This is a genomic window from Bradyrhizobium sp. USDA3010 (genome assembly GCF_056429065.1).
The window spans coordinates 1-55,312 of the sequence record NZ_JBWJZD010000026.1; the positions used below are offsets into that span (position 1 = coordinate 1).

Consider the following 55,312-nt stretch of genomic DNA (forward strand, 5'->3'; position numbering starts at 1 on the left):
GCTCGCCTCCGATCGCACCAGTTGCCGCTCGGCGCTCGCCAACCAGGTCCGCCTCGTCTTCCACACCGCCGCCTATTGGCTCATCCTCGCCGTGCGCGATGCCATCCCAAAGCCGCGCGATCTGGCAACGGCCGAGTTCAACACGATCAGGCTCAGGCTTCTCAAGATCGCAGCCCGCGTCATCGAGACCGCCACCCGCGTCCGTCTTGCCTTCGCTGCGGCGTGCCCCGACGCCGACCTGTTCCGCGGCTTGGCAAACGCTCTGGTCCCGCAAGCACCCTGACGCGCGGGGCATCAGCCCCCGGTCACCCCGCTGCCGTCCTCCAACGCGTTCACGAAGTCGGGTCGAAAAGCGGCGAAAAAGCCGAAGCGTTCGCGCGCGCCTTCACCCCGACCGGAAATGTTCCAGCTGCCCCGCCCGGCAATCATGAATAAGACGGGCTAGATTGGGGCTTGAGCCTATTTTCAAGCGCTGTGCAGAACGCGTCGAGCCGATCCGTTGACACTGCCGCATAGTCCGATCCGGTAATTTGCAGATATCCCCCAGCTACAAAGCGCGTTGATCCCGATGCCGAGGCATCCTCATGCCGTCCCAAATCGCATCCCAATGAGAAGTAGACGTTCTCTCTAGCTATGAGAACTAGACAATCAAGCAATGCCTCGGACTCTACACCCTCTGCTATTTGGGCCGCCTTTATAGGATCGTTCCTGGTGTCAACGAAGCCGCGGTTCTGGCGAACCCCATCGAAAATGGACCCGTACGGAACAGTAATGCCCTCTTCAATACTATGCCTGACCTCTAGCGTCATGCAGCTGTCAAGCCTTGTGGAACGTATCGGTGCCAAACAGCTCCCTTTGAGCTTCGGCTAGTTCCTCCTTCGGTTCGTTCGCCTTTCGATATGCTCGACTCATCAGTTTTGGAGCTTCGTCATGATCGGACGCATGGATCATATGATACATTACGCGGCGCGCGCCACCTTCCTTGTCGTAAATCGGCCACGCATGGGCATGCTTGTATCTTAGTTCCTCTCTAAACCTACTGGCGAATAACTGGGCACGATCAAACGACTTCATCCCCAGCAGCTTCTTCCAATCCTCACCGCCCCACCACCTGGTCAAAATCTCTTGGTTGCGCGTCGTGGCCGCGATCGCTCTGTCCAACCATCCGGTGGCGAGAAAATAAAACAGCTCGATCTTGTTTGTAACCTTATGCGCCGCCAACGCCTGCAAAGACCTCCACTCGCATTCGAACGTATGCTGATCCAGCAGACAAAAAGTTGCCATCCGTTCTGTGATCGCTCCACTTCCAAGAATCCCCCCGAGGTTTGCATTGAAGTCGCCGGGGACAATCTTGATCGAACGGTTTTTCTGCTTGCTCGAAGAAGCCAACGTTTGGAGCGCAGGAAGCTTTTCCTTGCTCTGCTCGCACAACCAGAATTTTCTCAAGAATGGCGGCTGCGATTCTAATACCAGCTTTGCCGCCCAAGCATCTTCCTTGTCGGGATACTGTGGTCCAGAAAAACCGTCGATATACGCTCCATGCTTCGTAATCATCACGAAGTAATAGAGGTACCGCTCGATCAACCTAGCCTTGTTTTCAGTCCAGATAGGACGATCCGGTGACCTGAAACGAAGGGGCTTATCGGTAGGCGGCAAATCGGGAAAAAGGTTGCCCTGCTTGCTCATGCAACCGATGCTGGAACATCTGGATCATGACCTCAAGCGGCAACGGTTTCAACTCCCAAAGTTTTTGGAAAATCCCGGTAAAACCTGCCATCCAGTAGTCCCCCGCCCTTCCCGTTAACGACAGGATCGACGATTGCTGCATCGCGCTCGGTCATACCTTGCTCAATAACCAGGGGGTTATTCTGATATCTTCCCCACTGCTTGAGGAAGGGAGCCGCGCCTACTCGGATACATTCGGAAATTGCATCTCGTGCCCATTGGGGCTTGGTAAGCCTTGTCCTGTCCAAGGCGACGCCGCTTTCCCCTCCAATGATGACCCAGGCCGGCGCCTTCCCAGCGAGCGACAACGGCCCAAGAGGGCCCATCGCGGGTTCGTAGCTCACGAAATGCACCGCGGCGGGAATAGACAGCAGATGCTTACCTCGTTGCTGATAAGCTTTCGCATCCTCGGCAGTCGTGCCGAGCCAAACGTTGGGATAACCCCTACCCCAATCACTCGGCAGCATTTTTTTGATGTTTTGAGGACGCTTTGTCAGCAATTGCCATTCCAGCTGATCGCAATCTCTAATCAAGCGCCAGAGATCTAATCTCCAGGCTGGGTCAACCTGATTGTCGAAGACGTCCGCGAGCGACGCACAGAAAACTCGCTGCCGATGCCCGTGCTCACGGTAGAATTTTGGCGCAGCCAAATTCCACTTAAGCGGCGCCTTCCAATACGCCTCAGTCGTCCTGCGGCGTGGGTGATTGCCCCACTTCACGTGACCACTACGTTTTGACCATCCTTCTGCGTAGCAAAAATCACATGCTGACGGGGCACCACCAGAGCGATCTATCTTCGTGCAACCTACCCACGGATTGAAGGTGGAGTCCGTCCACTCGATTTTGGAGAAACTGGCCATTTGCGACTCCTGCGGGAAATTTACACTGGCAGACTATGGTTAATCAATCCTAAAGTTCTTCATTTGTTCTGATTTATTACCGTAACGTGTTGATTTTAAATGCCATGCGTGGTGAACCTCGACCGCCTCAGCCGCGACGTGCATTTCATCAACGATCTGATGGCCCACAGGACTCCGTTCATCGTGGCAGAGCTGGGCGCGGACGCCGATCCCTTTATGCTGCATCTCTATGCTGCTCTCGCCGAGAAGAAACGCGCTATGATTTCCTGGCCCACCAGGACGCAAGTCGCAGAATATTTTTTGGCGGGCGACAGCGCCCGTTTGGCGGTGCCAAACGGGCGACGGTGCGTCGTTCGCGATCCCAGGACTTTGCCTTGTGGCGCGTCTCGGTATAGCCACGCAGAACCGGCAGGTTCTCGATGGCGCGTCGCGTGCGGATGTCGTCGGCGACCGCGTCGACTTTTCTGGCGAGCGGCTTGGTGCCGGACAGACCGAAGATGTAGTCGATGCCGTTGGTCTCGCACCACGCCATTGCCTCCGGCCGGGCATAGTGCCCGTCGCCACGGAACGTAATTCGCGTGTTGTGCCACCGCGTCCGGATATGCCGTACCAGGCGGCGCAGATGGGCACGCACCTCGACGCCGCCCGGCGTCTTGCCGGGCCGCAGCACGACCGCCACGGGCCGGCTCTTCTCCGTGTCGTAGACGTGGATCGGCAGGAAGCAGCGTTCGTCATAATGAGCGTTGAACAGCGAGAGCTGCTGATGGCCGTGGACGACATCGCAGGTATCATCGATGTCGAGCGTGACGGATGCCGGCTCGCGCGGGTAGCTATCCATCCATGCGTCGACCAAAATGTAGGTCAGCCGGATCACGTCGCGCAGGCGCGGAGCATTCTCCAGCCGCGACAGCGTCGGTTGGGAACACAAATCCCGGCCCGTGTCCGGCAGCCGACCGCAGGCCAGCTTGAATGCCGGATCGGACCGCAGATGATCAAGGTCGTCGGCGTCCTCGTAGCCGCAGCAGATCGCGAACATGCGCGCGCGGAACATATCGACCAGGCTGTGCACGACCCGCGTCGGATCGCGCCGATCCGGGAACACCCGGGCCAAATTGTCGGCCAAGCCGAGACGCCGCTCGGCCATCGCCAGAAGCATCACGCCCCCGTTCGAGGTCAGCCGCCCGCCATCGAAGGCAGCTGTGACTTTCTTGGCGTGAACGGAGAAGGGCAGAATCGTATCATCGGTCATGGCGGGCGTGGTGTTCGCGGCTGAAGGTGATGGGGTTGGCTTTGCAACCGAATCCTACGCCGCATCAGCGCTTTACACCACGCTCGCCAGCCTCTCAGGCGCCTCTGACGAATAAGACGGGCTAGTGCGTGATTCCCGTTTCCTAAAACCGCACCAGTTTCGCACCAGAAACGACCCTATCAAAAGGCAACAGTTGCTCGTCAACCTTGCGATTCGACCTATTTGTACGCCACAGCTACCCGGCAGCCATACCTGTGCTCTAGATTTCTTTCTTGCTGGAGAAGCGTACGATCTTATTCCCTTGGACCGATGGTGGTTCGGGGCGGAGGCATGAGCGGCAAGGACGAAAAGACTCGGATCGAGGCACTAGAGTCGCCAGATAGTCGGAAAATGCCACGTGCCACGAAGCGCCATCGAAAAAACCGTGGCGTGCCGCCGCCCGCGACGTTCGATATCGATACCCTGGCCGGCAGCTCAAATTTGACGGCATTAGAGGCGGCCGCGGTCATCCGGCGTACGCCCGGAGCGCTCGAGCAGTGGCGGCGCGATCCGAACCACCCGCTGAAATGGCGCTACGTTGACGGCCGACCGCTCTATCGTGTCGATGCTGTACGCGACTATCTGGCCAGATGCGATAAGACCACTAAGCCGTCTCAGCCGCATAATGCTCGCGGAGACGGCCGAGCAATTCAGCCTTGATCGGGTCGAGCGGATTCGTCCGCTGCAGGCGCACGACCTTGCCAACCTGTTTCGCGCCGACCAACTCTGCGATGTAGTCGTGAGCCGCTTCGAACGCCATTTTGCGGATGATCCACCGTTCGTCGTGATTGTAGACCTGATCGATACCGCTAGGCTTTTGCCCGACACACAGCCGCTGGATTTCGTTGTCATAGCCGCAGCGTGACATGACGGTGCGCAAGCTGCGCCTTAAGTCATGCATGGTGAACTTGGCGACACCTGCTTCCTTGACCAAACGGTTGACCATCTTGGTGAAGCCCGACATCTGGCCGCCAGTCTTCGGTGACGGGAAGACATAATCAGACGTCGCGCGCTGGAAATGTTTCGCGGCGGCAAGCACCTCGTCAACGAGGTGGGTGCGCGGCACGTCGTGGTGCAGGCCCATCTTGGTCCATGCCGAATCGAAGGTGATACGGTCATCCATGATGTGCTTTCGCCACTCGATCATGGTTGGCTCGCTGCGGCGCGGGCCACCGAGTAGGCACATTTGTGTCAGGAGCCCAAAAGCCCCGAGCTTGCCGGATGCGTGCCAGACCTTGATGATCTCCTCATCGGTCAGCGCGCGGCCCCTCGTTCGGCGCCCGACCCTCTGCGCGCGGGTTTCCTTGGGCGCGCGATAGCCGGCGAGCACGTTATGCTCCACGTAACCTTCGCCAACACACCATTCGAGGAGTGTGTGCGTGTGTTTGCGCAAGTCCTTGGCTGCGCCGCGCTTACCGGTCTTGGCGATCCTGTCCACCGCCGCCATGATTTGCCGTCGCGTCAGCTCGCCGATGGCGAGACCGAAATGATCCTTGAGACCGCGTCGCAGCGCCGACATTGCCGGTTTCCAATTGACGACCTGGCGTCCAGTCAGGGACGTTTCGTAGGGGCCATCTTCAATGATCAGGGTCGCCAATGTGGTGCACTGCCTCTCTGCCAGCTGTTGCCGCTTTGCCTCGCGTTTGGAGTCGTTCGGATCGACCCCAATGACCACCTCGCCGGCGGCGACGGTAGCGGCCTTGCGCGCGGCCTTCTCATTGAACTTGGGCCATGCGCCCAGCGTCTTGCGTTGGGTGCCTCTCGTCCCAGGCTTGGTGAACAGAAAGACCCAAGTCCGTCCACCAGTCGCGCGCATCCTGATGGCAAGCCCCGGCTGCTCTGTGTCGTGCAGATAGAACTGCGACTTGCCCGGCGGCAGCGTGGCTGCACGTATCGCCGCGTCAGTGAGCCTCAGGTAGTTCGTTGTCACTTCGGCTCTGAGACCCTTCTCGCTGTTTTCCATTGTTTGTGCCCTTACTCCTTGTGCCCCGGGACATGTCGAAGGAGATCCAAGAAACGGATCACAAACCGTTCCCTCCACGTTCCCAGCTCTGTTGTGCCCCACGGGAATATTCACGAAGGGCACGGCAGGGGCATACAAAATGTAGCAAGGCCAGCTATGGCCTCCGATGGGCCAAACTGGCCACAAATCCCTGCGCTGCAATGACTTTTACAACAAGACTATGGCTTGATTAGGTTAGCTGTGGTCTATGGATTGTGGTTCACACGGGAGAGGTCCAAGGTTCGATCCCTTGTGCGTCCACCATTCCCCTTCCCGAACCGCCGGGTTCGGAGGATTGTCGACATTCTGGTGCCGTTCGGGACCGCCTCATCAAAAATGTCGAAAACAACCCCATGCAAAGTAGCCAACGCAAGCCGTAGCGGCGCTTGATCGCCGTTCGTCGCGCCGTTCCGGTTCACTGCCGGCGGCGGTGCGGGGCGGATGACGGCTTGGCGGTGCCGCGTGAACGCCGAGAGGAGACCGCGTTTGCGGCGGGAGATCAGCTCGCGCACGCCGTATCCGGATACGAACCCGATCCCGGTGACGAGCACGACAATCAGCAATTCCAGCATTGTGTGGTCCCACCATCACCCTGCCGCAACGCAATAGGCGCGACAATGCCGCAGCGGCTCGACCGGGACGGTTCCCTTTCACTGTGTCGAGCGCAACGCTGACCCTCGGAGTCCTACGGGGTTTTGTTTGCAGGCCTCCTCGGCTACCTTCCCGGAACTCGCGGAGGCCGGGACGTCTCGATGCGCAAGGGCAACGACTACATTCTGAAGCTGCGGCCTTGGTCATTGTCGACGTTCGTCGTCGCCCTGCTGGCCGTGGTGCTCGCCACCGCGGCGCAGGAGATGTTCGCAAGCTTCGGCATGCAGTTCTATTTCGCGGCCTTCGCGCCGGCGATCCTGATCGCCGGGCTGATGGGCGGCGCGCCGGCCGGCGCCTTTGCCACCATCATCACGGTACCGATCGTATGGTGGGTGTTCATGCCCCCCTATTTCGAGTTCGCCTGGCCGACGGCCGACGATTATGACAGCACCGCGACGTTCCTGCTGTCGAGCGCGCTCTTGCTCGGTTTCTCGCAGCTCTACCGGGAAGCGCTGGGCATTTTGCGGAAATAGCCGGCCGGCGCAGGCCGCGACCGCCCGCCGGCGGTGGCAAGCCGGTCGCCTGCGCGAATCGCTTGCCCTCAGATCCCGAACATCCAGACCGCGACGATGGTGGCCAGTGTCGCCAGCCCGCTGATGGTCCAGCCCACCGTGTAGAAGGTATCCTCGGGTGCGGTGTCGAGCACCGTATTGGTGGTTTCCGTCATTGACCGCCAGCGCATGGCGTCTCTCCTCGGAACTCCTGCCCAGCGACATAACGCGGCTCGCGGTTCCCGGTTCCGGCCCTTTCGCGGCGACTGCGCCGTTCACGCAGAGCTCACGGACTGCTGATTGGGGTCGCGGAACCTGCGACATTCTGTCCCGTTGAGGGGCGCCGGAAACCAACTTGGGAGAACCATCCGATGCGAACACTGATCCTCGCCGCCACGGCGCTTGCCTTCGTCTCGTCCACCGCGCTCGCGCAGGACAAGGCCGGCAGCAGCCCGGCGCCCGCAGCGCAAAGCGGCGACACGGCGACCAAGGGCGAGGCGACCAAGATGGCGCCGAAGAAGCAAGCCAAGAAGAGCGCAAAGAAATCGAGCGCCAAGGGAGGCAAGGCTGGCGCCGCCACGACCGGCGACGATGCGGCCAAGCAATAAACAGAAACAATCGCGGTAGCCGATCACGAATCTGGCGATCACGGAAAAGGCCGCCCGAAGGCGGCCTTTTTGCTTGCTGTCTCGGTGCGGATGCCGCCTCGCCCGTCGCGTCGCGATCAAATGCGCCGGCCGCTCGGGGCAGAGAGTGTTCGGGCCGCGAGAATTGGACCAGAAAATTCAAGTGCGGGAGAGGGAGCGAAAGAGGCGCAGAGCCGATAATCCGCACCGCCATCGGATCGTTATGAAAATTGACCACCAGCTCCAGGAATTGCTCCACCTCCCGCGCCTTCTGTTGTGACGCGCGCGCAGCGGCAACGCATGATCCAAACGGGCTATCACTGCGATGCATAGAAGGATTCATCGATAGACTTAATGCTGAGCACCATCGTCGCCCCTGCCCGCGAGCCCGCTCTCTTGTATGCGCGCCGCAAACCAGCGCGACGTGGTGCTGTCGATGGCGCCGCCGGCATAGACTTCGGAATGGCTCACGCCGTGCTGTCCGACGATCACCAGAACGCCCATTGCATAGGCAAACCAGACGTTCGGATCGGTCAGCGCCTGCAGCTTGCGCTGGTCGTGCTCGAGCGGCTGGTGGTTGCTGTCCTTGCGCAGCTCGATGGCCAGGAGATTGTTCGGGATATCGCGCTGATGCACGACGATATCGGGATAGATCGACTTGCCGAGATGGTCATCGGTCGAGCTCCCCGAGCCGCGCGGCAGCCGCAGCGTGCGCTCGCCGAGCCGATCATAGTTGCAGTCAGTCTGCCAGCCGGGAAACTGCCGCTCGACATAGACCGCCAGCCGGTGAGTAAGCGTTCGCTCGCCGAGATCGCGCTCCAGCAAGAACATTTCCTGCGCGTAAAACTCCTGCACGGCGGCGATCACCTTGTTCAGCTCGGTCTGCATTGGCGCCTCCGACTGGACTGGGCCGCCGCCGCGGCCTCTTCAAATCGCGCTGCTACATCTGCACTTCGATCAGCCGCGGGCCCGGCTCGGCGACGGCATCAGCCAGCGCCTTGTTGAACTCGTCGGCAGTCGTCACCGCCACCGCCGGCACGCCCATGCCCTTCGCGAGCGCGACGAAATCGAGCGTCGGCCGATCGATCTTCAGCATATCCTGCGCCCGCTTGCCCGGCTCGCCGGCGCCGACGCCGTCGAACTCGCCGCGCAGGATCTGGTAGATGCGGTTGGCGAACACGATGGTCACGACGTTGAGCCCTTCGCGCGCCTGCGTCCACAACGACTGGATCGTGTACATCGCGCTGCCGTCGCCCACCATGCAGATCACCTTGCGGTCCGGACAGGCAACCGCGGCGCCGATCGCGACCGGCGTCGAGAAGCCGATCGAGCCGCCCATGTTCTGCAGCCAGTCGTGCGGCGCGGCCGCCGCCGTCGGCGGGAAGAAGCCCCGGCCGGTGGTGACGGACTCATCGACCATGATGGCGTTCTCGGGGATCGCGCACGCAATCGCCTGCGCGATCGTGGTGTGGTTGAGCGCGCCGGTCGGCTTGACCAGCTCCTGGTGCTGCTGCGGCTTGACGTCCTGCGCCGTCGCATGCAGCGCATTGGCGAGCGCCCCGAGGGCTGCGACCGAGTTCTCGCCCCAGGCGGTCATGCGATGCACCTCGCAGCCCTCGGCCTTCAGCATGCTCGGCTTGTTCGGATAGGCGAAGAACGCCACGGGATCGTTGGCCTCGACCAGCACGATGTGACGGAAATTCTTCAGGATCGGCAGCGCCTGCTCGATCACATAGGGGATGCGGTTGATCGAGAAGCGGCTGCGGCCGCGCGCCATGCGCGGGTGATAGGTCTGGCCCATCACGGTGCAGCCGGTCTTGCCGGCGATGCGCTCGGCGAGCGCGAGCCCCTGCTCGGTCAGCGCGCTGCCGGTGACCAGCAGCAGCGTGTGCGCGGCATCACCGTGCAGGATTTTTGCCGCGGTGTCGACCGCCTGCGGCGAATAGCTCGGGCGCTGCGTATCGACAGCCACCTCGGCGATGCCGTCGGCCTCGTTCCAGGCGGTGTCGGCCGGCAGGATCAAGGTTGCGATCTGCGGCGGCGCGCTCTTGGCCGCGGCGATTGCGGCTGCGCCATCGGCCGCCACCGACTTGGCATCGGGTGACGTGCGCACCCAGGACGACATCGGCCGCGCCAGGCCTTCGATATCGGACGTCAGCGGTGCGTTGTAACCGATGTGGTAGGTCGCGTGCTGACCGACGATGTTGACGATGCCGGAATGCGCCTTCTTGGCGTTGTGCAGATTGGCAAGGCCGTTGGCAAGGCCGGGCCCGAGATGCAGCAGCGTCGAGGCCGGCGTTCCCTTCATGCGAAAATAGCCGTCGGCAGCACCCGTCACCACACCTTCGAACAGGCCGAGCACGCAGCGCATGCCGGGGACCTTGTCCAGTGCTGCGACGAAATGCATCTCCGAGGTGCCCGGATTGGTAAAGCAGACGTCCACGCCGCCCGCGACCAATGTCCGCACCAGACTTTCCGCACCGTTCATGCTCACGCTCCCGTTTCGAGATGTTCTTGAGGTCGCTGAGAGCATGATCCGATCCGATTGAATCGGATCATGCTCTCATCCTTTTGTTTGGTCGCGTTTTCTTGACGCGAACCGGTACCCGCTTCGCTTGAAAACGCTCCAGATCAACCATTCTTCATCCGCTTCGTCAAAGGTTTGGCGGGGCAATGCTGGTATCGCTTCCGGTCTGTTGCCTTTTTAAACCGTGTTGTCCGAAAGTGCCTGAAGTCACAGCTTCGTCGCTTGCGAAAGGCCGGCGATTGTGGCCTTTTTGGCTGCATATTTGATTGTTCGCAAGGACGACGACGATGCGCAAGATTGCCTTGATGTTTGCCGCGCTCACGATCCTGGCAGGTGCCGGCCAGGCCCAGGCCCAGTTCTTCGATTCCCGTGGCTACCAGTCCGAAGCCCCGAGCTTCTTCGGCGGTGGCGGCGCCAGCCCGATCCCGCGCACCACCGTCAACTACCCGACCAACTACGCCCCCGGCACCATCGTGGTGAACACCGCCGAGCGCCGGCTCTATCTGGTGATGGCGAACGGCCAGGCGCTGCGCTACGGCATCGGCGTCGGCCGCGACGGCTTCCGCTGGGGCGGAGTCCACCGCATCAGCGCGAAGAAGGAATGGCCGTCGTGGACGCCGCCGTCGCAGATGCTGCGCCGCCGCCCCGATCTGCCGCGCCACATGGCCGGCGGCATCGAGAACCCGCTCGGCGCACGCGCGATGTATCTCGGTTCGACGCTGTACCGCATCCACGGCTCCAACGAGCCCGAGACGATCGGCCAGGCCGTCTCGTCGGGTTGCTTCCGCATGACCAATGAGGACGTCACCGACCTCTATAATCGCGTCTCGGTCGGCGCCACCGTGGTGGTGAAGAACTGATCGCGTCGATTTCGACGGAACCAGGCGCTTCCATCCGGCAAGATCGCTGATCCCGGCTTGCGCTGCCGCGCGCATTGCGGCAGCGTGGTTCGAATGCGCCAACATTGCTCGCCGATCCTGCTGCTGCTCGCCGCGGCGCTCACCACCTCGCTCACCGACGCCATCGTACCGGCGACGGGCGCAGAGATTCCGGCCATTACCTCGCGCCAGCGCAACGAGAAGAAGGTCTTCACCGACGCCGAGATCGTCGAGGGCTTTCTGAAAACCGCGTTCGGCGCGGAATATCATCTCGCCGGTCGGGTCGACCGCATCCGCAAATACGACAGGCCGGTGCGCGTGTTTGCCGACGGCAACCGCGCCGACCGCAAGGTCCAGCTCGCCAAGGTCATCGCCGACATCCGAGCCAAGGTGCAGCATCTCGACATCGCGATGACCGATGACAACGACGCGGCCAATGTCGTGGTCAAGCTGGTGCGCGACCGCGAACTCTATCGCACGATCGCGACCTTCTACGGCCAGGAGCGCGCCAAGGAGATCCGCACCTCGCTCGACCCGCAATGCCTGTCGGGCTTCCGCAAGAACGAGAATTACGAGATCGAGCATTCCGACGTCATCCTCACCGTCGACAATGGCGATTTCGTCTTCCTCGACTGCGCCTATGAGGAGCTGTTGCAGTCGCTCGGCCCGATCAACGACACCGCGACCGTGCCGTGGACGATGTTCAACGACAGCGTCTCGATGGGCTTTTTCGACGTCTACGACCAATACCTGCTCAACCTGCTCTACGACCCTCGCATCAAGCCCGGCATGAACGTGCAGGAGGTCAAGGCCGCGCTGCCCGAAGTCCTCACCGACGTCCGCGCCTGGGTGGCGAAGGTGAATCATCTGGAGTGAGGGCATCTGCGAGTTAGGGGACGCAGCGTCCCGTCACACACTCCAGTGTCGTCCCTGCCTAGTGCGCAATTGCGCACGGGAGCAGGGACCCATACTCCGCAGCCGATGTTGTGGATAGGACTCGTCGTTCCAGCGTCGCACAACAATGAACTTCGGTGGTTATGGGTCCCTGCTTTCGCAGGGACGACATCGGGTATGTTGCGCGAGCTGTGAGTCACGCATCGGCATTCTCGCGCCATCTTTCGCCCGAATCAACTGAGGCTGACGGCGCGCAGATGCGTAGAGCGCAGCGAAACCCATCGATTCGTACCCGCGACGCCAATGATGGGTTTCGCTTCGCTCTACCCATCCTACCAATCTGAGTTACCCTTCGGATTTGTCGCACCTCGCACTTGACCTTGCCCCTGCGGCCGCCTCCATAGAAGCGCGGTCAGACGACGCGAGGTGATTCGATGAATGCTCCTGCTGCCCGTTTCCTCAGTCCGTCCGAAGCTGCAAGGCAGCTCGGGATCTCGGCGAAAGCGCTGCGCCTCTATGAGGAGCGCGGCCTGATCGCACCCGGCCGCACGCCGGCAGGATGGCGCGCCTATGGTGCGGCCGAGATGGCGCGCGGCGCCGAAATCGTCGCGCTGCGCGCGCTCGGCCTCAGCATCAATGAAGTGGCGCGGATCCTGAGCGGCGACGCCGTCATCCTCGATCGCGTGCTGGCCGCGCACGAGGCCACGCTCGAAGCGAGCATCCGCCAAAGCGGCGACAGCATCGCCAGGGTGCGCCGGCTGCGCGCCGACCTCGGCCGCGGCAAGATGCCCGCAACGTGCGATCTCATCGGTGCGGTCAGGGCGCGGCCTGCGATCGGCGTCGCGTTCGATCTGCCGTGGCCGTGGGGCGGCGAGCGCTTCGAGCTGCGTGACATCAAGCTGCTGAACTACATCGTCGGCCCGCTCGGCAGCGGCAAGACGCGCCTCGCACAGCGGCTCGCCGACGTGCTGCCCGACGCCAGCTTCGTGGGGCTGGACCGCACTGCCGACGGCGGCGCGGCCGTTCGTGCGCGGCTCGATGCCGACCCGGCGCACAAGGCAAGGGTCGAGGCGAGCCTTGCCGCCCTGCTCGCCGACGGCGCGGTGGGCTCAGCCGCACTGACCACCCTGCTCGCCGCTCTCGAGACCGACGGCAACGCGATCCCGGTGATCGACATGCTCGAGCAAGGGCTCGATGCGGCCAGCCAGGAAGCCGTGATCGCGCATCTGCGCCGCCGCGGGCCCGAGGCGCGGCCACTGTTCTTCCTCACGCGCTCCAGCGCGATCCTGGACCTCGACGCGGTCGGCGACGACGAAGCGATCATCCTGTGCCCCGCCAATCACAGCCGGCCGATCTGCGTCACGCCGGTGCCCGGTGCGGTGGGCTATGAAGCGGTCGCGACCTGCCTTGCCTCGCCGGAGGTGCGCGCGCGGACCGAAGGCATGGTTGCGTGGCGGCCATCCTGATTTCTCGCATTGGTTGTATTATAATCACGCGACAAGGTCGGATGCACTGCAGGAAAAGTGTGCTATAAGCTCACGCAATGAGCGAGCTTCCCCGTACCCAGGCCTTGCGTTGCTTCATCACGGTTGCCCGTGAGGGCACTGTATCGCGCGCTGCAGCGATGCTGAAACTGACCCAGCCGGCGGTCAGCCTGCAACTCAAGGCGCTGGAGGAAAGCACCGGATTGCAGCTGTTCAACCGCACACCCAGCGGCTTCACGCTGACCGAGGCCGGCGCCGCGCTGCTGCCGCTGGCGCACCGGGCGGTGGCCGCGGCATCCGACTTCAAGGCAATGGCGGACTCACTGAACGAGGCGCAGCGCGGCACGCTGCGCGTCGGCACCATCCTCGACCCCGAATTCACCCGGCTCGGGCCGTTCGTGCGCAGCCTTGCGATGTCCTCGCAACGCACCGAGGTGTTTCTGCGCCATGGCGTCAGCGACGACGTGCTGGCGCAGGTCGGCCGGGGCGAACTCGACGTCGGCTACTACGTCGACGCCACGCCGCCGGAGCAGCTGGTCCATCACAGCTTCGCCGAGCGGACCATCGCCGACGGCCGCTACCAGCTGGCGCCGCTGCTCAGCTACCACTACCGCGTCATCGCGCCGATCGGCTGGCGGGACCGGGTGATCGGCAAGGACTGGGCGGAGCTTGCCGAGCTGCCCTGGCTTGCGACACCGCCGCATTCCGGCCACCGGCGGCTGCTCGACGACATCTTCCGTCCGCTCGGCGCCTTGCCAAAACGCGTCGGCTACACCGATCAGGAAGAGGCGATGATCGACTTCGTCGAATCCGGCCTCTGCCTCAGCCTCGCGCGCGACAGCGTGCTGGCGCCACGGATGGCGCGCCCGCATCAGTTCGTGGTCTCCGACCGGGTGAAGCTCACCTGCGACCTCTCTTTCGCCTGCCTTGCCGCCCGCCGCCAGGAGCCGGTGATCGCGCACGCCTTCGCGGCCGTGCGCGCGGTGTGGAATATCAAGCCGGCGATCGCCGGCGCCGGCCCGACCCGGACGCGCAAGGTCGCGAAGAACGTGTGAGCCGCTCAGGGGCAGTTGGCTTTTCAGCGTCCGCGCGGAGCTGACCCCACGGTCCGCGATGCCCGACGCTGGCTTACGGACGGCGACCCGGCCGCCCTAAGCATTGGGATCGTTGGCATTGGGGTAGAAGAGCTGCTGGCCGTCGATTTTGTAACCGGCGATTGCGTTCTGCCCCTCTGACGAAATCAGCCAATCGATGAAGCGCTGGGCGGCTTCCTTCTTGACCGTTGGGTGTCGTGCCGGATTGACCAGCATCACCCCATATTGGTTGAAGAGGCGCCTGTCGCCCTCGACGAGTATCGCGAGATCGCCGCGATTCTTGAATGCCAGCCACGTGCCGCGGTCTGAAAGGACATAGGCCCCGGTTGCCGAAGCCATGTTGAGTGCGGCGCCCATTCCCTGTCCTATTTCCTTGTACCAAGTGCCGCGGCCCTTCGTGAGATCGATGCCTGCATCCTTCCAGAGCGCGAGTTCGGCGATATGTGTGCCAGACCGGTCCCCGCGAGAAATGAACGGCGCCGCCTTCGCGTCAATCTTTCGGAGCGCTGCCGCGAGATCGAGGCCCTTGATACCTGCGGGATCGTCCTTTGGCCCAACGACGATGAAATCGTTGTACATCACCGGATAGCGCTTCACGCCGAACCCTTCCGCAAGGAATTTTTCCTCGGCCGACCTGGCGTGAACGAGAACGACGTCGGCATCGCCGCGGCGTGCCGTGTCGAGTGCCTGCCCCGTCCCCTGCGCGAGCACCTTCGCCTCAACGCCAGTCCTTTCCTTGACGATCGGCAACAGGTAGCCGAACAGTCCCGAATCCTGGGTCGAGGTCGTGGAGGCAACAATGATCGTCTGGTCCTGTGCCGAGGCGGCAGCGCAAAGAACGGCCAACAAGGCAGCGGCAAAGATGGAAAGCGCGGCGAATCGGCGGTGCATGCGGTGGCTCCCTTGAGATCGTCCCACGTCTTAGCGACCTATCAATACGCGCCCGAAGAGGAAACTCGACGCGCTCACCGCCATCGAAAGGGCTATGAGAATTATGCCGAGCGCCAGTGCGAAGCTCAAATCGCCCTTGCTCGTCTCCAGCGCGATAGCGGTAGTCATGGTTCGGGTGTAGCCTCCAATATTGCCGCCGACGATGATGATCGCTCCGACCTCCGCTATCGCCCGGCCAAACGCGGCAAGAAACGCCGTAATCAATCCTTCGCGTCCGATATTCATCAGCGAGACCGCGGCCCGCATACGTGAAGCACCATCAACCAACAATGCGTCGCCATAGGTGGACCAGAGGTCCACCATCATACGGTGCACCAGCGCGACAACGATCGGGATGCCGAGAATGGTCTGCGCGATCACCATCGCCGCCGGCGTAAACAAGATCCCAAGGGCGCCCAACGGTCCGGATCGTGACAGGAGAAGGTAGACGCAAAGCCCGACGACGACCGGGGGCAGGCCAAGGAGGGCGTTGGCAGTGACGACAAACGCTCCTTTGCCGGGAACGCGAAAGATGGCCAGCAACGTGCCGAAGGGGGTGCCGATTGCAAATGCAATGGCAGCCGCTGAAAGGCTTACGCCGAGCGACAAGACAACAACGTCGCGCAACTCGGCATCGAAATGGCCAATAAGACTGGCGGCCGTATCGAGGGCTTGGACAAAATCATTCATTGCCCCATACTAATGCCACATGGGGGCAAATGAGCACAATCACGGGCGACGACCACTGCTTTGGGGTCGCAGGCAAACGTCGAGCACGCCGCAGCAGCGTCCGCTTCAGGCCAGCCGAAAAAAGACTGATGTTCCTACTTCAAAGCCAGGCTGGTGCAATACGCGGAAACTTCACCGGATCTCCAACCGTTATTCAGTCCGGTTTCCGTGCACTGACTATAGCTCTTGAAGGGCACGCCGCCGGGCCCGATGTTTCGGCACCCGGTGTAGGCGGACGCGCCGGCAGACCAGGAGCATCCGATCCAGGGGCGGTCACCTGACCTCATGCTCGTCATGCAACCGCCGATGCAAAACACCGAGGTCGCAGTCGCATGCGGAGACGAAGACGCGGTGCTGCGGGCCGCCGCGTGCTGCTTCGGCCTCGGTTGCGCGCCTGTGTGCCTCGGCGACTCGACCGAAATGCTAGGCAGCGGGCTGGGCTGCGACCACGCCGGGCCGCTCGATCCGCACAGCAGCGGCGCGATCGACAAGACGGCGGCAGCGACATTCGTGACGAAGAGCGACGAGCCTTTCATAGCCAGGTCCTCCCAAGATGCCGGACGGCAATTCCATCCCGGGATGCAGGCTAGCACACATTCAACCGCCGGACATTTCTAATCGGCAGGTCGGGAGGTCGTCGCGAACCGAGACCTAGGCTGCGACGACCAGCGGCCGCGTCATCTCCGCCATCGTCGGCACCCGCGACGGTGCCTCACAATCCTGCCGAGCGAGCTCATCCACGAGCTCTTGCAGCCTTGGCGGCAGATCGGCGTAATCGCCGCACAGGGCGTAGCGCAGCCGCTCGCCGATTTCCTCGCAGATGGCGCGCGCGTGCTCGGCCGCGATCGGATGAGGCTCACTCATCGACGTGGACTGCGTGAACTGCTTGCAAAGGCCGCGAGCCGTCAGACGGCATTTCCGCGTACGCGGATCCCGCATGCGCACATGCGATCAAAACCAGGATCCGAACGATGCTGAACATGGTTCGTACTCCCTCTTCTGATCTTTCAATAGCAGCAGGTCGTTGCTGCCCGATTAGGGAAACTGGTTCTCGCGGCCTTTAAGGAAGTGGTAAACGCGAAGTTTCAGGACCGGGCCGCAGCCGATCATGTCCCCCGCGAAGGGGACAGACTTATCAGGCGGAATCAATATGATGCGAAACCGGAAGCCGGTCGGCTATCATCGGCCGCGCATGATAGAAAAAAGACTTGCTGGGAGGATTTGCAATGAAGCTGGCCATGGCCGGACTCTGGGTACTCGCGGGCGCGCTGCTGACCGCGCCGGATGCGCGTGCCGACATCAAGGTCGGCGTCGTGGTGTCGGCATCCGGACCGGGCTCGGCGCTCGGCCAGCCGCAGATGCGCACCATCGCCGCGCTGCCGAAGGAGATCGGCGGCGAGAAGGTGGTCTATATCGCGCTCGACGACGAATCCGATCCGACCAAGGGCACGCAGAATGCCCGCCGCCTCGTGATCCAGGACGGCGTTGACATCCTGATCGGCTCCTCGCTGACCCCCGTGACGATGCCGATGCTCGACGTCGCGTTCGAATCCAGGACACCGATCATCTCGCTGGCGGCGGCGACCGCGATCGTGCGGCCGATGGACGACCGCCGCCGCTGGGCGTTCAAGGTGGTTCCCAATGACGACCTGATGGCGGCGGCGATCCTGAAATACATCGCGAAATCCGGCATCAAGACGCTCGGCTATATCGGCGTGTCCGACGGCTATGGCGAAGGCTACTACAATGAGGTGTCACGGCTGGCACCCACGCTCGGCCTCACCGTCACGACGCATGAGGTCTATGCGCGTGCCGACACCAGCGCGATGGGCCAGGCGCTGAAGGTGATCGCGACCAACCCGGAGGCGGTGTTCATCGCGTCCGCGGGCACGCCGGCCGTGCTGCCGCAGGAAGCGCTGCGCAGCCGCGGCTATGCCGGCAAGATCTTCCAGACCCACGGCGTTGCGTCGGAGGAATTCATCAAGCTCGGCGGCGCCAATGTCGAGGGCGCTGTGTTCACCGGCGAGGCCTTCACCATCGCCGACGATCTACCGGCCAACGATCCGTTCCGCCAGGCGCGCGACGCGTTCGTGTCGTCCTGCGAGAAGGTCAACGGCTCGAGCCCGAACATCTTCGGCGCGCATCTGTGGGACGCCGTCACGCTGTTCAAGCGGGCGGCGGCAAGCGCGCTGAAGACGGCAAAGCCCGGCACGCCGGAATTCCGCGCCGCGCTGCGCGACGAGCTCGAGCGCGGCAAGGACGTCTATCTGAACAACGGCCTCTCGACGATGAGCCCGACCGACCACAATGGCTATGACGAACGGTCGGCGTTCCTGATCAAGGTCGAGGGCGGCAAGTTCAGGCTGGTGAAGTAACCGGCTCGGCTGTCAGCTACTGCTGGAACGGCGTCGAAGGTTCACCTCTCCCCGGTGGGAGAGGTGAACCGAGACCGCGCCAAAGCCGATTCAATCAAAACTCATCCCGCTTTAGTCGCCGCCCCAGCGCCAGCGCGGCGGCTCGCCCTTCCACCAGCACACGCCGGTGAGCAGGACGCTGAGCACGACGACATAGGCGATGAAGCGTGCCGGAGAATGCTGCAGGATCGTCGCGGCGCCGACGGCGATCAGGGCGGCAAACCCGGCGACGACTGACCAGCCCTGCCAGTTGTTCGGCGGTCCCCAGCCCCAGCCGTAGCGCTTGGCGGGAAACCAGTATCTGTCGTCACGTGGCATGGGACTGCTCAAGTCAAAAATCCCCTGCTTCACACCTTGCCCTTGCCCGATCCGCAGATGCCCTTCAGCGCCTGCCATTCGGCCGGCGACAGCAGCGGCTGGCCGTTGGCCGGGCCGGCGGCATCGGCCTTGTCCATGCGCGCGAGGCGATCCTCGGTCAGCGGATGGCTGGAGACGAGCGAGAGCCCCTTGCCGCCTTCCTTACCGGTGACGCGGAACATCAGTTCGCCCATCGGCTTCGCCGGACGGCCGAGCTTGTGCATGGTCTCTATCGCGAAGCTGTCGGCTTTGGTCTCGGCGTCGCGCGAATAGGATGACGTCACCAGCGAGCGCGAAGCGAAGACCAGCGCGCCGGACCCGGTGATGTCGCCGAACAGCAGCCCGATCAGGAACGAGGTGCCGCCATTGTGGATCAGCTCGCGCATGCTGTCGCGGTGGCGGAGATGGCCGAGCTCATGCGCCAGAACGCCGGCGATCTCGTCGGGGTTTTCCGCCTTCTCCAGCAGCCCCTCGAACAGATAGACCTTGCCGCCCGGCAGCGCGAAGGCGTTCGGCACCGAGGTCGCCAGCACGCCCGACTGCACTGAATTGTCGAGGCCAGCGGTCTCCCGCAGCTTGCCGACCAGCTTCTCGAATGCCGCTTGTCCTGCCGCGTTGCTGCACGGCTTGCCGTCGAACACCACCTTGACCTGCGCTTCCGCGACGTCGCCGAGACGCCGCTCGAAGGAATCCGGCACCAGCGGCGTCAGCCGCTCGGCGGCGAGCGGCACGCCGAACAGCACCACCAGCACGATCGACACCGCGGCCGCGAGCGACCAGCCGACGATGCCGGCGACGCCCTTGCGGTTCGGCAGATCCTGCTCGAGCCTGTCGCAGCGCGCGACCAGCGCCGCCGTCAGCTGCGCGTCGCGGATTTCGAGCCGCGCCAGAGCCGGCGCGGTCAGGCAGCTCAGCCGCAGCAGGCCGGCCGGGCTGTCGGCGCGGCGGATGTCGGCAAACGCCCAGCGCGCGAGCAGTTCGCCGTCTTCCCTGATCTCCAGGGCATCGGACAATTCGAGCGCGACGATGCGCCGACGGTTCGATGCACCGTCGAAGAATACCGCGTCCGGGACAGGTGGCGCCGCGGAATTGGCCTGGCTGATATCGGCTTCCATGGCGCTAGAATCCCGCGACGTCGAGGCCGTCGGCAAAGCCTTCGCCGAGCGCATTGGCGAGTTCGCCGCGCGCGGTGACGTTGGCCGCCGCCTCGATGTTGTGGACGATGGTCGACGACAGCACCCGGACCCAGAGATCGCGCATCAGATAGACCCGCATCACCACGTTCATCGCCAGTGCAAGAGCGAGATACCCGATGCCGACCATGACCATCAGGGGAACGCTCCTGGCGAACGCTTCGGTCCTGAAGAAGTCCGCGATCGAGGAGCCGTTGACGCTCGCGGCCAGGAAGGTGCAGAGCACGAGATAGGCCGAGAACAGCGTGCCGAGCAGCACGGCCCAGCCGATCACCTTCCAGTACAGCCCGATCAGCGCGCTGCGGCGCATGGTGGATTCCAGCCTGACCTCGCCGAAGCGGATACCCGACAGCCACCAGCGCCACTCGATCGCCTTGAACGCGGCATAGGCGAACGGGCCGAACACCGAGACCAGCGCGAACGGCATCAAGAGCCAGAGCCACCAGCCGCGCTTGAAGAAATCCCAGCCGCGGCCCTCGAACGAACCCTGCAGATCGCCGTAATAGGAATGCCGCATCTTGTAGCGCTCGAGCGCCGCCTCGCGCCATGGCAGCGCGAGGCCGAGCGTGATCACGACCAGCACGCCCCACAGCGAGGCCTTCAGCGCGTAGATCCAGCCCGAGCCGCTCATCCAGAAGCGGACGCCGCGCCACACCGTGCGGGTGAGCCGATAGCGCCGCGCGCGGTAGATCGCGAACTGGCCGAACAGGTAGAAGAAGGCGACCAGCGGCAACGAGGCGAACGCCTTGAGATGCTCGGCCTCGATCCCGATCAGGAAATATCCGAGATAGATCGGCATCAGGATCGCCAGCGCGACCAGGAAGCCGATCAGGAGCTCCTTGCCGCGGCCGGTATATTCCGGCGCATCGCCGTCGATCAGGGTGTTCGACCAGAGGTGACGGCGGATGTCGGTGGTGAGCCAGAACCGGTAGAAGCCGAGCGTGACGAGCTCGAGCCCGGCGCCGCGCGCGACCAGGCGGAAGAACTCGTTCCGGCTCCCGGAAAACGCCACCGGCATCGGCGGTGGAACCGGCTGCGGCGGCCCCGGCGGGGTCCAGCTCATGTCGTTCACGGGATAGCTCCAGGACGGGACAATCTCTGCGCATCAAAAGCACAGGTTTGTCGCTGTGAGTGTGATCCAGGTTTCACAGGAGGTCGAGAGCCCGGGCCGCTTTTGGCTCGGTGGGGTTGGCTTTCCCTTAACGGGACCGCTGGAGATCGGCCGTGAGCCGAGCTGCCGCCCATTTCCTACCCCGGGTCGCGCGCTTCGAACCCAAAGAGCGGATTTGCCGACTTAACCGACAAGCCGAACGGCAAAGACGCCGCCGCGAGCACGAGGAAACCCTGGCGATGAGCAAATGGATCTTGTCGGCGTGCTTTTTGGCACTTGCGGCAGCTCCCGCGGCTGCCGTCGACGTGCGGCTGGATTCCTATCGCAATCCAACGAATGAGAACTTTCGCATCTTCAATCATATGTACCTGGACGGCGTCAGGGGCGGCCTGATGGCTTCCAATGCCTGGTTGAAACGGCATGGCGGCCAATTGCTGTTCTGCATGCCCGACACCCTCGCGCTGACCAGCGAACAAACCGAAGAGATCATGCTCAAGTCGGCCGACAAGCGGTCCGCGAAAGGCGAGATGGTGATCGCTCTCCTGCTGCTGTGGGGCATGCAGGACACCTACCCCTGCGAAAAGCCCGGCATCCAATAGACAGTCCCCGCACCGTTCGCACCTGCCGCCCGCCCAATATCAAACGCCGTTTCAAACAGCGTTGGTCGCCGCCTCGTCCCCTCCCCTGGCGAAAAGCCCGGATTCGGCCGCTTTGACCTGACATCAATGCGGCCAAATGCGCGTTGAGAGCCCTTGCGTAAGCCGCGGAATGAGAATGTAATTCGGTAAAACATGTCGCGCCGGCGATGCCCCGGCCGCGAAACGGTTGAGGAGCCGCTCATGCACGGGACCATCGATCTGGTCGACGACACCAATCTGGACGCCGCACGCGAACGCGCCAACACGCTTTCGCTCTCGGATTACGATCCCGGCCATCCCGAGCTGTTCAAGACCGATACCTTCTGGCCGTATTTCGACCGGCTGCGCCGCGAGGATCCGGTGCACTACTGCAAGGATTCGATGTTCGGACCGTACTGGTCGATCACCCGGTACAACGACATCATGGACATCGAGACCAACCACGCGGTGTTCTCCTCGGCCGCATCGCTCGGCGGCATCACCATCCGCGACGTGCCGCCGGACCTGCGCCGCGAAAGCTTCATCGCGATGGACCAGCCGCGCCATTCGGCGCAGCGCAAGACCGTGGCGCCGATGTTCACGCCGACGCACCTCGACGAGCTCGCGATCAATATCCGCAACCGCTCGACCGAGTGCCTCGACAATCTGCCGCGCAGCGAGGTGCTCGACTGGGTCGACAAGGTCTCGATCGAACTGACCACGCAGATGCTCGCGGTGCTGTTCGACTTCCCGTGGGAGGATCGCCGCAAGTTGACCCGCTGGTCCGACGTTGCGACCACCCTGCCAGGCGCCGGCGGCCTCGTCGCCACCGAGGACGAGCGGCAGGCCGAACTGATGGAATGCGCGAGCTATTTCGCAAGGCTGTGGAAGGAACGAGCTGACCAGCCGCCGAAGAGCGACCTGCTCTCGATGATGGCGCACAGCGACGCCACGCGGAACATGGATCCGAAGAACTTCCTCGGCAACCTGATCCTGCTGATCGTCGGCGGCAACGACACCACGCGCAACACGCTGTCGGGCAGCATCTACGCGCTGAGCAAGCATCCGGAGCAATACCGCAAGCTCAAGGAGAACCCGGCGCTGATCGACAGTTTCGTGCCCGAAGTGATCCGCTGGCAAACGCCACTCGCCCATATGCGGCGCACCGCGCTCGCCGACTTCGAGTTCCGCGGCCGCCAGATCAAGAAGGGCGACAAGGTCGTGATGTGGTACGTCTCGGGCAACCGCGACGAAGAGGTGATCGAGAAGCCCTACGAGTTCCTGATCGACCGCGCCCGGCCACGCACCCACATCTCGTTCGGCTTCGGCATCCACCGCTGCGTCGGGCTGCGGCTCGCCGAGCTGCAGCTCAAGATCATCTGGGAGGAAATCCTCAAGCGCTTCGACACCATCGAGGTGGTGGAGGAGCCGCAGCGGGTGTATTCCAGCTTCATCAAGGGCTACGAGACGCTGCCCGTGCGCATTGCCGCCTGACGCATCGCGCGCCAACCGGGATCAAGAACCATGAACGTCCAGACCGCCATCCGCGCCGACCGGGCCGAGCTGCTGCGCCAGGCGCGCGAGGAAGCCTATGCGACACCCCTCAGGGATTTTCACCCCGGCGCGCCAAAACTATTCCAGAACGACACGCTGTGGCCGTGGTTCGAGCGGTTGCGCAAGGAAGAGCCGGTGCACTACTGCACCAATGCGCCGATCGAGCCCTATTGGTCTGTGGTGAAGTACAACGACATCATGCATGTCGACACCAGCCACGGCATCTTCTCCTCCGACTCCACGCTCGGCGGCATCTCGATCCGCGACGTGCCGCCCGGCTACGACTATCCGAGCTTCATCGCGATGGACCAGCCCAAGCACGCCCATCAGCGCAAGACCGTGTCGCCGATGTTCACGCCAACGCATCTCGACGAGCTGGCGAAGCTGATCCGCCAGCGTTCGGCGAGCGTGCTCGACAATCTGCCGCGCAACGAGACCTTCAATTTCGTCGAACGCGTCTCGATCGAGCTGACCACCCAAATGCTGGCGACATTGTTCGACTTCCCCTGGGAAGAGCGGCGCAAGCTGACACGCTGGTCCGACGTCTCCACCGCGCTGCCGAAAAGCGGCATCGTCGACTCGCCGGAACAGCGGCGGCAGGAAATGGACGAGTGCTACGCCTATTTCTCCAGGCTGTGGAATGAGCGCGTCAACGCGCCGCCGAGCAACGACCTGCTGTCGATGATGGCGCACAGCGACGCCACGCGGCACATGGATCCCGACAATCTGATGGGCAACATCATCCTGCTCATCGTCGGCGGCAACGACACCACGCGCAACACCATGAGCGGCTCGGTGCTGGCGCTGCACGAGCATCCCGACCAGTTCAGGAAGCTGAAGGAGAACCCCGCGCTGATCGACACCATGGTGCCGGAGGTGATCCGCTGGCAGACGCCGCTCGCGCATATGCGGCGGACCGCGCTCCAGGACACCGAGGTCGGCGGCAAGACGATCAGGAAGGGCGACCGCGTCGTGATGTGGTACGTCTCCGGCAACCGCGACGACGAGGTGATCGACCGCCCCGACGAGTTCATCATCGATCGCGCCCGGCCGCGCATCCATCTGTCGTTCGGCTTCGGCATCCACCGCTGCGTCGGCATGCGACTCGCCGAGCTGCAGCTCAAGATCGTCTGGCAGGAGATGCTGAAGCGCTTCGACCGCATCGAGGTGGTCGGCGAGCCGAAGCGGGTCTATTCCAGCTTCGTCCGCGGCATCGAGAACCTGCCGGTGCGGATCCCGGGCTGAGCCCAGAATATCCTTGGCTGCAAGTACGTTCGGCCCTATGTCTGCCTGATGTGACTGTCGATGCGCGGCTGCAAGCTGGCCGGTGCGGCAGCGTCTTGCAGTTTAGGCCAGTTGACGGAACATGAACCGAAAAGAACGGCGGGCGGCCGGTAAGCGACGGGACGAGTCCGGCAAAAGCGCACCTGCCTTCGGCTCCCCGGGCGTCAGCATCGCCGATCTCGCCGCCGAGGCAAGCCGCTTCTACGGGATGCGCCGCTTCAACGAAGCGCAGGAGATCTGCCGGCACATTCTCGCGCGCGAGCCCACCCATGTGCAGAGCCTGAACCTGCTCGGCCTGATGGCGCAGGCAGCCGGCGATCACCGGGCTGCCGCGAAGATGTTCGCGAAAGCGATTGCCTCCGACGAGGTCAACGCCGCCTGCCACTACAACGCCGGAAATTCCTACCAGGCGCTGGGCAATCGCGCCAAGGCGGCCACGCATTTCAGCAAGGCACTCGCGCTCGGCATGGATGCGAGGGCCGTCAGCTTCCTCCTGCAGAGCCCAACCGTCACCAGCTATGTCGGGCGGATCGCCGGCAAGTGGCCGCTGCCGGTCACGAACGCCGAATTGTTCGGCGCAGAGAGCGTTGCCCCGCTCGCGCGTGACCTGTTCCTGCGCTCGGCGCTGGAAACGACGACGTTGGCGAGCATGCAGCTCGAGGTGCTGCTCGGATATGCACGCGCCGAACTGCTGCGGCGCGCGAGCAAGCAGGACCAGGACGAAGCCGACGACGAGATCATTGCCTTTGCCTGCGGGCTCGCCCGGCAATGCTTCATCAACGAATATGTCTATGCGCTGACTGAGCCGGAAAGCGAACGTGCGGGCGCATTGCGCGATCGATTGCTGCACGACCTGGCATCCGGCGCCGCGATCACGCCGCTCACGCTGGCGGTCGTCGCGGCTTACTTTCCGCTTCATGCCATCCCGGCCGCGGACGCGCTGCTGCGCCGGGACTGGCCCGCGACCATAGCCGGCCTGTTGCGGGTGCAGCTGCGCGAGCCGCGCGAGGAAATCGAAGAGCGCAGCGCCATTGCGGCGCTGACCCCGATCAGGAACGACGTATCGGTCGAGGTGATGCGCCAGTACGAGGAGAATCCCTATCCGCGCTGGACCGTCAACCCGCTGACGGCCTTCGCGGCCGATCGGGCGCGGGGACGAACCGTCGCGACTGCCGAACAGCAAGCCGAGAAGGACATCCTGATCGCCGGTTGCGGCACCGGCTCGCATGCGATCCAGATCGCGCAGGTCTACCCAAACGCCCGCCTGCTCGCGGTCGACATCAGCATGACCAGCCTCGCCTATGCGCGGCGCAAGACCCGCGAGCTGGGCCTGCGCAACATCGAATATGCGCAGGCGGATATCCTGGAATTGGGCGCGATCGGTCGCACCTTCGACAGCATCGAATCGGTCGGCGTGCTGCACCATCTGGCCGAGCCTTTTGCCGGCTGGCGCGTACTGGTCTCGCTGCTGCGGCCTGGCGGCACGATGCGCATCGGCCTGTACAGCGAACTGGCCCGCCGCGTCATCGTCGAAGCGCGCTCCCGTATCGCCGCGCGCAATTATCGCGCCACCGCCGACGACATCCGACGGTGCCGCCAGGACATTTTTAGCGAGGCCGAACAATGGAAGCCGCTGATCGGCGCCAAGGATTTCTACAGCATGAGCGGCTGCCGCGATCTGCTGTTCAATGTCATGGAACATCGCCTGACGATTCCCGAGATCGCGGCATTCCTCAACGAGCACGGCCTGTCGTTCGGGGGTTTCGAGCCGTTTGACGATCCGGCGGTGCTCGAACAATTCCGCAAACAGTTTCCGGGCACGGCCGACGAGACCAATCTCGACCAGTGGCACCGCTTCGAGGTCGAGCACGCCGCGACGTTCTGGGACATGTACGTCTTCACGGCGAGCAAGACCGCAAGCTGACGGCGCTAAGTCCTCGCGCTGGGCTGCGAAATCAATCTCTTTCGAAGCGCTGGTCGCGGACGGCGACCAAATTCGCGCACTCAGCCCCGCCGACAGGACATGGGTCGCGTCATGTTAGTTTTGGAGCTTCGTGCTTGAACGAATGGTACTTTTGTCGGATGCTATCTGAAGTATAGTGGCAAGTGGGGGATATCTTACATTGCAAAAAGAGCGGACCTATCGAGTTGGTGTTTCAACGCTATCGTTGGTCTTTGGTGATATCACAACATCGACCGCAGACGTACTTGTCAGCTCAGACGACTCTGAGCTGACAATGGGCGGTGGAGTGTCAGCGGCAATTCAACGCGCTGCTGGCCAAAGCATCTTGCTAGAGGCCGAAAAGAACGTGCCAGCCAAGCTGGGAGATGTGGTGGTCACAAGTGCTGGTTCGCTCCCGGCCAAACACGTCTTTCATGCCATCACGATCGGCGAAGGCGAGCTGAGCGACAGCGACATAGTCGCTAATGCCACACGACGCTCCCTAAAGCTCTTGCAAGCGCTTGGGCTCTCCTCGATCGCTTTTCCAACGATAGGTACTGGTGTCGCAGGATTCTCCTATGAGGATGCTGCCACAAATATGGCTGAAGTCATCGTCAGCGAACTCAGCCAAGCTTCAAGGGCACTCCTTGTCACTATTTATCTGTTCGACAGATTTGGCGAGATGGAGCCATTGGACTACATAAAATTCTTTGAAGAGTTTGCTGCTCGCACCCATGGACTGACGGAAGCACCGAGACGACGGAGCCCTGCTCCTAAGGTTGCCGACCGGCAGGCGCGACTTTCAAAGCAACAGACTTCAAAAGCCGAGAAGCGCACTGGAGCACTGACTGAGCTCGCGCAGCTCGACCGCGAAAGGCAAGCGCTGGAAGATCGACTTGCGCGATTTAGGGGCGCGCTCCCAGACCCGAATGTGGCCGCGATCAATGAGCAATTGAACGACATCCAACAACGAAGAATCGCCCTTTTGTCGGCCGTGGCCCCACGACCATCAAATGCTGTTTCGGTCTTCGTCTCATATGCGCATGAGGATGAAGGCCTACGAGACGAACTTCGAAAGCACCTTTGCGTGCTGGAAAAGCAAGGACTGATCGTAAGTTGGCATGATCGGATGATCGGCGCGGGTACTGAGTGGGAAGGGGCGATCGATTCACACTTGAACAGTGCCCGCGTGATCCTCCTGTTGATCAGCCCAGACTTCCTTGCTTCCCAATACTGTTATGACGTCGAAATGGCGCGAGCTCTCGAGCGTCATGAGAAGCGCGAAGCACTCGTAATTCCAATTATGTTGCGAGCCGTTCGCCTGAAGGGAACGCCGTTCGCGAAATTGCAGGCGTTACCGAAAGATGCGAAGCCAATTGTCACTTGGAGCGACCGCGATACTGCTTTCGTCGACGTGACGGATGGCCTCTGCAGCGCAATTCAAGACATAGGTGATCCAGCGTAAGCTCGCCGTGGCTTAGCGAAGGTGCTGGCCCTTGTTTGTCGGCAACGGGCAATTGGTGCAGACCCGGTCATCGCACATCCGGCAGATCGTGAAGCGATCCATCTCCGATGTATCCTGCCTTGCCAGCAGTTCGCGGATCAATGTCGCAAGCTGCTTTCGTTCAGCCGACGACAGCACATCGAGCAATGACGTGACGGCCGATATCCGGGACGCCAGCAGCTCGTTGCGGGATGCAGCGCCGGTCGCCGTCAGGTGCAAGGCAACCTCGCGACCGTCTTTTCCCGAACGGCGTTCGACCAGCCGATCCGAAACCAGACGATCCACCAGCCGGACGGTTCCGGAATGCGACAGGCCGAGGATCCGCCTCAGCTTGTCGTTGGTCATGCCCTGGCCATAGCCGATGACGATGAGGGCCGCGGGCGTCTCGCCGCCGCGGCCGACCACCTCGCGCGCGCCCTGCTCGATACGGTCCATGACAGCGAGCGACAGCGCGCCCAGCAGATTGGCGATTCCGTTTTCCATGCGGGGAATAATATGTGCGCTGCGCACAAAAAACAACTTGACCGGATATGTGCGCTACGCACATATTTGCCGGGAGAGCATCAACGACGGAAAAATGGAGAGAGCGATGACGATCAGAAGCACCGCATTGGCGACGCCTGACGCCGCCGGCAGCGAACCCGCGCTGAAATACGTGCAGGCCAACGGCGTGCGGTTTGCCTATCTCGAACAGGGCAGCGGACCGCTTGTCATGTTCATGCATGGCTTTCCCGACAACGCCTGGTCATATCGCAAGCAGCTGCAGGTGTTCGCTGATGCCGGGTATCGCGCGGTCGCGCCGTTCCTGCGCGGCTATGCGCCGACCGAAATTCCGGCCGACGGCATTTTCGATCCGATCGCGCTGGGCCAGGATCTCGAAGCGCTGATCGCGGCGCTCAGCGACGACGGACAGGCGCGCGTCGTCGGCATGGATTGGGGCGGCACGTCGACGTTCCAGGTGCTGGCCACGGCGCCGTCGGCGATCAAGGCCGCGGTTGTCATGAACACCGCGCACCCGATCACAATCGCGAGCCTCAGGAGCGATCCCGATGCCGTTCGATCGGTCTTCCATGTCTATTTCTTTACGGTGCCTGGCGCTCACTCGGCGGTCAACATCGAGGGGCTTCCCTTCGTCGACTACCTTTGGAAGCTGTGGTCGCCAACCCTGGAGAACGACGAGCATCTCCGCTCGGTCAAGCAGACGCTCAGCTCTCCCGGCACCATGAAGGCGGCGCTGAAATACTACAACGGCCTGGTCGATGCGGGAGTTGCGGGGCGCCTGCCGATCAGCGACATGCATACGCCGACGCTGACGATTTATGGCGGCAACGATCCGACAGCGCGGTATTCGCTGCAGGAAGAGCCACTCTTCAAGGGGCCACATCAGCGCGTTGTCCTGCCCGATGTCGGGCACTTCCCGCACCTCGAGCGTGAGGCCGAGGTCAACAGTTTGATCATGGACTGGTTCAAGAGCCACGCGCCCGGCTGAACAGCCGCGCTGCAACCAGCGACCACGTCACGAAGTCTTTCGAATTTTCTCCAACCAGGAGTGCGCGTAATGGACGCCACGACACAGCAGCAATACGCCGAAGCATTTCATGCTCTTCACAGGACAGGCGATCCGCTCGTCCTGTTCAACGCCTGGGACGTCGCCACCGCCAAGGCGATCGCGAAGAGTTCGCCGGCGGTGGCGACCAGCAGCGGCGCGGTGGCGTCCGCGCTCGGCTTTGCCGACGGCGAAAATGCCCCGCTCGACATCGTGGAAGGCCTGGTCTCGCGGATGACCGCTTCGGTCCCGGTTCCGGTATCGATCGATCTGGAGGCCGGATATGGCGACACCGCGGACGCCGCCGCGCATTCGGCGGCGCGGATCCTGAAGGCCGGCGCGATCGGCATCAATATCGAGGACGGGCTTTTGGGCGGCAAGCGGCAGCTTGCTAGTCCCGAGCTGCATGCCGCCAAGATCAGGGCGGTGCGCGACACCGCGCAACAGCTCGGCATTCACCTCTTCATCAATGCGCGAACCGATCCGTTCCTGCTGAAATTCGGCTCGCCGGAGCAATGCCTGAACGAAGCGGCAAACCGCGCGAAGCTCTATGCCGAGGCCGGCGCCGATGGAATCTTTGTGCCGGGCTTGACCGACCTCGCGTTGATCGAGCGGCTCGTTCAACTAACGCCGCTGCCGGTCAACATCATGGTGACACGGGGCGTTCCCGAAATCCCGGAGCTTGCCCGCGCCGGCGTGCGCCGGGTCAGCCTTGGGCCGTGGCCCATGATGGCGGCGATGCGCGTCATCGGAGAGGCCGCCGCCGCGGTGGTCAAGAGCAAGCAGTACGGCACGTTTCTGCAGCCGAATGGCTGAGGCGGAAGAACGCCAGCCCCCTCGTCATTGCGAGGAGCGAAGCGACGAAGCAATCCATCCTCCATGCATGAGGAGAGATGGATTGCTTCGCGGAGCCTGTCATCGGGCGCGCGTTCGCGCGACCCGTTGGCTCGCAATGACGGCGGTATAAAATTCCGGCATAGCTGCGCGAGCCAGATGCGAAGGGAATAATACCTCCGCCTGGCCTATGCCCTTCGGTGTGAGGACGCGACACTGCGCGCCCCTAGCCGAGGCCATGATGGACCAGATTGCCGTTCACCAGGACAGCGCGACCAGCACCGACTGGCCGGTTGCGATCTACCGCACGTTGAAGGATTTTGGCGTGGCGCAGGTGTCCTACGTCCCCGATGCGGGACACTCGAAGCTGATCAAGCTGTCGCACGCCGATGCCGACATCAAGACCACGGTGCTGACGACCGAGGAGGAAGGCGTGGCGATGGCCGCCGGCGCCTGGCTCGGCGGCGACCGCGCAGTGCTGTTGATGCAATCGAGCGGCGTCGGCAATTGCGTCAACATGCTGTCGCTGATGGCGAGCTGCCGCTTTCCGCTGCTCACGCTGGTGACGATGCGGGGCGAATGGGCGGAATTCAATCCCTGGCAGATCCCGATGGGCCGCGCGACGCCGCAGGCCTTCGAGATCATGGGCACCACCGTGCTGCGGCTGGAGAACCCCGATGACGCCGAGGAAGTGATCTCGGCCGCCGCCTCGCTCGCCTATGACGGCGACCAGCAGGTCGCGGTGCTGATCTCGCAGCGAATGATCGGCCGCAAGAAGTGGACGAAGGAGACGCATTGATGTCAACGCAAACAGGCACTCTCGATCGCCGCGCCGCCGTGAAGGCGCTGCTTTCCGACCGCGGCGATCTGCTCGTGATCTCCGGTCTGGGCTCCTCGTCCTATGACGTATTCGACGCCGGCGAGCATCCCGGCAATTTCTATCTCTGGGGCGCGATGGGCGGCGCCGCGATGGTCGGGCTCGGGCTGGCGCTGGCGCAGCCGAAGCGCCCGGTGCTTGTTATCACCGGCGACGGCGAGCAGCTGATGGGCATCGGCAGCCTTTTGACCATCGCCACCAAGCAGCCCGGCAATCTCTCGATCGCGGTGCTCGACAACGGCCACTTCGGCGAGACCGGGATGCAGCTCAGCCATTCCGGCTTAGGGGCTAGGCTCGAGGTGATCGCGAGCGGCGCGGGCATCGGCAATGTCTCCGACATCGCCGACATGGCCGGCATCGAAAGATTCCGCGCGAGTTTGCGCGACCTCGGTGGCGGCCCGCGGCTGGCACGGATCCGGATCGCGGCCGGCGAAGTCGAGCGCGCGCTGCCGCCGCGCGACGGCACCTATCTGAAGAACCGCTTCCGCGCTCATCTCGGCTTCCAGGTGAAGTGATGCGAAGCCGCGCTCAGGCGAGCTGGATATCCCAGAGCCCCTCGGCGCGGCATGCGGCGACCTCGTCGCGCAGCAATTTGGCGATCAGCGTGATCGCGTTCGAGCCGGGATGCTCGACCGGCGAGGCCAGGGTCAGCTCGCGCCGCGGCGCGGGCCGCGCGATCGGCGCGGTCTCGAGCCGGCCGTCGGCAACCTCGCCGCGCACCGAGGACGGCGGCAGCATGGTGTATCCGAGCCCCTCCTCGACCAGGCTTGTCAGCACGCGGAACGAATCCGCCTCGAGCTTGACGTCGAGTGTGACCTTCTTCTTCGCCGCCGCGTGCTCGATCATGGCGCGGAGCCCGTGCGAATGACTTGGCAGCACCAGGCGCTGACGCAGCAGCCATCCGATATCGACCTGCTTCTTCTGCTTCAGCCCGCTGCCGCGCGGGCCGACCGCGACGATCGAGTCGCGACCGAGGCTCTGCACCGCCAAGTGCAGATCGACCGACGGGCCGTAGATCACCGCAAGGTCCATCTCGCCGCGATGCAGCCACTCGATCAGATGGCCGCTGTAGCTTTCGACGATGCAGAGCGAGATGCCGGGATAGCGTTCCACCGTGCGCCGCGCCAGCCGCGCCGAGATCACGCAGCTCACCGTCGGCACCAGCCCGAGCACGACGCGCCCGGACGGCGCGCCGCCCGCGGACTGGATGTCGTCGCGGATCTGGTCGATCTGCCGCACGATACCGCCGGTGCGCGCCAGCAGCAGCCGGCCGGCATCGGTCAGCACCATGCCGCGGCCGTTGCGCGTGAACAATTCGGTGCGCAGCTCATGCTCCAGCAGCTTGATCTGCCGGCTCAGCGCCGGCTGCGCCACCCGCAAGGTATCGGATGCCTTACTCAGACTCCCGAGTTCCGCGACGCACGCAAAGGTCCTAAGCTGGCGGAAATCCATACTTGCCAATCCTGGAAGGCAGGTTCATACGCTATAACAAAACAGCATAGGGAGTTTACCGGGACCCCACAACCGCGGGCGTTTTCCTCACGCGAACCGGCTTCCGCTTCGCTCGACAACGCTCTGGCGCAACCTCTCGGCAAGACAGAACCCAACAAGACGAAATCATGACCGCACACGATCAGCACACCGACGACCACACCGACATCCGCGACGCCGTCGCAAAGCTCTGCGCGCAGTTTCCCGGCGAATACTGGCGCAAGCTCGATCGCCAGATGGCCTATCCGAAGGAATTCGTCGATGCGCTGACGCAGGCCGGCTATCTCTCGGTGCTGATCCCCGAGGAGTATGGCGGCGCGGGCCTGAAGCTGTCGGCCGCGGCGGCGATCCTGGAAGAGATCCAGCGCGCCGGCTGCAACGGCGGCGGCTGCCACGCCCAGATGTACACGATGGGCACCGTGCTGCGGCACGGCAACGACGCGCAGAAGGCGAAATATCTGCCGAAGGTCGCGACCGGCGAATTGCGGCTGCAGGCGTTCGGGGTCACCGAGCCGACCAGCGGCACCGACACCTCGTCGCTGAAGACCTTCGCGCGCCGCGAGGGCGACCACTACGTCGTCAACGGCCAGAAGATCTGGACCAGCCGCGCCGAATATTCCGACCTGATGATCCTGCTCGCGCGCACCACGCCGAAGGAGCAGTCCAGGAAGCGCACCGACGGGCTCTCGGTGTTCATCGTCGACATGCGCGAGGTGAAGGGCAAGGGCCTCGAAATTCGTCCGATCCGCACCATGATGAACCACGCCACCACCGAAGTGTTCTTCACCGACATGAAGGTGCCGGCGGAGAACCTGATCGGCGAGGAAGGCAAGGGTTTCCGCTATATCCTCTCGGGCATGAATGCCGAACGCATCCTGATCGCCGCCGAATGCGTCGGCGATGCCAAATGGTTCATCCAGAAGGCCACCAACTACGCCAAGGAGCGCAGCGTGTTCGGCCGGCCGATCGGCCAGAACCAGGGCATCCAGTTTCCCATCGCGAAGGCCTATGCCTCGATGCGCGCGGCCGAGTTGATGGTGAAGGAAGCGACCCGCAAATATGAAGCCGGTCTCGACTGCGGCGCCGAGGCCAACATGGCCAAGATGCTGGCGGCGGATGCCTCCTGGGAAGCGGCCAATGCCTGCGTGCAGACCCATGGCGGCTTCGGCTTCGCCGAGGAGTACGACGTCGAGCGCAAGTTCCGCGAGACGCGGCTCTATCAGGTGGCGCCGATCTCGACCAATCTGATCCTATCGTTCGTCGCCGAGCATGTGCTCGGCATGCCCCGCTCCTACTGAGTTTCGAGAATCATGCTGCCGCTTGAGGGATTGACCGTCATCGCCGTCGAACAGGCGGTTGCCGCGCCGTTCTGCTCGTCACGCCTGGCGGACGCCGGCGCCCATGTCATCAAGATCGAGCGGCCGGAGGGCGATTTCGCCCGCGGCTACGACGCCGCGGCGAAGGGCCAGAGCAGCTATTTCGTCTGGCTCAACCGCGGCAAGGATTCCGCCGTGGTCGATCTTGCCACCAAGGAAGGCCGCGCGCAGCTCGAGGCGCTGATCGCGGGGGCCGACGTGCTGCTGCAGAATTTGAAGCCGGGCTCGATGGACAAGCTCGGCTTCTCGCGCGAGCGGCTGCGCAAGGCCTATCCGAAGCTGATCATGTGCACGATCACCGGCTATGGCGACACCGGTCCGTACGCCGATCGCAAGGCCTATGACCTGCTGATCCAGGCCGAGAGCGGCCTCGCCTCGATCACCGGCGGCCCCGAGGGCGCCTCGCGCGTCGGCATGTCGATCGTCGATGTCGCGACCGGTGCTACCGCGCATGCGTCGATCCTCGAGGCGCTGATCGGCCGCGGCCGCACCGGCCAGGGTGCCGATATCCGCATCTCGATGTTCGACGTGATGGCCGACTGGCTCACCGTGCCGCTGCTCAATGCCGAGGACGGCAAGTCGCCGAAGCGGATCGGCCTCGCCCATCCCTCGATCGCGCCTTACGGCGTGTTCCGCTCGAAGGACGGCAAGGAGATCCTGATCTCGATCCAGAGCGAGCGCGAGTGGAAGACGCTGTGCGCCAAGGTGCTGGGTCAGCCCGGCCTGCCCGACGATCCGCGCTTTGCCAACATGGTCGAGCGCGTGCGCAACCGCGCGTTGACCGACCAGATCGTCGGCGACAGTTTCGGCAAGCTGACGCGCGAGGACTTGCTGGCGAAGCTCGCCGAGGCCGACATCGCCTTTGCCGAGGTCAACAGCATGGATGACCTCGCCAGGCATCCGCATCTGCGCCGCATCGAGGTCGACACGCCGAACGGCAGTGTCAGCTATCCGGCACCGGCCGCGATTGTCGTCGGCGAGGACAGGCACTACGGCAAGGTGCCCGCGATCGGCGAGCGCATCAAACGATCCTGAGATCCCTCCTGCCCCGGGCAATACAGTCATGACCGATAAACTCGACCTCGATCATCTCCGCCAGTGGATCGGCAAGACCACGGAGGCCTCCGACGTGGTCACGAAGTATCTCGTGATGGGGCTACGCGCGACGCTCTTCCAGGAGATCGGCGAGCCGAAGGCCGGCGACGCCGCGCCGTGGACCACGCATTGGTGCCTGGCGCAGCCGGTGTTTCCAATGTCGCAACTTGGCCCCGACGGTCATCCGACCCGTGGCGGCTTCCTGCCGCCGGTGCCGCTGCCGCGCCGGATGTGGGCCGGCGGCGAACTCGAATTCTTCGACAGCTTGCGCATCGGCGACGACGCCAAACGCACCTCGCGCATCGCCGACGTCACGGTGAAATCGGGCTCGACCGGCACGCTATGCTTCGTCTCGGTCCATCACGAGGTGACGACCTTGCGCGGGCTTGCGGTTCGCGAGCGGCAGGACATCGTCTATCGCGAGATGACGAGCACACAAGCCGCAGCACCCGCCAAAGCGGCGCCGCCTCCTCCGGCCGCGCAGCATCGCGAGAGCCACGTCTCCGATCCGGTGCTCTTGTTCCGCTATTCGGCCCTGACCTTCAACGGCCACCGCATCCACTACGATCGCGACTACGTCACCAAGGTCGAGGGCTATCCGGGCCTGATCTTCCACGGCCCGCTGCAGGCCTCCTTCATCGTCGAATTCGCCGCGAAACTCCGCGGAGGCAAGCCGCCGAAGAAGCTCACCTATCGCGGCGTGCAGCCGCTGTTCGAGGGCAGCGAGTTCTCGATCAATGCCAACGACAAGGACGACGGCATGGAGCTGTGGACCGCCAATGCCGAGGGCCAGCCGACCATGAAGGGCACGGCGACCTAGTAGGTCGCGAGCGCGATACACATCAGAATGCTTGGGAATAAAGAGGCGCTTTCATCAGCGCCTCGTATTCCGTATGGTGATCGCATTCATCCCTGGATCGCAGATCATGAGTCGCTTCTGGAGTTCGGTCGTCCACAATCTGTCGCCATACGTGCCCGGCGAGCAGCCGAAGATCGGTGGCCTGATCAAGCTCAATACCAACGAGAATCCCTACCCGCCGTCGCCGCGCGCGGTGGCGGCGATCACAGCGACCACGGATCGCCTGCGGCTTTATCCGGACCCGCGCGCATCGGCCCTGCGCGAGGCGATCGCGAGGCGCTACGGCGTCACGTCTGACGAGGTGTTCGTCGGCAACGGCTCGGACGAGGTGCTGGCCCACGCCTTTCCGGCGCTTTTGAAGCACGACGCGCCGCTGCTGTTCCCCGACATTACCTACAGCTTCTACCCGGTCTATTGCCGCCTCTATGACGTCGGCTACGAGACGATCCCGCTCGATGCCGCGATGCGGATACAGCTTGCGGACTACCGGCGGCCGGGCAGCGCCATCCTGCTATGCAATCCCAACGCACCGACCGGCATCGCGTTGCCGCGCGCCGCGATCGAGGCGCTGGTCACCGAGCATCCCGACCGGCTGGTGGTGGTCGACGAGGCCTATGTCGATTTCGGCGCCGAGAGCGCCGTGCCGCTGGTCGCGCGCCATGACAATCTGCTGGTGATCCAGACCCTGTCGAAGTCGCGCGCGCTGGCGGGATTGCGCGTCGGCTTCGCTATCGGCCAGCGCCCGCTGATCGAGGCGCTGGAGCGCGTCAAGGACAGCTTCAACTCCTATCCGCTGGATTGCTTCGCGATCGCGGGTGCAGTCGCCTCGATCGAGGACGACGCATGGTTTGAGGAGACGCGGCATCGCATCATCCGGAGCCGCGAGGCGCTCGCCCGCGATCTCACCGAGCTCGGCTTCGAAGTGCTGCCGTCGCATGCGAATTTCGTGTTCGCCCGCCACGGTGGCCATCGCGGCGCGGATCTCGCCGCGAAGCTGCGCGAGCGCGGCGTCCTGGTGCGGCATTTCCAGAAGCCGCGGATCGAGGATTTCCTGCGCATCACGGTCGGCACGGACGATGAATGCGGCCGCCTGATCGGCTTGCTGCGTCAGATGGTCTGATCCCGCAGCTGCGACGGCGACGACAACGTCTACTCGGCGGGCGTGCACCATGTGCCGGCAACCTTGACGCCGAGTGCCGCGGTCTCCTCGCGAAACTGTGCGATCGATCGCGCATTGCGATGCGCCGCGAACGCGGCGTCATCCTGATAGACCTCGTAGAGCAGGAGCTTTGAAGCGTCCTCGCGGGGCACCAGGACATCGAACTGCAGCGTGCCCGGCTCATCCCTCAGGGAACGGGCGCGGTGCGCCAGCAACAGCGGCAGCACCTCATCCCGCTTGCCTGGCGCGACCTCGACGGTGGCGATGATTGCAAGCTTTGGCATGATGGATACTCCTTTCGGTTGTTTTGAATATTCAGATCAGCTGCGCAGCGGTCGAAACGCATCCCGAACCTCTCGGCTGAAGATGTCGGGCTGCTCCCAGGCGGCGAAGTGGCCGCCGGCCTCGGCCTGATGGAAGTAGATCAGCTTGTGATAGGCCTTTTCCGCCCAGCTCCGCGGCGCGACAAAACTCTCGCCGGGGAACGCCGTCACGGCGGCCGGGATCGCGACATTGGCCGGCAGATAGAGGTTGGTCTTGTTCTCCCAGTACAGACGCGCCGAGGAAATCGCGCTGTTGGTGAGCCAGTACAGCGTGATGTTGTCGAGCACATCGTCGCGCGTCAGTGCGCCCGCGGAATGGCCGTTGACTGCATGACCGAGCACCGCCGATGTCATCGCCGCGGCCGGCTGGGCATAGCCGTCGCCGTGATCAAGCAGCCAGGCAGCGAGGCCCGCCGGCGAATCCGCAAAGGCCGCAAGCGTCTGGGGGCGCGTGCCCATGATCTGCGCGTAGGCGCGCCGTTTCGCGAATTGAAGCTTGATCTGTTCGAAGGCGTGCTGCTCCTCCGCGGACAGATTGTCCGGCGCGGGGCCGCCGGAGATAACTGCCTTGACGACCTCGGGCGGAACGACGCCAGGGAGATTGACGTGAATGCCGAGCAACTCCGGCGCACCAAGCTTGGCCATTTCATTGGAGACCGGCGAACCCCAGTCGCCGCCCTGCGCCACGAACTTGCTGTAGCCGAGCCGCGTCATCAATTGAACCCAAGCCCGTGCGATGCGCTGGGGATCCCAGCCGACCGTGGTCGGTTTGCCGGAGAATCCGTAGCCCGGCATCGATGGAATCACGAGATGAAACGCGTCCGACGCGCTGCCGCCATGCGTGGTGGGATCGGTCAGGGGGTCGATGATCTTCATCTGCTCGATGACTGAACCCGGCCAGCCATGCGTGACGATCAGGGGCAATGCATGGTCGTGCTTCGAACGAACGTGAATGAAATGGATGTCCAGCCCGTCGATTTCGGTGATGAACTGCGGCAGCGCGTTGAGCCGCGCCTCGACCTTCCGCCAGTCGTAGTCGGTCTGCCAGTAGCGGACGAGATCGCGCAGCATCGCCTGCGGAACGCCTTGAGAGTCGTCGTTGACGGTCTCCTTGTCGGACCATCGGGTCGCGGCCAGACGGCGGCGAAGGTCGACAAGGTCCTCTTCGGGAATGTTGATGCGGAATGGCCGGATCGCATCGCTGCTGGCCGCCGCGGCGGGATGCACGGGAAACAGGCTGGCAGCACCGGCAGCGATCAGGCCCAGCGCCGCGCCCGTCAGCAGCCTGCGCCGGTCCTGATCGATGGCGTCCTGGTTCAATTGGCCTATTGCGATTGCAGCTGGTGTCTTCGATTTTGTGGTCATTTGACTGTCTCCTTGGAAAGAGAAGCCGCCGGCAACGCCGCGATCGCCTCGGCGGTTGTCAGGATGGAATGGGCGTAGGTCGGGCCATTCAGCTCGTGAGCCGCGTGCATCATGTCGTGCGAGAAAGCCGCGGTGGCATCGCGCACCAGCGTCACGTGGTAACCGAGCTCCATCGCGAAGCGGCCGGTCGACTCGATGCAGGTATTGGCCAGCAGCCCGACCACGATCACATGCGTGATGCCTTTCTGCTTCAGCAGGAAATCAAGATTGGTGTTGGCGAACCCGCTCTGCCCCCAATGCTCCTGGGCGATCAGATCGCCGGGCTTGGGCGCAAGGTCGGGATGCCATTCCCCGCCCCATTCGCCGCGCGCAAAGCTGTGGCGCTGCATGATCAAGCGCTGGGTCGGGTTGGGATGATTCCAATCCTCGTAATCGCCCGGCTCCCAGCGGCGGTGCGGGACGATCACCACCTGGATGCCGGCGGCCCGGACCGCGCCGTCGAGCTGGCGCAGATTGTCGAGCAGCCCGACCTCGTCGGCGACCGGCTTGATGCGTGGAAAAACCATGCCGCCCTCGGATAGGAAATCATTGTAGGGATCGACGAGAAGCAGCGCGGTTCGCTCGCGTGGATAGGTGATCTGGGACATCGATCGCTCCTTGGCCATCAGGCGCCCGGTTGGATTTGCTTCAATGACGCGCTCCGTTCACTCGGGCAGCGGCTTGCCGCCCTGTTCGCGGACGATGTACTCGGCGTACCAATCAGGCCAGTTCGCATCGTGGCCGCCGGTCCGCTTCTCGTGCTCGCCATGGGCTGCTGCCGCGCGGCGCAGCGCGGCAGCGAGATCGGCCGATGAGGAGAAATTCGTGCTGTTGCCGTCGACCCGCCCGGGCAGGCGTTGCGTCACCTGCTGCAGCAGCCAGGCGTTTCCGTCGGGATCGTTGAACGTGGCGAGCGACCCGTAGCTCGGCCGTTCCGGATCAGGCCCCTTGATGCGGCCTTCCGCGCCGCGGTGAAACACCTCGCTGACATCGGCGCCGCGCGCGATCAACTCGGCGCGCGCCGCTTCGATATCATTGACAATCAGAAAGCGCGGCAGCGCGGATCCCGAGCCGAGATGGATCGAGGTCGGCGAACCCGGCGGCGTCAGTTGCACGGCGCGCGAACCGTCGGGCCTGACGAAGTCGGCATCTAGCCGCCAGCCCAGGTCCTGATAGAAGCGCTTGGCGCGGTCGACATCCGAGACCGGAATGACGACGACTTCGAGCTTCAAATCGACTTTGGCCGCTGTCGGCCCCCGTTCGGTGGTCATGGCTCGCTCCTTGGTGATGACAGACCGGGCCATTGGCGGCCCATTGCATTCGCGATGATGCCGGGCCATATTACTATGAAAATCATAGTAACAAGCCTGCTGAAGAAAACGTGATGACCAAAATGAAGGACAACACGGCTGACCAAACGCTGTGCCCTGTCGCTCGCGCCGAAACCGTTGTGGGCGACCGCTGGACAGTACTTGTTCTGCGCGAACTGTTCGCGCGGAATCATCGCTTCGAGGAGATCCAGGCGCAATCCGGCGGCACGCCGCAGATGATCACGGCACGGCTGAAAAAGCTGGAAGCGGAAGGCCTGGTGACGCGGCGCGTCTACAACAAGCGCCCGTTGCGCCATGAGTATCACCTCACCGAGAAGGGCGAAGCGTTCTTTCCGGTGCTGATGGCGCTGCGCGCCTGGGGTGAGACCTGGTGCAAGTCACCGCGGGAAGGCCGCGCAATGAACTACACCCATCTCGTCTGCGGCAAGGCGGCCGGGCTCGGTCCGGTCTGCGAGTCCTGCGGCGAGCCGGTGCGCCGCGCCGACATGGCGGGCAAGCGGACGCCCAAGTACCAAAGAGAGCGCGATGCGCGATGGGAGGCCTTCAAGGCAAGCCGCTGAGCCCCTTCGCCGCCGCCGACGAAGCGGACAACGTAATTGCTGTCACACTGCTGAACCATTTCCATCACGCGGGTCTCTCATGGCCGAACCCCGCATAACAAACGGAGACCACCATGCCATTCGTTCGTATCGACCTGAAGCGCGGCAAGTCCACCGAATATCGCAAGACCCTGGGCGAGATCGTCTACAAGGCGATGCGCGAGGTGATCAACGTGCCCGAGAATGACAAGTTTCAGGTCATCACCGAGCACGACCGCGGCGATCTGAACTACGCCGAAAGCTATCTCGGCAGTACCTACAGCGACGATCTCATCTTCATCCAGATCACGCTGAATGCCGGGCGTACGGTCGAGATAAAGAAGGCGTTCTACAAGCGGATCGTGGATGATTTCCAGAGCCAGCTGCAGGGACGCCCGGACGATATCTTCATCAGCCTGGTCGAGGTCGCCAAGGAAAACTGGTCGTTCGGCAACGGCATCGCACAATACGCGAGCTGAACGCGGAACAGCCATGCGCCGGACACGCGGTGGCATGTCCGGCTGCTTGCTGTCCGTATCTTGCGATCGGCCTTGCCGGCACGCATAGTGCGGCTCCGTGCACAAACAACAACAAATCGGGAGGCAACCATGAGGACGATCGCAGCCGCGCTGTGCGCGCTCGCGCTGATCGCAACCGGGGCGCAAGCACAGACGCTCAAGGATTTCATGGCTGTAGTCATGAAGAAATGGACTGCGCCGTTCGAACCGTACGAGCTGATCGACAATATCTACTACGTCGGCACTGACGGGATCGCAGTCTATATCATCAAGACGTCGCAAGGGCTGATCCTGATGGATACGGCGATGCAGCAGTCGACCGGCATGATCAAGGACAACATCAAGAAGCTCGGCTTCAAGGAAGGCGACATCAAATATATCCTCAACACCCACGCCCATCTCGACCACACCGGCGGCTTTGCCGAGATCAAGCAGGAGACCGGCGCGCAGCTGATCGCCGGCGCGCGCGACAAGCCCCTGCTCGAGGGCGGCTATTATCCGGGCGACGAGAGCAACGCCGATCTTGCCTTTGCGCCGGTCAAGGTCGACCGCACCGTCAAGGAAGGCGACAAGGTGACGCTCGGCGACGTGACGCTGACCGCGCACACCACGCCCGGCCATTCGCCCGGCTGCACCAGCTGGGAGACGACGGTGAAAGACGGCAACCAGCAGCGCAACGTGCTGTTCTTCTGCAGCGGAACAGTGGCGCTGAACCGGCTGGTCGGACGCCCGACCTACCCCGGCATCGTCGATGACTACCGCTCGACCTTTGCCAAGGTCAAGGCGATGAAGGTCGACGTGCTGCTCGGGCCGCATCCGGAGGTCTACGACATGCAGGCCAAGCGCGCACAGATGAAGGACGGCGCGCCGAATCCGTTCGTCAAGCCGGGCGAAAACGCCAGCTATGTGGCCGGGCTGGAGCAGGATTTCGACAAGCAGCTCGCCAAGCAGACCGCTGCGCTGCAGAAGGCCAATTAGGGAGCCACTGCGAAATGTCGTCCCGTCATCCTGAGGAGCCGCGAAGCGGCGTCGCGAAGGATCGACGGCCCGGCCGGTGGCCGTCGATCCTTCGAGACGCGCGCAAGAGCGCGCTCCTCAGGATGACGGGATAGGCGCCCGCGCTAATTTCAGCCGTTGCCGCGGCAACTATGGGGGCGGCGGCTTGACATCGTCAGGCAATCCATCGAGAGGTGGATTGCCTTTCCGCTTTTGCTCCGGGCAATGACGGAACGTAACAAGACAGCAATGGGAGCCGCCCGATGTCCTCGCGCAAACCCGCCGCCAGCAAAGGCAAGACCGTCACCGTCAAGGACGCAACCTTCGGCCTCCTGCGCGCGTGGGGCATCAAGAAGGTGTTCGGCAATCCCGGCTCGACCGAGCTGCCGTTCCTGAGCGACTGGCCGGACGACATCGACTACGTGCTCGGCCTGCAGGAGGCCTCCGTGGTCGGCATGGCCGACGGCTACGCACTGGCGACGCGCAATGCCGGTTTCGTCAATTTACATTCGGCGGCCGGCGTCGGCAACGCGCTCGGCAACATCTACAACGCCTATCGCAACCAGACCCCGCTCGTGATCACCGCCGGCCAGCAGGCGCGCTCGATCATGCCGCTGCAGGCGTTCCTCTATGCCGAACGCGCTTCCGAATTCCCGCGGCCTTACGTGAAATTCGCGGTCGAGCCGGCGCGCGCCGAGGACGTGCCGGCCGCGATCGCGCGGGCCTACTATGTCGCGATGCAGCCGCCCTGCGGGCCGACCTTCGTCTCGGTGCCGATCGACGACTGGGCGCATGCGACGCAGCCGCTCGATGCACGACAGGTCAGCCGCGAAATCGGCCCCGATCTGGCGGCGATGCAGGCGCTGGCCGCCGCGCTCGGCGAGGCCAAGCGCCCCGCCCTCGTCGTCGGCCCCGCCGTCGATCGCGCGCAAGCCGTCGATCTCATGGTAAAAATCGCCGAGAAGACGAAGGCCGCGGTCTGGGCCAGCCCGTTCTCGGCGCGCTGCTCGTTCCCAGAGCTGCACCCGCAATTTGCCGGCTTCCTGCACGCCGCACCGGGCCAGCTCTCGGATGCGCTGCGCGATCACGATCTTGTCGTCGTGGTCGGCGCGCCGGTCTTCACCTTCCATGTCGAGGGCCATGCCGCGATCTTCGACGGCACGACCACGATCTTCCAGATCACCGACGATCCCGATGCCGCCGCGATGACGCCCACCGGCCACAGCATCGTCGCCACCATGAAGCCGGCGCTGTCGGCGCTGCTCGAGCTGCTGCCCGAGACCAAACGCACCGCATCGCCGGGCCGCGTCCTGCCGCCTGCGCCCGCGGCCGGCGACCCGATCCCTGCCGAATACGCGCTGCATGCACTCTCGGCCGCGATGGGACCGCACGATGCGCTGGTCGAGGAGGTGCCGTCGCATCGCCCGTTGATGCAGAAGGCGATGCCGATGCGCGGCCAGGACAGTTTCTACACCATGGCGAGCGGCGGCCTCGGCTACAGCCTGCCGGCCGCGGTCGGCATGGCGCTCGGCCGCAGCACGGGGCGCACGGTCTGCCTGATCGGCGACGGCTCGGCGATGTATTCGATCCAGGCGCTGTGGACCGCCGCGCAACGCAAGCTGCCGCTGACGGTCGTTGTGATGAACAATTCCGGCTACGGCGCGATGCGTTCGTTCAGCCAGGTGATGCAGGTGCGCAACGTGCCGGGCCTCGACCTGCCCGGCATCGATTTCGTCAAGCTCGCCGAAGGCATGGGCTGCGATGCGGTGCGGGTGACGAAATCGGCCGAGCTTCCGGGCGCCTACCAGCGCGCGCTGTCGCATCAAGGCGCCAGCCTGATCGAGGTGATGGTCGATTCCGCGGTGCCGTTGCTTTACGCGCAGAAGGCGTGAAGTAGGGTCTCGTCACGTCATTGCGAACCACCCGGTCGGCGCGCAGCGCCGCCGGATGACAGGCTCCGCGAAGCAATCCAGCTTCCAGCAAGCGGAAATATGGATTGCTTTGTCGCTGCCGCTCCTCGCAATGACGGTTGTATGTACTCACGGCTCTTACTACGAAGGCACTGGCTCCTGCTCCAACGCCGCCGCTGACGGCGCCGGCACCTCGCAGCCGGTGGCGCAGCAGCGGCCGGGCTGCTTCGACACCCGCTGTCCTTCGTCGACAAGGCCGCGGCCGAGCAAATTCTCGACCAGCTCGGCCTTCTCCATCACCGGATAGTTGCGCCAGATCTCGCGCTTCATCGCCTCCGGCGAACCGCCGCCGTGCAGCGAGATCACGGAATACCAGCCGGCTTCGTGCGACACCGTGAGGTCCTCGATCAACCGCGCCACCTCGGCGCGCTGCTCGGCCGGAATATCGGGCCGTCCCCCCATGACCGCGGCGAGCGAGGCGCGCGTCTCCGGATTGTGGTCCTCGTCGGGACCCGGCAGCGCGACAATGAGCCCACCCGAGACGTAATGCGCGACACGGTGCATGTCGTAGATCTTGGTCGCCAGCAGCAGCTTGCCGATATTGGAGAATACCGCATCTGGGCTCACCGAGCCGGCCGGATCCTTCGTGCAGTAGACCGAGGAGGCGACGCCGCAGGCATAGAAACTCTCGGTAATGGTGATGAGCTCGACCATCGCCTCGCGGATATGCGCGTGCTTCTCGGCATCGAGCCCGTTGGCCTCGATCATCAGCGCGCCGGCGCCGATCAACAGATCGCCGAAGCCGGCACGCGCGCCAATGCAGGAATGGCGGTGATGCGTGGCGTAGGACGTGGTGAGGAAACCGCCCTCCTCGGTCTCGCCAGCGAGGAAGACGCGGTCATGCGGCACGAACACGTCGTCGAACATCACGACGCCGACCGACTGGCCATACTTCGCCGAGAATTTCGCCGATGCATCGCCGGGCCGGCCCGCCGGGCGCGCGACGATGGTGACGCCGGGCGCATCAACAGGCACGGCGCAACACACCGCGAAATCCCTGTCATCGGGCACATGGGTGCGGCAGGGCATGACCAGGAATTCGTGCATGTAGGGCGCGCCGGTGACGATCGCCTTGGTGCCGCGGATCACGATGCCGTCGGGGCGCCGCTCCTTAATGTGGACATAGACGTCCGGATTGGCCTGCAAGCCCGGGCGCTTGGAACGGTCGCCCTTGGCATCGGTCATGGCAATGCCGAGCGTCAGGTCCTGGTCCTGCACCTCGTGCAGATAGTTGAGGAAGCGCTGGCTGTAGTCGGTGCCGTGGCGATCGTCGGTGAGCTTGGTCGCCTGATAGAGGCCATTGAGCGCATCGTGGGTGAGGTAACGCTGGGCGCAGCCCGACGTCCTGCACACCAGCCGCACCGCTTCGAGCTTGTACAGCAGGTCCTGCGAGCTCTCATTGATGTGGAGCATCCGGTTGACGGTCTTGCCCGAGGTGCCCTGCCGCGCCGTCATGATCCGCGCGTGCTCGGGCCGGTGCGCGAAATCGTAGGTCACGCCGACACCCGCCACGCCCGGCGCCAGCAACGGCTCGTCGGCGACGCTCGCTATTGCCTCGCCATTGACGAACACCCGCGGCTTGTAGCGGCGCAGGGATTCCCGGTAGTCCGCGGCCGTCATCAGCATGGCACTTCTCCCTTGCTCATTTATTCTAACATCGTTAAATTATCTGACGCTGTTAGAATTGAGTCAAGAACGGATTCGCCGATGCAGATGCGCGAGAGCAGGAAGGAAGCGGTCAGCCGCCACAAGCGGGAGCTGATCCTGGATGCTGCGCGCAGCGTGTTCGCGGAAGAAGGCCTCGAGGGCGCGAGCCTGCGGGCGATCGCGACGCGGGCCGGCTACACCCCGGCGGCGCTTTATTTCCACTTCGATTCCAAGGAGGCGATCTATGCCGAGGTGCTGCGGCAATCGCTGGCCTCGCTCGGCGAAGCCGTCAGCGCTTCGGTCGCGACGACCCGGGGAGCCAAACAGAGGCTGCACGCCGCCGGCATGGGCTTCTTCCGCTATTATGCGGACCATCCGCGCGACCTCGATCTCGGCTTTTACCTGTTCCGCGGCGGCATGAAGCCAGCCGGGCTCGGCCACGACCGCGATCATGAGCTGAACGCCGCGCTGGAGGCCGCGCTGCATCCGATCGCGGAGGCCGCCGAGGCGCTCGGCGCGTCCAGGCAGAAGGCGAACACCGTGATGGTGGATTGCTTCGCGCACGCGACCGGCCTGCTGCTGTTGCTGCACACCGGCCGCATCAGGATGTTCGGTGCCTCCGCTCCCGATTTGATGGACGCCTATCTGCGCGACAAGATCGCGCAGCTCGGCAAGGGGTGAGGCCCGTGAGGATGGCACCCGGGGAAGGGTTCCCTCCCCCTTGCGGGGAGGGCTAGGGAGAGGGGTACCGCACGGCACGCTCTTTCAATGTGCTTAAACGACACGGGCGAAACTGCGATAGCGAGACTCTGATCAATCATCGCGCCCGGGGCTTACCCCTCTCCCCAAACCTGCCCCGCAAGGGGGGAGGGAGCCTGACCAGCGCGCTCACCTCACACCGCAGCGACGTGCGCGGTCAGTCTTTCTCGCGAGTCACTTCCCGTAGCTCTCCCGCATCTTGGCCTGGATCTTGGCCATGCCGCCGATCCAGCGGTCGTAGTTCTCGGTCTTCTTGCGCATGTAGCCGAGCACCTGCGGGTGCGGCAGGATCAGGAAGGTCTCCTGCTCGATGCCCTTGAGCGCATCCTGCGCGACCTGCTCCGCCGTCAGATCGCCGTCGCCGGATTGCGGGCCCTTCGGGATCGAACGCAGCATGTTGGTGTCGACGCCCTGCGGGCAGAGGATCGAGACCTTGATGTTGTCGGCACGGTGCGAGATCGCGAGGTTTTCGGCAAAGCCGACCGCGGCGTGCTTGGTGGTCGAATAGGCCGGGCTGCCGACCTGCGACAGCAGGCCCGCCGCGGAGATCGTGTTGAGGAAATAACCGCCGCCGCGCGCCTTCATGCGCGGCACCAGATGCCGCGCGGCATAGACATGCGCCATCACATGGATCGCCCAGCTTCGCGACCACGGCTCGTCCGAGGTGCCGCCGGCATTTTTCGACAGCGGATCGAAGCCGCCCCCGATCCCGGCGTTGGAGCAGAACAGCGCGATCGGGCCGAACATGCGCTCGGTCTCGTCGATCACGTGCAGGATGTTCTTCTCCTGCCCGACATCGCATTTGAACGCGGCGCCGCCGACCGAGGCCGCGACCTGCTCGGCCGCCGCATGGTCGAGGTCGACCACCACGACCTTGGACGCACCCGCGGCGTGGAACGCCTCGCACAACGCCTTGCCGATGCCATTGCCACCGCCGGTGACCACCACAACCTTACCTGCCACCTGCATGGCTATCCTCCCGATTTCTTTGCTTGAGCGCTGTCACGTTGCTCACCCATCTATCTATCCCGTCATCCTGAGGAGCGCGGAGCGCGTCTCGAAGGATGCACGGCCCGGCTGGTGGCGTCGACCCTTCGAGACGCGCGTGCCGCGCTCCTCCAGCGACGACGGCAAAGCCGTTGCGCGGGGGTGACGGGAGAGAGCAGGACGGGCCTACGGGCTTATGATAGCCCATCCGCCGCGGATGGCGAGAACTTCAGCTCGCCAGCACGACGTCGAACACCGCCGTATAGTGGCAGGCGGCCCCGAGCAGCACGAAGCCGTGCCAGATCGCGTTCTGGAAGCGCAGCCGCCGCCATGAGTGGAAGATCACCCCGAAGCTGTAGAGAATGCCGCCCGCCAGCACGAAGCCGAGTGCCTTCGCCGGCAATGCCTTCACGACGGCGTCGTAGAGCATGATGCCGCTCCAGCCCATCGCAAGATAAAGCCCGACCGCGAGCCGGTCGAAGCGGCCGGGATAGGCGAGCTTCAGCCAGATGCCGACGATCGCGACACACCACACGCCGACCAGCAGCGCGATCGCGAAAATGCTGTCCTTCAGTTCCACGATGAACGGCGTGTAGGTCGCGGCGATCAACAGGTAGATCGCGGAGTGATCGAAGCGCCGCAGCACCCATTTGGCGCGCGACACCGGCCAGAGATTATAGATCGCCGACAGCGTCAGCATCGCGAGCAGGCCCGCGACATAGACCGAGACCACGGCAATATCGAACGGGCCGGCATAGACCGCGGTCAGCACGATCAGCGCGGTGGCGGCAACCAGCCCGAAACAGACGCCGACGAGATGGACGACGCCGTCGGCGATCAGCTCGGCGCGGTCATAGTTCCACAACGCGGCGCCGGCCGCGTGGATCGAGGTCGAGAATTGCTTCAGGCGAAAGACCGTCATGCAGGCTTTCCGGTGTGCCGATTTGACCATGGGGTGGCGTGACGCGTTCAATCCCCCTGCAATCCCTCGCCCGCAAAGGCGCCGGAAATGTGAAGCTTGATTTTGGCCCGATAATCGCCAACTTGCGGGTGATCGCCCGCCTTTTTTGGCTCCTCCTGCCTGGTCTTTTCGTCAACCCTCCATGCCCCCCCGCTTCTCTGATATCGTCGAGGAAGCGCGTCTGTCGGCGCGGGCGCTGCTCGACTACAGCGAGGGCCTGTTCAAGCCGACGGTGCGGCTCGGCGTCACCGGCCTGTCGCGGGCCGGCAAGACCGTGTTCATCACCGCGCTGGTGCATGGCCTGACCCGTGGCGGCCGCTTCCCGGTGTTCGAGGCCTATACCTCGGGGCGGATCGCGCGCGCCTATCTCGCCCCGCAGCCCGACGATGCGGTGCCGCGCTTCGCCTACGAGAACCATGTCCGCACCCTGATCGAGGAGCGGACCTGGCCGAGTTCGACCACCGACATCTCCGAGCTCCGCCTCGTGATCGAGTATCAGCGGCAAAATGGCGCGGACCGCACGCTGACCCTCGACATCGTCGACTATCCCGGCGAGTGGCTGCTCGACCTGCCGCTGCTCAACAAGAGCTACGAGCAATGGTCGGCCGAGAGCCTTACGCTGTCGCGCGAGCCGTTGCGCGCAAAACTGGCGACGCCATGGCACGCGCATCTCGCAACGCTGAAGCCCGAGGCCAAGGAGGACGAGCAGGCCGCACGCACCGAAGCAAGACTGTTCACCGATTATCTGCGCGCCTGCCGCGACGAGCGTTTCGCGATGAGCTTGCTGCCGCCCGGCCGCTTCCTGATGCCGGGCAACCTCGCCGATACGCCGGCGCTGACCTTTGCGCCGCTCGACGTGCCCGTGGATGGCAGCGCGCCCGACGGCTCGCTGTGGGCAATGATGCGGCGGCGCTACGAGGCCTACAAGGACGTCGTGGTGCGGCCGTTCTTCCGCGACCACTTCGCGCGGCTCGATCGCCAGATCGTGCTGGCCGATGCGCTGGCCGCATTCAATGCCGGCCCCGAGGCGCTGCACGATCTCGAGGCGGCGCTCGCCGGCATCCTCGACTGCTTCCGGATCGGCCGCGGCACGATCCTCAGCGCGCTGTTCCGGCCGCGCATCGACCGCATCCTGTTCGCGGCGACCAAGGCCGACCATCTGCATCACCAGAGCCACGACCGGCTGGAAGCCGTGCTGCGGCGGATCGTGGCCAAGGCCGCCGAGCGCGCCGAATATGCCGGCGCAGCCATAGACGTGGTGGCGCTCGCCGCGGTGCGCGCCACGCGCGAAGCTCAAGTGCAGCGCGGCCGCGACCGGCTGCCATCGATCCTCGGCACGCCGGCGCAGGGCGAGGTCGCCAATGGCGGGACACTGGACGGCGAGACTGAAGTCGCGACCTTTCCGGGCGACCTGCCCGACAATCCGGAGGAGCTGTTCAACGGCGGATTCCGCGGCCTCTCCAGCGCCGGCGCCGAGGCCGCCGATTATCGTTTCCTGCGCTTCCGGCCGCCAAAGCTGGAACGAGGCGGCGATGCGGAGCCGGCGCTGCCTCACATCCGCCTTGACCGCGCTCTCCAGTTCCTGATCGGAGACAAACTGCAATGAACGAGAAGACGCCCCCGCGGCGGCCGGCGACGTTCAAGCTCGACGATCCCGGCGTGGTCGTGACGGATCCGGACGACAGCGGCCGCCTCAGCCGCGGCACCATCCAGATCGTGCCCGAGGCCGAGCCCGCGCAGCTCCCGGTGCCGGTCGATACGCCGCTGCTGCCCGTGCGCCGCGGCTTCCGCTGGGGCACGCTGTTCTGGAGCGCGGTCGCGGGCCTTGTGGTGCTCGGCACCGGGCTTGGCGTGATCAACCTGGTCGAGGATCTGTTCGCGCGCAACGAAGGCCTCGGCGTCCTCGGGCTCGGGCTCGCCGTCATCGCCACGGTGGCGCTCGCGGTGGTCACCACGCGCGAACTGGTCGGCCTGGCGCGGCTGGCGACCATCGAGAAGCTGCATCTGCGGGCGGCCGAGGTCTTGATCAGCGACGACCGCACCGCGAGCCGGGCTGTTGTTGCCGACCTGCTCAAGCTCGCGCACCACACCCCGCAGCTCGCCCGCGCCCGCAGCGCTCTGCAGAGCCACACCGACGACATCATCGACGGCGCCGACATGATCCGCCTCGCCGAGCGCGAACTGATGACGCCGCTCGACGAGGAGGCGCGGCGGCTGGTGTCGACGGCCGCGCAGCGCGTCTCGGTCGTCACCGCGGTCAGCCCGCGCGCGATGATCGACGTGCTGTTCGTGTTCGTGGCGAGCTTGCGGATGATCCGGCAGCTGGCGCGGCTCTATGGCGGCCGGCCCGGCGCGCTCGGCATGATCCGCCTGCTGCGCCACGTCATCGCGCATCTGGCGATCACCGGCGGCATGGCCGCGAGCGACAGCCTTATCCAGCAGATGCTCGGCCACGGCATCGCGGCAAAACTGTCACAACGCCTCGGCGAAGGCATGCTCAACGGCCTGTTGACCGCCCGCCTCGGCCTCGCCGCGATCGACGTCACCCGCCCGCTCCCCTTCAACGCGCTGCCGCGCCCGGCGCTGACCGATCTGGCGAAGGACCTGATCCGCAAGCGCGAGGAAGAGGAATAGCAGTCTTCGCCTCGCCCCGCTTGCGGGGAGAGGCCTGATCGCATCGCCAGATGCGATCAGGGTGAGGGGGAATCTCCACGAGTCCGTCTTTCACCGTCCCTGCGGAGACTCCCCCTCATCCCGACCTTCTCCCCGCAGGCGGGGAGAAGGAGAAGGCCAGCACGCGCCAGCGGAAGAACGTGGTGTCCGGCGGCGGCGACAGATCTGGTGTCCAGCCGCTGATCTTCTCCAGCGCATAGGTGTCCATCACCATGCCGCGCCAGCTGCGCGTCACGCGCTCCAGCGGCTGGCGCACCGCTGATGTTTCGCTCCATAGCGCGAGATTGTTCTCGGGCTCGCGCCCGACATAGATGCCGACGTGATCGCGGATCTGACTCATGCCGGGATCGGCAAAGCCCTGGAAGCGGCCGCGCTCATTGACCTCAATCACTGGCACCCGACCGCGCAGCATCCAGCGCAGCATCGCATAGGTGCGGTAATCCGTGGTCGCGACCCAGGTTGCGCCGGTGGCCTGCACCTGCGCCATGGTATGCGCGGCGACCACATCATAGCCTGCCTCGGTGCCGATCGGATCGGTGCGGCCGATCAGATTCCACGGCGCGAACATGTAATAGAGGAAGACGCAGACGACGAAGACGATGCCCGATGTGATCGCAGTCCGCGCCCAGGACACGGTCGATTTGATGAGCCCGACCGACCAGCCCTCGAACGGCATCCGCGTGACGTTGATGGCGACCGCCGCAAATCCCGCCGGCCAAAGGAACATCGGCCAGGTGTCGCCGACCCGCAAGGTCAGCGACTTCCAGAGGAAATAGACGAACGGCACCAGCACCGCGGTTGCAAGCAGGATCGCGACCGGCTCGCGCCTGGCATAGCCGCGCCATGCCGTCAGCACTGTCCCGAACAGCGTCACCGGCAGCAGCACGAAGCCGACGAGGCCGAACTGCATGCCGATGAACTCGCCGAGCGTACGGAACGTCAGATCGCGCTCGACGGTGGCGCGCACCGCCTGGAAGCGGAACGAGGCCCAGTCATGCTCGGCATTCCAGATCAGCACCGGCGAGAACACGACGATCGCGATCAGCGCGGCAAGGTAGGGGTACGGGCTGCGCAGCCAGCGCCAGCGCCAGTCCGGCACCAGCGCAAAGGCGAGCACCGCCGGCGCGAACATGATCGCGGTGAATTTCGACAGCAGCGACAGCCCGGCAAACAGCCCTGCGGCGAGCCACCAGCGCCCGTCATTGCTCTGCGCGAGCCGCACCAGCGACCACAGCATCGCCACCGAAAACGGGATCAGCGCCGTGTCCGGCGCGACCTTGGCCATTAACAATCCGTAATAGAGCGCCGCCTCCGGCAGCAGCAGCGCGAGCATCACGGCGCGGACATTGTTGGATGTCACGCGGCGGACGATGTCCGCGAGCAGCAGCTGGGTGGCCAGCATCGCCACGATGCCACTGATGCGGACGCCAAGATTGGTGTCGCCGAGAACAGCTGTGCCAAAACGGATGAACCAGGCGACCATCGGGGGATGGTCGAGGAAGGACAGCACGTTTTCCTTCGACCAGGTCCAGTAATAGGCCTCGTCGGTGCGCAGATCGAGCGCATGGGCATAGACCAGCCGCATCGCGGTCATGGCGACGATCACGGCGATGACGCCGCGCCAATCCGGCGCGCGCGAGCGGGCCGGCTTAACGCTGATGTTATCGGCTCCGGATTGGGCTCGGGCTATCGTCACGGCGCTTTTTGTTCGACTCTTAACGGAGTGTCAACGTGCTGCCGTGCCCGCTACCGCGGCCCGTCCGGACCCGCGGTGGTGTTCAGCGCGGGAATTAAGCACTAGAATTGCCGATATGAATCACATGGCCTCCCCCGCGCGCGAACATTTGCAGGAAATGGCCCGCGGCGTCGGCCAGCGGCAGGTTCGCCTGGTCACGGGGGCGATCATGTTCGCCTACCTGATCAGCCATTTCCTCAACCACGCGCTCGGCAATATCTCGACGGAGGCGATGGCGATCGGGGTGCACTACCACACCGAATTCTGGCAGTTCCTGCCGGTCGCGATCGTGTTCTACGGCGCCTGCCTGGTGCATACCGGCCTTGGCATCTGGGCGCTGTATCAGCGCCGCGAGTTCCACTGGAAGGCGATCGAGCCGCTGCAGCTGGTGCTCGGCCTGAGCATCCCGGTCTTCATCATCATCCACATCGTCGGCGTGCGGCTCGGCCAGACCCTGTACGGGCACGAAAAGCTCTACCCGCAGGAGCTCTACACCTTCTTCATCGCCTCGCCGGTCCGGCTGTGGCTGATGTTTGCGGTGCTGCTGATCGCCTGGGTGCATGGCTGCATCGGGCTGTATTTCTGGCTGCGGCTGCGCGCGTTCTTCCCGCGCGCTGCGCCGTTCCTGCTGGCCACGGCTGTGCTGATCCCGACCCTGGCAATGCTCGGCATCTATCAGGGCGGCCGCGCCACGATGGAGGACTATCAGGATCCCGACTGGCGCCGCGAGGAGCTGTCGGTGCAGAAGCTCGGCACGGCGGCCCAGGCTGCCACGCTCGAGAAGATCACGGGTGGCCTGACATCCGGCTATCTCGCCCTGCTCGGCCTCGTGCTGCTGGCGCGGGGCGCGCGTGCCCTGCTGGAACGCCGCGGCGGCATGATCGCGCTGTCCTATGGCAACGGCCGCACGCTGCGGGTGCCGAAGGGATTGAGCGTGCTGGAAGCGAGCCTGCGCTACAACGTGCCGCATGCGAGCGTCTGCGGCGGCCGTGCGCGCTGCTCGACCTGCCGCATCCGCATCATCGGCGATCACGCCGCCCTCCCCGAGCCTTCGCCGCGCGAAGCCTTCGTGCTGCACCGGGTCGGCACCGACGATCCGTCGATCCGGCTGGCCTGTCAGCTGCGGCCGACCAGCGACCTGGCCTTCTTCCAGCTGTTCCTGCCGCACACGATGTCGGCGAATGCGCACGCCTCCAATCCGACGCGGGTCGGCCAGGAGCGTTATCTCGTCAGCATGTTCGTCGACATGCGCGGCTCGACGCAACTTGCCGAGAAGCGGCTGCCGTTCGACACCGTGTTCATCGTCAACCGCTTCCTCGGCGCGGTGTCGCAGGCGGTGCTGGAAGCCGGCGGCCGGCCCAACCAGTTCATCGGCGACGGCATGCTGGCGCTGTTCGGGCTCACCGCCGACCGGCAGGTGGCCTGCCGCCAGGCGCTGCGCGCGGCGGCGCTGATCGCAGCCAATATCGACGAGCTGAACCAGTTTCTCAGCCACGATTTGCGCGAGCCGATCCGCTTCGGCATCGGCATCCATGGCGGCGAGGTGATCGTCGGCGACATCGGCTATCGCGACCACATGGTGTTCACCGCGCTCGGCGATGCCGTCAACGTCGCGGCACGGCTGCAGGACATGACGAAAGCGCTGGCCTGCGAGGCGGTCATCTCCGACGAGGTGCGCGTCACCGCAGGGCTCGCCGACGATGCCCTGCCGGCGCAGGAGGTCGCGATCCGCGGCCGCAACGAGCCGATGACTGTGCGCACCGTCGAGACAACGCGCGTCCTGTCCACGCTGGTCGATGACCGGCACGCCGTCGCGGCCTGACCGGTTCATCTCCCCCTTCACCGAATGTGACCGGCCGCACATCCGAAGCTGCGTTGAGCGGAGATGCTCGAACGCGCCCGGTGCCGGATGCGACTGACTGGCGATGGGTAACACTGCAACCGCGCCGCGACAGAGTTCAACGCGCATCTGAAGGAGACGACCATGCTTCGCAAAGTCACGCTTGCTCTCGCGACTGCCGCAACGCTTGCTGCCGCC

At 64.1% G+C, this 55,312-nt stretch carries 54 protein-coding genes and 1 pseudogene (1 of these 55 cut by a window edge); 31 read left to right on the forward strand and 24 right to left on the reverse strand.

Annotated features, from left to right (window positions below):
• On the forward strand, window positions 1-283 hold a 283-nt coding region (locus AC066Y_RS30485), incomplete at its 5' end, for a transposase (protein WP_478277094.1).
• 533 nt (window positions 284-816) lie between these two features.
• Here the strand turns inward: AC066Y_RS30485 and tcmP are convergent.
• The 5 genes and pseudogenes from tcmP to AC066Y_RS30510 all read right to left on the reverse strand — a co-directional run bounded on the left by tcmP (window position 817) and on the right by AC066Y_RS30510 (window position 6,447).
• On the reverse strand, window positions 817-1,686 hold the full coding sequence (gene tcmP / locus AC066Y_RS30490; RefSeq protein ID WP_478277095.1) for a three-Cys-motif partner protein TcmP: 870 nt from the start codon (window positions 1,684-1,686) through the stop codon (window positions 817-819).
• Between the two features lie 32 nt (window positions 1,687-1,718).
• Window positions 1,719-2,585: a DUF5131 family protein gene (locus AC066Y_RS30495; protein ID WP_478277096.1), complete on the reverse strand. Its 867-nt coding sequence runs from the start codon at window positions 2,583-2,585 to the stop codon at window positions 1,719-1,721.
• A 331-nt stretch (window positions 2,586-2,916) separates the two neighbouring features.
• Window positions 2,917-3,834, reverse strand: a pseudogene (locus AC066Y_RS30500) (IS1380 family transposase); the annotation flags it as partial.
• Window positions 3,835-4,477: 643 nt separating this feature from the next.
• Window positions 4,478-5,836 carry a tyrosine-type recombinase/integrase gene (locus AC066Y_RS30505; RefSeq protein WP_478277097.1) on the reverse strand — a complete coding sequence of 453 codons (1,359 nt, stop codon included), beginning with the start codon at window positions 5,834-5,836 and terminating at the stop codon, window positions 4,478-4,480.
• Between the two features lie 245 nt (window positions 5,837-6,081).
• Entirely contained in the window at window positions 6,082-6,447 is a 366-nt protein-coding gene (locus tag AC066Y_RS30510; protein ID WP_478277098.1) for a hypothetical protein, read from the reverse strand.
• Between the two features lie 180 nt (window positions 6,448-6,627).
• Between AC066Y_RS30510 and AC066Y_RS30515 the strand changes: the two genes are divergently transcribed.
• Window positions 6,628-6,999 carry a DUF4118 domain-containing protein gene (locus AC066Y_RS30515; RefSeq protein ID WP_478277099.1) on the forward strand — a complete coding sequence of 124 codons (372 nt, stop codon included), beginning with the start codon at window positions 6,628-6,630 and terminating at the stop codon, window positions 6,997-6,999.
• A 68-nt stretch (window positions 7,000-7,067) separates the two neighbouring features.
• Here the strand turns inward: AC066Y_RS30515 and AC066Y_RS30520 are convergent, their stop codons facing one another.
• Window positions 7,068-7,208 carry a hypothetical protein gene (locus AC066Y_RS30520; RefSeq protein WP_171947715.1) on the reverse strand — a complete coding sequence of 47 codons (141 nt, stop codon included), beginning with the start codon at window positions 7,206-7,208 and terminating at the stop codon, window positions 7,068-7,070.
• A gap of 180 nt (window positions 7,209-7,388) precedes the next feature.
• Between AC066Y_RS30520 and AC066Y_RS30525 the strand changes: the two genes are divergently transcribed.
• Window positions 7,389-7,625, forward strand: coding sequence for a hypothetical protein (locus AC066Y_RS30525; RefSeq protein ID WP_478277100.1), 237 nt, complete (start codon window positions 7,389-7,391; stop codon window positions 7,623-7,625).
• A 369-nt stretch (window positions 7,626-7,994) separates the two neighbouring features.
• On the opposite strand, the gene AC066Y_RS30530 is transcribed toward AC066Y_RS30525, so the two are convergent.
• Window positions 7,995-8,531 (reverse strand): hypothetical protein, encoded by a 537-nt coding sequence (locus AC066Y_RS30530; RefSeq protein WP_478277101.1) that lies wholly within the window; start codon window positions 8,529-8,531, stop codon window positions 7,995-7,997.
• A 52-nt stretch (window positions 8,532-8,583) separates the two neighbouring features.
• Window positions 8,584-10,131: an acetolactate synthase large subunit gene (locus AC066Y_RS30535; protein WP_478277102.1), complete on the reverse strand. Its 1,548-nt coding sequence runs from the start codon at window positions 10,129-10,131 to the stop codon at window positions 8,584-8,586.
• 326 nt (window positions 10,132-10,457) lie between these two features.
• Here AC066Y_RS30535 and AC066Y_RS30540 point away from each other — a divergent pair, with 326 nt between their 5' ends.
• From AC066Y_RS30540 to AC066Y_RS30555, 4 genes are all read left to right on the forward strand, one after another.
• The gene (locus tag AC066Y_RS30540) at window positions 10,458-11,030 is read left to right on the forward strand and encodes a L,D-transpeptidase (protein ID WP_478277103.1); all 573 of its coding nucleotides are present in this window, start codon (window positions 10,458-10,460) and stop codon (window positions 11,028-11,030) included.
• A gap of 93 nt (window positions 11,031-11,123) precedes the next feature.
• Window positions 11,124-11,924: a DUF2927 domain-containing protein gene (locus AC066Y_RS30545; protein WP_478277104.1), complete on the forward strand. Its 801-nt coding sequence runs from the start codon at window positions 11,124-11,126 to the stop codon at window positions 11,922-11,924.
• Between the two features lie 452 nt (window positions 11,925-12,376).
• On the forward strand, window positions 12,377-13,408 hold the full coding sequence (locus tag AC066Y_RS30550) for a MerR family transcriptional regulator (RefSeq protein ID WP_478277105.1): 1,032 nt from the start codon (window positions 12,377-12,379) through the stop codon (window positions 13,406-13,408).
• 77 nt (window positions 13,409-13,485) lie between these two features.
• Window positions 13,486-14,481: a LysR family transcriptional regulator gene (locus AC066Y_RS30555; protein WP_478277106.1), complete on the forward strand. Its 996-nt coding sequence runs from the start codon at window positions 13,486-13,488 to the stop codon at window positions 14,479-14,481.
• 96 nt (window positions 14,482-14,577) lie between these two features.
• On the opposite strand, the gene AC066Y_RS30560 is transcribed toward AC066Y_RS30555, so the two are convergent.
• Window positions 14,578-15,411, reverse strand: coding sequence for an ABC transporter substrate-binding protein (locus AC066Y_RS30560; protein WP_478277107.1), 834 nt, complete (start codon window positions 15,409-15,411; stop codon window positions 14,578-14,580).
• Between the two features lie 30 nt (window positions 15,412-15,441).
• The gene (locus AC066Y_RS30565; RefSeq protein ID WP_478277108.1) at window positions 15,442-16,140 is read right to left on the reverse strand and encodes an ABC transporter permease; all 699 of its coding nucleotides are present in this window, start codon (window positions 16,138-16,140) and stop codon (window positions 15,442-15,444) included.
• Window positions 16,141-16,464: 324 nt separating this feature from the next.
• Between AC066Y_RS30565 and AC066Y_RS30570 the strand changes: the two genes are divergently transcribed.
• Window positions 16,465-16,797 (forward strand): hypothetical protein, encoded by a 333-nt coding sequence (locus AC066Y_RS30570; RefSeq protein ID WP_478277109.1) that lies wholly within the window; start codon window positions 16,465-16,467, stop codon window positions 16,795-16,797.
• A 33-nt stretch (window positions 16,798-16,830) separates the two neighbouring features.
• Here AC066Y_RS30570 and AC066Y_RS30575 read toward each other — a convergent pair whose 3' ends face one another.
• Window positions 16,831-17,043, reverse strand: a complete 213-nt coding sequence (locus AC066Y_RS30575) for a hypothetical protein (protein WP_478277110.1) — start codon at window positions 17,041-17,043, stop codon at window positions 16,831-16,833.
• A gap of 362 nt (window positions 17,044-17,405) precedes the next feature.
• Between AC066Y_RS30575 and AC066Y_RS30580 the strand changes: the two genes are divergently transcribed.
• The gene (locus AC066Y_RS30580) at window positions 17,406-18,554 is read left to right on the forward strand and encodes an ABC transporter substrate-binding protein (RefSeq protein ID WP_478277111.1); all 1,149 of its coding nucleotides are present in this window, start codon (window positions 17,406-17,408) and stop codon (window positions 18,552-18,554) included.
• 111 nt (window positions 18,555-18,665) lie between these two features.
• On the opposite strand, the gene AC066Y_RS30585 is transcribed toward AC066Y_RS30580, so the two are convergent.
• From AC066Y_RS30585 to AC066Y_RS30595, 3 genes are read right to left on the reverse strand one after another with little or no spacing between them, the layout of a single operon-like run.
• Complete coding sequence (locus tag AC066Y_RS30585) at window positions 18,666-18,911, reverse strand: hypothetical protein (RefSeq protein WP_478277112.1); 246 nt, start codon at window positions 18,909-18,911, stop codon at window positions 18,666-18,668.
• Window positions 18,912-18,940: 29 nt separating this feature from the next.
• Window positions 18,941-20,065, reverse strand: coding sequence for a M48 family metallopeptidase (locus AC066Y_RS30590; protein WP_478277113.1), 1,125 nt, complete (start codon window positions 20,063-20,065; stop codon window positions 18,941-18,943).
• A 4-nt stretch (window positions 20,066-20,069) separates the two neighbouring features.
• On the reverse strand, window positions 20,070-21,206 hold the full coding sequence (locus tag AC066Y_RS30595; protein ID WP_478277186.1) for a DUF898 family protein: 1,137 nt from the start codon (window positions 21,204-21,206) through the stop codon (window positions 20,070-20,072).
• A gap of 161 nt (window positions 21,207-21,367) precedes the next feature.
• Between AC066Y_RS30595 and AC066Y_RS30600 the strand changes: the two genes are divergently transcribed.
• The 5 genes from AC066Y_RS30600 to AC066Y_RS30620 all read left to right on the forward strand — a co-directional run bounded on the left by AC066Y_RS30600 (window position 21,368) and on the right by AC066Y_RS30620 (window position 28,116).
• A complete protein-coding gene (locus AC066Y_RS30600; RefSeq protein ID WP_478277114.1) occupies window positions 21,368-21,853 on the forward strand; it encodes a hypothetical protein in 486 nt (161 codons plus the stop codon).
• Between the two features lie 240 nt (window positions 21,854-22,093).
• Window positions 22,094-23,365 (forward strand): cytochrome P450, encoded by a 1,272-nt coding sequence (locus AC066Y_RS30605; RefSeq protein WP_478277115.1) that lies wholly within the window; start codon window positions 22,094-22,096, stop codon window positions 23,363-23,365.
• 30 nt (window positions 23,366-23,395) lie between these two features.
• Window positions 23,396-24,670 (forward strand): cytochrome P450, encoded by a 1,275-nt coding sequence (locus AC066Y_RS30610; RefSeq protein WP_478277116.1) that lies wholly within the window; start codon window positions 23,396-23,398, stop codon window positions 24,668-24,670.
• 121 nt (window positions 24,671-24,791) lie between these two features.
• Complete coding sequence (locus AC066Y_RS30615; protein WP_478277117.1) at window positions 24,792-26,633, forward strand: class I SAM-dependent methyltransferase; 1,842 nt, start codon at window positions 24,792-24,794, stop codon at window positions 26,631-26,633.
• 199 nt (window positions 26,634-26,832) lie between these two features.
• Window positions 26,833-28,116, forward strand: a complete 1,284-nt coding sequence (locus AC066Y_RS30620; protein ID WP_478277118.1) for a macro domain-containing protein — start codon at window positions 26,833-26,835, stop codon at window positions 28,114-28,116.
• A 12-nt stretch (window positions 28,117-28,128) separates the two neighbouring features.
• Here the strand turns inward: AC066Y_RS30620 and AC066Y_RS30625 are convergent, their stop codons facing one another.
• Window positions 28,129-28,638, reverse strand: a complete 510-nt coding sequence (locus AC066Y_RS30625) for a MarR family winged helix-turn-helix transcriptional regulator (protein WP_478277119.1) — start codon at window positions 28,636-28,638, stop codon at window positions 28,129-28,131.
• Between the two features lie 106 nt (window positions 28,639-28,744).
• Here AC066Y_RS30625 and AC066Y_RS30630 point away from each other — a divergent pair, with 106 nt between their 5' ends.
• The 4 genes from AC066Y_RS30630 (at window position 28,745) to AC066Y_RS30645 (ending at window position 31,927) form a co-directional block, all read left to right on the forward strand.
• Complete coding sequence (locus AC066Y_RS30630) at window positions 28,745-29,644, forward strand: alpha/beta fold hydrolase (protein ID WP_478277120.1); 900 nt, start codon at window positions 28,745-28,747, stop codon at window positions 29,642-29,644.
• 69 nt (window positions 29,645-29,713) lie between these two features.
• A complete protein-coding gene (locus AC066Y_RS30635; RefSeq protein ID WP_478277121.1) occupies window positions 29,714-30,517 on the forward strand; it encodes an isocitrate lyase/PEP mutase family protein in 804 nt (267 codons plus the stop codon).
• 256 nt (window positions 30,518-30,773) lie between these two features.
• Window positions 30,774-31,334 carry a thiamine pyrophosphate-binding protein gene (locus AC066Y_RS30640; RefSeq protein ID WP_212319506.1) on the forward strand — a complete coding sequence of 187 codons (561 nt, stop codon included), beginning with the start codon at window positions 30,774-30,776 and terminating at the stop codon, window positions 31,332-31,334.
• The gene (locus AC066Y_RS30645; protein WP_478277122.1) at window positions 31,334-31,927 is read left to right on the forward strand and encodes a thiamine pyrophosphate-dependent enzyme; all 594 of its coding nucleotides are present in this window, start codon (window positions 31,334-31,336) and stop codon (window positions 31,925-31,927) included. The genes AC066Y_RS30640 and AC066Y_RS30645 overlap by 1 nt, the downstream gene beginning before the upstream one ends.
• A 13-nt stretch (window positions 31,928-31,940) precedes the next feature.
• On the opposite strand, the gene AC066Y_RS30650 is transcribed toward AC066Y_RS30645, so the two are convergent.
• Window positions 31,941-32,864 (reverse strand): LysR family transcriptional regulator, encoded by a 924-nt coding sequence (locus AC066Y_RS30650; RefSeq protein WP_092116489.1) that lies wholly within the window; start codon window positions 32,862-32,864, stop codon window positions 31,941-31,943.
• A 167-nt stretch (window positions 32,865-33,031) separates the two neighbouring features.
• Here AC066Y_RS30650 and AC066Y_RS30655 point away from each other — a divergent pair, with 167 nt between their 5' ends.
• The 4 genes from AC066Y_RS30655 to hisC all read left to right on the forward strand — a co-directional run bounded on the left by AC066Y_RS30655 (window position 33,032) and on the right by hisC (window position 37,353).
• The gene (locus tag AC066Y_RS30655) at window positions 33,032-34,201 is read left to right on the forward strand and encodes an acyl-CoA dehydrogenase family protein (protein WP_478277123.1); all 1,170 of its coding nucleotides are present in this window, start codon (window positions 33,032-33,034) and stop codon (window positions 34,199-34,201) included.
• Between the two features lie 12 nt (window positions 34,202-34,213).
• Window positions 34,214-35,314, forward strand: a complete 1,101-nt coding sequence (locus AC066Y_RS30660; protein WP_478277124.1) for a CaiB/BaiF CoA transferase family protein — start codon at window positions 34,214-34,216, stop codon at window positions 35,312-35,314.
• 28 nt (window positions 35,315-35,342) lie between these two features.
• Entirely contained in the window at window positions 35,343-36,194 is an 852-nt protein-coding gene (locus tag AC066Y_RS30665) for an HTD2 family dehydratase (RefSeq protein WP_478277125.1), read from the forward strand.
• Between the two features lie 106 nt (window positions 36,195-36,300).
• Complete coding sequence (hisC, locus tag AC066Y_RS30670; protein ID WP_478277126.1) at window positions 36,301-37,353, forward strand: histidinol-phosphate transaminase; 1,053 nt, start codon at window positions 36,301-36,303, stop codon at window positions 37,351-37,353.
• A gap of 29 nt (window positions 37,354-37,382) precedes the next feature.
• Here hisC and AC066Y_RS30675 read toward each other — a convergent pair whose 3' ends face one another.
• The 4 genes from AC066Y_RS30675 to AC066Y_RS30690 are packed head-to-tail and all read right to left on the reverse strand — an operon-like array spanning window position 37,383 to window position 40,390.
• On the reverse strand, window positions 37,383-37,676 hold the full coding sequence (locus AC066Y_RS30675; protein ID WP_092116499.1) for a putative quinol monooxygenase: 294 nt from the start codon (window positions 37,674-37,676) through the stop codon (window positions 37,383-37,385).
• Window positions 37,677-37,712: 36 nt separating this feature from the next.
• Window positions 37,713-39,080 (reverse strand): epoxide hydrolase family protein, encoded by a 1,368-nt coding sequence (locus AC066Y_RS30680; protein ID WP_478277127.1) that lies wholly within the window; start codon window positions 39,078-39,080, stop codon window positions 37,713-37,715.
• Window positions 39,077-39,727 (reverse strand): cysteine hydrolase family protein, encoded by a 651-nt coding sequence (locus tag AC066Y_RS30685; RefSeq protein WP_478277128.1) that lies wholly within the window; start codon window positions 39,725-39,727, stop codon window positions 39,077-39,079. Before AC066Y_RS30685 ends, AC066Y_RS30680 begins: the two co-directional genes overlap by 4 nt.
• Before the next feature lie 57 nt (window positions 39,728-39,784).
• On the reverse strand, window positions 39,785-40,390 hold the full coding sequence (locus AC066Y_RS30690) for a VOC family protein (protein ID WP_478277129.1): 606 nt from the start codon (window positions 40,388-40,390) through the stop codon (window positions 39,785-39,787).
• Between the two features lie 122 nt (window positions 40,391-40,512).
• Between AC066Y_RS30690 and AC066Y_RS30695 the strand changes: the two genes are divergently transcribed.
• The 4 genes from AC066Y_RS30695 (at window position 40,513) to mdlC (ending at window position 44,434) form a co-directional block, all read left to right on the forward strand.
• Window positions 40,513-41,010 (forward strand): winged helix-turn-helix transcriptional regulator, encoded by a 498-nt coding sequence (locus tag AC066Y_RS30695; RefSeq protein ID WP_478277187.1) that lies wholly within the window; start codon window positions 40,513-40,515, stop codon window positions 41,008-41,010.
• Between the two features lie 113 nt (window positions 41,011-41,123).
• Window positions 41,124-41,507: a tautomerase family protein gene (locus AC066Y_RS30700; protein ID WP_478277130.1), complete on the forward strand. Its 384-nt coding sequence runs from the start codon at window positions 41,124-41,126 to the stop codon at window positions 41,505-41,507.
• Between the two features lie 129 nt (window positions 41,508-41,636).
• Window positions 41,637-42,524 carry a BJP family subclass B3 metallo-beta-lactamase gene (gene blaBJP / locus AC066Y_RS30705; protein WP_478277131.1) on the forward strand — a complete coding sequence of 296 codons (888 nt, stop codon included), beginning with the start codon at window positions 41,637-41,639 and terminating at the stop codon, window positions 42,522-42,524.
• A 281-nt stretch (window positions 42,525-42,805) separates the two neighbouring features.
• Complete coding sequence (gene mdlC, locus AC066Y_RS30710; protein ID WP_478277132.1) at window positions 42,806-44,434, forward strand: benzoylformate decarboxylase; 1,629 nt, start codon at window positions 42,806-42,808, stop codon at window positions 44,432-44,434.
• Between the two features lie 159 nt (window positions 44,435-44,593).
• Here the strand turns inward: mdlC and AC066Y_RS30715 are convergent, their stop codons facing one another.
• On the reverse strand, window positions 44,594-46,138 hold the full coding sequence (locus AC066Y_RS30715) for a 4-hydroxyphenylacetate 3-hydroxylase family protein (RefSeq protein ID WP_478277133.1): 1,545 nt from the start codon (window positions 46,136-46,138) through the stop codon (window positions 44,594-44,596).
• Window positions 46,139-46,219: 81 nt separating this feature from the next.
• Between AC066Y_RS30715 and AC066Y_RS30720 the strand changes: the two genes are divergently transcribed.
• Entirely contained in the window at window positions 46,220-46,840 is a 621-nt protein-coding gene (locus tag AC066Y_RS30720; protein WP_478277134.1) for a TetR family transcriptional regulator, read from the forward strand.
• Between the two features lie 252 nt (window positions 46,841-47,092).
• Here the strand turns inward: AC066Y_RS30720 and AC066Y_RS30725 are convergent, their stop codons facing one another.
• Together AC066Y_RS30725 and trhA are read right to left on the reverse strand one after the other, a co-directional pair.
• Window positions 47,093-47,887 (reverse strand): SDR family oxidoreductase, encoded by a 795-nt coding sequence (locus AC066Y_RS30725; RefSeq protein WP_478277135.1) that lies wholly within the window; start codon window positions 47,885-47,887, stop codon window positions 47,093-47,095.
• Window positions 47,888-48,134: 247 nt separating this feature from the next.
• Complete coding sequence (trhA, locus tag AC066Y_RS30730; protein WP_478277136.1) at window positions 48,135-48,827, reverse strand: PAQR family membrane homeostasis protein TrhA; 693 nt, start codon at window positions 48,825-48,827, stop codon at window positions 48,135-48,137.
• A 181-nt stretch (window positions 48,828-49,008) separates the two neighbouring features.
• Between trhA and AC066Y_RS30735 the strand changes: the two genes are divergently transcribed.
• Together AC066Y_RS30735 and AC066Y_RS30740 are read left to right on the forward strand one after the other, a co-directional pair.
• The gene (locus AC066Y_RS30735; protein WP_478277137.1) at window positions 49,009-50,472 is read left to right on the forward strand and encodes a YcjX family GTP-binding protein; all 1,464 of its coding nucleotides are present in this window, start codon (window positions 49,009-49,011) and stop codon (window positions 50,470-50,472) included.
• Complete coding sequence (locus tag AC066Y_RS30740) at window positions 50,469-51,500, forward strand: YcjF family protein (protein WP_478277138.1); 1,032 nt, start codon at window positions 50,469-50,471, stop codon at window positions 51,498-51,500. Before AC066Y_RS30735 ends, AC066Y_RS30740 begins: the two co-directional genes overlap by 4 nt.
• Window positions 51,501-51,615: 115 nt before the next feature.
• On the opposite strand, the gene AC066Y_RS30745 is transcribed toward AC066Y_RS30740, so the two are convergent.
• Window positions 51,616-53,133 carry a glycosyltransferase family 39 protein gene (locus AC066Y_RS30745; protein WP_478277188.1) on the reverse strand — a complete coding sequence of 506 codons (1,518 nt, stop codon included), beginning with the start codon at window positions 53,131-53,133 and terminating at the stop codon, window positions 51,616-51,618.
• A 226-nt stretch (window positions 53,134-53,359) separates the two neighbouring features.
• Here AC066Y_RS30745 and AC066Y_RS30750 point away from each other — a divergent pair, with 226 nt between their 5' ends.
• Both AC066Y_RS30750 and AC066Y_RS30755 read left to right on the forward strand, forming a co-directional pair.
• Window positions 53,360-55,096 (forward strand): adenylate/guanylate cyclase domain-containing protein, encoded by a 1,737-nt coding sequence (locus AC066Y_RS30750; RefSeq protein WP_478277139.1) that lies wholly within the window; start codon window positions 53,360-53,362, stop codon window positions 55,094-55,096.
• A gap of 162 nt (window positions 55,097-55,258) precedes the next feature.
• Window positions 55,259-55,312: the 5' end (the start) of a hypothetical protein gene (locus tag AC066Y_RS30755; protein WP_050404118.1), read on the forward strand. It continues 174 nt past the right edge of the window; 54 of the gene's 228 nt are visible here — the first part of the coding sequence; it begins with the start codon at window positions 55,259-55,261; its stop codon lies off the right edge, out of view.

What these genes read in the sequence shown, in the direction of transcription:
- tcmP (WP_478277095.1), bottom strand. Translation starts at nt 1,686, where the DNA reads ATGAGCAAGCAGGGCAACCTTTTTCCCGATTTGCCGCCTACCGATAAG.
- AC066Y_RS30495 (WP_478277096.1), bottom strand. Translation starts at nt 2,585, where the DNA reads ATGGCCAGTTTCTCCAAAATCGAGTGGACGGACTCCACCTTCAATCCG.
- AC066Y_RS30505 (WP_478277097.1), bottom strand. Translation starts at nt 5,836, where the DNA reads ATGGAAAACAGCGAGAAGGGTCTCAGAGCCGAAGTGACAACGAACTAC.
- AC066Y_RS30510 (WP_478277098.1), bottom strand. Translation starts at nt 6,447, where the DNA reads ATGCTGGAATTGCTGATTGTCGTGCTCGTCACCGGGATCGGGTTCGTA.
- AC066Y_RS30515 (WP_478277099.1), top strand. Translation starts at nt 6,628, where the DNA reads ATGCGCAAGGGCAACGACTACATTCTGAAGCTGCGGCCTTGGTCATTG.
- AC066Y_RS30520 (WP_171947715.1), bottom strand. Translation starts at nt 7,208, where the DNA reads ATGCGCTGGCGGTCAATGACGGAAACCACCAATACGGTGCTCGACACC.
- AC066Y_RS30525 (WP_478277100.1), top strand. Translation starts at nt 7,389, where the DNA reads ATGCGAACACTGATCCTCGCCGCCACGGCGCTTGCCTTCGTCTCGTCC.
- AC066Y_RS30530 (WP_478277101.1), bottom strand. Translation starts at nt 8,531, where the DNA reads ATGCAGACCGAGCTGAACAAGGTGATCGCCGCCGTGCAGGAGTTTTAC.
- AC066Y_RS30535 (WP_478277102.1), bottom strand. Translation starts at nt 10,131, where the DNA reads ATGAACGGTGCGGAAAGTCTGGTGCGGACATTGGTCGCGGGCGGCGTG.
- AC066Y_RS30540 (WP_478277103.1), top strand. Translation starts at nt 10,458, where the DNA reads ATGCGCAAGATTGCCTTGATGTTTGCCGCGCTCACGATCCTGGCAGGT.
- AC066Y_RS30545 (WP_478277104.1), top strand. Translation starts at nt 11,124, where the DNA reads ATGCGCCAACATTGCTCGCCGATCCTGCTGCTGCTCGCCGCGGCGCTC.
- AC066Y_RS30550 (WP_478277105.1), top strand. Translation starts at nt 12,377, where the DNA reads ATGAATGCTCCTGCTGCCCGTTTCCTCAGTCCGTCCGAAGCTGCAAGG.
- AC066Y_RS30555 (WP_478277106.1), top strand. Translation starts at nt 13,486, where the DNA reads ATGAGCGAGCTTCCCCGTACCCAGGCCTTGCGTTGCTTCATCACGGTT.
- AC066Y_RS30560 (WP_478277107.1), bottom strand. Translation starts at nt 15,411, where the DNA reads ATGCACCGCCGATTCGCCGCGCTTTCCATCTTTGCCGCTGCCTTGTTG.
- AC066Y_RS30565 (WP_478277108.1), bottom strand. Translation starts at nt 16,140, where the DNA reads ATGAATGATTTTGTCCAAGCCCTCGATACGGCCGCCAGTCTTATTGGC.
- AC066Y_RS30570 (WP_478277109.1), top strand. Translation starts at nt 16,465, where the DNA reads ATGCTCGTCATGCAACCGCCGATGCAAAACACCGAGGTCGCAGTCGCA.
- AC066Y_RS30575 (WP_478277110.1), bottom strand. Translation starts at nt 17,043, where the DNA reads ATGAGTGAGCCTCATCCGATCGCGGCCGAGCACGCGCGCGCCATCTGC.
- AC066Y_RS30580 (WP_478277111.1), top strand. Translation starts at nt 17,406, where the DNA reads ATGAAGCTGGCCATGGCCGGACTCTGGGTACTCGCGGGCGCGCTGCTG.
- AC066Y_RS30585 (WP_478277112.1), bottom strand. Translation starts at nt 18,911, where the DNA reads ATGCCACGTGACGACAGATACTGGTTTCCCGCCAAGCGCTACGGCTGG.
- AC066Y_RS30590 (WP_478277113.1), bottom strand. Translation starts at nt 20,065, where the DNA reads ATGGAAGCCGATATCAGCCAGGCCAATTCCGCGGCGCCACCTGTCCCG.
- AC066Y_RS30595 (WP_478277186.1), bottom strand. Translation starts at nt 21,206, where the DNA reads ATGAGCTGGACCCCGCCGGGGCCGCCGCAGCCGGTTCCACCGCCGATG.
- AC066Y_RS30605 (WP_478277115.1), top strand. Translation starts at nt 22,094, where the DNA reads ATGCACGGGACCATCGATCTGGTCGACGACACCAATCTGGACGCCGCA.
- AC066Y_RS30610 (WP_478277116.1), top strand. Translation starts at nt 23,396, where the DNA reads ATGAACGTCCAGACCGCCATCCGCGCCGACCGGGCCGAGCTGCTGCGC.
- AC066Y_RS30615 (WP_478277117.1), top strand. Translation starts at nt 24,792, where the DNA reads ATGAACCGAAAAGAACGGCGGGCGGCCGGTAAGCGACGGGACGAGTCC.
- AC066Y_RS30625 (WP_478277119.1), bottom strand. Translation starts at nt 28,638, where the DNA reads ATGGAAAACGGAATCGCCAATCTGCTGGGCGCGCTGTCGCTCGCTGTC.
- AC066Y_RS30630 (WP_478277120.1), top strand. Translation starts at nt 28,745, where the DNA reads ATGACGATCAGAAGCACCGCATTGGCGACGCCTGACGCCGCCGGCAGC.
- AC066Y_RS30635 (WP_478277121.1), top strand. Translation starts at nt 29,714, where the DNA reads ATGGACGCCACGACACAGCAGCAATACGCCGAAGCATTTCATGCTCTT.
- AC066Y_RS30640 (WP_212319506.1), top strand. Translation starts at nt 30,774, where the DNA reads ATGATGGACCAGATTGCCGTTCACCAGGACAGCGCGACCAGCACCGAC.
- AC066Y_RS30645 (WP_478277122.1), top strand. Translation starts at nt 31,334, where the DNA reads ATGTCAACGCAAACAGGCACTCTCGATCGCCGCGCCGCCGTGAAGGCG.
- AC066Y_RS30650 (WP_092116489.1), bottom strand. Translation starts at nt 32,864, where the DNA reads ATGGATTTCCGCCAGCTTAGGACCTTTGCGTGCGTCGCGGAACTCGGG.
- AC066Y_RS30655 (WP_478277123.1), top strand. Translation starts at nt 33,032, where the DNA reads ATGACCGCACACGATCAGCACACCGACGACCACACCGACATCCGCGAC.
- AC066Y_RS30660 (WP_478277124.1), top strand. Translation starts at nt 34,214, where the DNA reads ATGCTGCCGCTTGAGGGATTGACCGTCATCGCCGTCGAACAGGCGGTT.
- AC066Y_RS30665 (WP_478277125.1), top strand. Translation starts at nt 35,343, where the DNA reads ATGACCGATAAACTCGACCTCGATCATCTCCGCCAGTGGATCGGCAAG.
- hisC (WP_478277126.1), top strand. Translation starts at nt 36,301, where the DNA reads ATGAGTCGCTTCTGGAGTTCGGTCGTCCACAATCTGTCGCCATACGTG.
- AC066Y_RS30675 (WP_092116499.1), bottom strand. Translation starts at nt 37,676, where the DNA reads ATGCCAAAGCTTGCAATCATCGCCACCGTCGAGGTCGCGCCAGGCAAG.
- AC066Y_RS30680 (WP_478277127.1), bottom strand. Translation starts at nt 39,080, where the DNA reads ATGACCACAAAATCGAAGACACCAGCTGCAATCGCAATAGGCCAATTG.
- AC066Y_RS30685 (WP_478277128.1), bottom strand. Translation starts at nt 39,727, where the DNA reads ATGTCCCAGATCACCTATCCACGCGAGCGAACCGCGCTGCTTCTCGTC.
- AC066Y_RS30690 (WP_478277129.1), bottom strand. Translation starts at nt 40,390, where the DNA reads ATGACCACCGAACGGGGGCCGACAGCGGCCAAAGTCGATTTGAAGCTC.
- AC066Y_RS30695 (WP_478277187.1), top strand. Translation starts at nt 40,513, where the DNA reads ATGAAGGACAACACGGCTGACCAAACGCTGTGCCCTGTCGCTCGCGCC.
- AC066Y_RS30700 (WP_478277130.1), top strand. Translation starts at nt 41,124, where the DNA reads ATGCCATTCGTTCGTATCGACCTGAAGCGCGGCAAGTCCACCGAATAT.
- blaBJP (WP_478277131.1), top strand. Translation starts at nt 41,637, where the DNA reads ATGAGGACGATCGCAGCCGCGCTGTGCGCGCTCGCGCTGATCGCAACC.
- mdlC (WP_478277132.1), top strand. Translation starts at nt 42,806, where the DNA reads ATGTCCTCGCGCAAACCCGCCGCCAGCAAAGGCAAGACCGTCACCGTC.
- AC066Y_RS30715 (WP_478277133.1), bottom strand. Translation starts at nt 46,138, where the DNA reads ATGCTGATGACGGCCGCGGACTACCGGGAATCCCTGCGCCGCTACAAG.
- AC066Y_RS30720 (WP_478277134.1), top strand. Translation starts at nt 46,220, where the DNA reads ATGCAGATGCGCGAGAGCAGGAAGGAAGCGGTCAGCCGCCACAAGCGG.
- AC066Y_RS30725 (WP_478277135.1), bottom strand. Translation starts at nt 47,887, where the DNA reads ATGCAGGTGGCAGGTAAGGTTGTGGTGGTCACCGGCGGTGGCAATGGC.
- trhA (WP_478277136.1), bottom strand. Translation starts at nt 48,827, where the DNA reads ATGACGGTCTTTCGCCTGAAGCAATTCTCGACCTCGATCCACGCGGCC.
- AC066Y_RS30735 (WP_478277137.1), top strand. Translation starts at nt 49,009, where the DNA reads ATGCCCCCCCGCTTCTCTGATATCGTCGAGGAAGCGCGTCTGTCGGCG.
- AC066Y_RS30740 (WP_478277138.1), top strand. Translation starts at nt 50,469, where the DNA reads ATGAACGAGAAGACGCCCCCGCGGCGGCCGGCGACGTTCAAGCTCGAC.
- AC066Y_RS30745 (WP_478277188.1), bottom strand. Translation starts at nt 53,133, where the DNA reads ATGACCGCGATGCGGCTGGTCTATGCCCATGCGCTCGATCTGCGCACC.
- AC066Y_RS30750 (WP_478277139.1), top strand. Translation starts at nt 53,360, where the DNA reads ATGGCCTCCCCCGCGCGCGAACATTTGCAGGAAATGGCCCGCGGCGTC.